The organism is Pseudomonas sp. GM33 (genome assembly GCF_000282295.1).
Classification (GTDB): domain Bacteria; phylum Pseudomonadota; class Gammaproteobacteria; order Pseudomonadales; family Pseudomonadaceae; genus Aquipseudomonas; species Aquipseudomonas laurylsulfatiphila.
Map to the genome: position 1 here is coordinate 1 of NZ_AKJO01000078.1, position 57,671 is coordinate 57,671.

48 protein-coding genes and 2 pseudogenes (1 of these 50 running past the window's edge) are annotated in these 57,671 nt (G+C 61.5%); 31 read left to right on the forward strand and 19 right to left on the reverse strand.

Going from position 1 to position 57,671, the window contains the following annotated elements; translation table 11 throughout:
- Nucleotides 1-40 precede the first annotated feature (40 nt).
- Nucleotides 41-928 (reverse strand): LysR substrate-binding domain-containing protein, encoded by an 888-nt coding sequence (locus PMI26_RS16675; RefSeq protein WP_007974142.1) that lies wholly within the window; start codon nt 926-928, stop codon nt 41-43.
- A gap of 157 nt (nt 929-1,085) precedes the next feature.
- Here PMI26_RS16675 and PMI26_RS16670 point away from each other — a divergent pair, with 157 nt between their 5' ends.
- Nucleotides 1,086-2,387: an NAD(P)/FAD-dependent oxidoreductase gene (locus PMI26_RS16670; RefSeq protein ID WP_007974144.1), complete on the forward strand. Its 1,302-nt coding sequence runs from the start codon at nt 1,086-1,088 to the stop codon at nt 2,385-2,387.
- A gap of 55 nt (nt 2,388-2,442) precedes the next feature.
- Nucleotides 2,443-3,531, forward strand: a complete 1,089-nt coding sequence (locus PMI26_RS16665) for a polyamine ABC transporter substrate-binding protein (protein ID WP_007974146.1) — start codon at nt 2,443-2,445, stop codon at nt 3,529-3,531.
- A gap of 151 nt (nt 3,532-3,682) precedes the next feature.
- Here PMI26_RS16665 and PMI26_RS16660 read toward each other — a convergent pair whose 3' ends face one another.
- A complete protein-coding gene (locus PMI26_RS16660; RefSeq protein ID WP_007974148.1) occupies nt 3,683-4,201 on the reverse strand; it encodes a carboxymuconolactone decarboxylase family protein in 519 nt (172 codons plus the stop codon).
- 134 nt (nt 4,202-4,335) lie between these two features.
- On the opposite strand from PMI26_RS16660, the gene PMI26_RS16655 reads away from it, so the two are divergent.
- Nucleotides 4,336-5,151: an AraC family transcriptional regulator gene (locus PMI26_RS16655; RefSeq protein ID WP_007974150.1), complete on the forward strand. Its 816-nt coding sequence runs from the start codon at nt 4,336-4,338 to the stop codon at nt 5,149-5,151.
- 131 nt (nt 5,152-5,282) lie between these two features.
- On the opposite strand, the gene PMI26_RS16650 is transcribed toward PMI26_RS16655, so the two are convergent.
- Nucleotides 5,283-5,714, reverse strand: a complete 432-nt coding sequence (locus PMI26_RS16650) for a nuclear transport factor 2 family protein (RefSeq protein ID WP_007974153.1) — start codon at nt 5,712-5,714, stop codon at nt 5,283-5,285.
- Nucleotides 5,715-5,872: 158 nt separating this feature from the next.
- Here PMI26_RS16650 and PMI26_RS16645 point away from each other — a divergent pair, with 158 nt between their 5' ends.
- The 3 genes and pseudogenes from PMI26_RS16645 to PMI26_RS32325 all read left to right on the forward strand — a co-directional run bounded on the left by PMI26_RS16645 (nt 5,873) and on the right by PMI26_RS32325 (nt 8,257).
- On the forward strand, nt 5,873-6,547 hold the full coding sequence (locus tag PMI26_RS16645; RefSeq protein ID WP_007974154.1) for a DUF2238 domain-containing protein: 675 nt from the start codon (nt 5,873-5,875) through the stop codon (nt 6,545-6,547).
- 96 nt (nt 6,548-6,643) lie between these two features.
- Nucleotides 6,644-7,150, forward strand: a pseudogene (locus PMI26_RS32320) (MCP four helix bundle domain-containing protein); the annotation flags it as partial.
- Between the two features lie 453 nt (nt 7,151-7,603).
- Complete coding sequence (locus PMI26_RS32325) at nt 7,604-8,257, forward strand: methyl-accepting chemotaxis protein (RefSeq protein WP_443200844.1); 654 nt, start codon at nt 7,604-7,606, stop codon at nt 8,255-8,257.
- 77 nt (nt 8,258-8,334) lie between these two features.
- On the opposite strand, the gene ilvD is transcribed toward PMI26_RS32325, so the two are convergent.
- A complete protein-coding gene (ilvD, locus tag PMI26_RS16635) occupies nt 8,335-10,017 on the reverse strand; it encodes a dihydroxy-acid dehydratase (protein ID WP_007974159.1) in 1,683 nt (560 codons plus the stop codon).
- A gap of 416 nt (nt 10,018-10,433) precedes the next feature.
- On the opposite strand from ilvD, the gene mqo reads away from it, so the two are divergent.
- The 4 genes from mqo (at nt 10,434) to sorB (ending at nt 15,083) form a co-directional block, all read left to right on the forward strand.
- On the forward strand, nt 10,434-12,080 hold the full coding sequence (gene mqo / locus PMI26_RS16630) for a malate dehydrogenase (quinone) (RefSeq protein ID WP_007974161.1): 1,647 nt from the start codon (nt 10,434-10,436) through the stop codon (nt 12,078-12,080).
- A gap of 199 nt (nt 12,081-12,279) precedes the next feature.
- On the forward strand, nt 12,280-12,588 hold the full coding sequence (locus PMI26_RS16625) for a DUF6124 family protein (RefSeq protein WP_007974162.1): 309 nt from the start codon (nt 12,280-12,282) through the stop codon (nt 12,586-12,588).
- A 607-nt stretch (nt 12,589-13,195) separates the two neighbouring features.
- Complete coding sequence (gene sorA / locus PMI26_RS16620) at nt 13,196-14,437, forward strand: SorA family sulfite dehydrogenase catalytic subunit (protein ID WP_007974164.1); 1,242 nt, start codon at nt 13,196-13,198, stop codon at nt 14,435-14,437.
- Nucleotides 14,438-14,447: 10 nt separating this feature from the next.
- On the forward strand, nt 14,448-15,083 hold the full coding sequence (gene sorB / locus PMI26_RS16615) for a SorB family sulfite dehydrogenase c-type cytochrome subunit (protein ID WP_007974166.1): 636 nt from the start codon (nt 14,448-14,450) through the stop codon (nt 15,081-15,083).
- A gap of 74 nt (nt 15,084-15,157) precedes the next feature.
- On the opposite strand, the gene PMI26_RS16610 is transcribed toward sorB, so the two are convergent.
- From PMI26_RS16610 to PMI26_RS16565, 10 genes are all read right to left on the reverse strand, one after another.
- The gene (locus tag PMI26_RS16610) at nt 15,158-15,955 is read right to left on the reverse strand and encodes a glycosyltransferase family 2 protein (RefSeq protein WP_007974168.1); all 798 of its coding nucleotides are present in this window, start codon (nt 15,953-15,955) and stop codon (nt 15,158-15,160) included.
- Between the two features lie 112 nt (nt 15,956-16,067).
- Nucleotides 16,068-17,648, reverse strand: coding sequence for an arylsulfatase (locus tag PMI26_RS16605; RefSeq protein ID WP_007974179.1), 1,581 nt, complete (start codon nt 17,646-17,648; stop codon nt 16,068-16,070).
- A gap of 194 nt (nt 17,649-17,842) precedes the next feature.
- Nucleotides 17,843-18,460: an SDR family NAD(P)-dependent oxidoreductase gene (locus PMI26_RS16600; protein WP_007974182.1), complete on the reverse strand. Its 618-nt coding sequence runs from the start codon at nt 18,458-18,460 to the stop codon at nt 17,843-17,845.
- Nucleotides 18,457-19,104, reverse strand: a complete 648-nt coding sequence (locus PMI26_RS16595; protein WP_007974183.1) for a TetR/AcrR family transcriptional regulator — start codon at nt 19,102-19,104, stop codon at nt 18,457-18,459. Before PMI26_RS16595 ends, PMI26_RS16600 begins: the two co-directional genes overlap by 4 nt.
- A gap of 180 nt (nt 19,105-19,284) precedes the next feature.
- On the reverse strand, nt 19,285-20,109 hold the full coding sequence (locus tag PMI26_RS16590) for an SDR family NAD(P)-dependent oxidoreductase (protein ID WP_007974186.1): 825 nt from the start codon (nt 20,107-20,109) through the stop codon (nt 19,285-19,287).
- Between the two features lie 30 nt (nt 20,110-20,139).
- Nucleotides 20,140-20,556 (reverse strand): MaoC family dehydratase, encoded by a 417-nt coding sequence (locus tag PMI26_RS16585; protein WP_007974188.1) that lies wholly within the window; start codon nt 20,554-20,556, stop codon nt 20,140-20,142.
- A 14-nt stretch (nt 20,557-20,570) separates the two neighbouring features.
- Nucleotides 20,571-21,011 carry a MaoC family dehydratase N-terminal domain-containing protein gene (locus PMI26_RS16580; RefSeq protein WP_007974190.1) on the reverse strand — a complete coding sequence of 147 codons (441 nt, stop codon included), beginning with the start codon at nt 21,009-21,011 and terminating at the stop codon, nt 20,571-20,573.
- A gap of 29 nt (nt 21,012-21,040) precedes the next feature.
- Entirely contained in the window at nt 21,041-22,225 is a 1,185-nt protein-coding gene (locus PMI26_RS16575; RefSeq protein ID WP_007974192.1) for a lipid-transfer protein, read from the reverse strand.
- Nucleotides 22,226-22,252: 27 nt separating this feature from the next.
- Nucleotides 22,253-23,410, reverse strand: a complete 1,158-nt coding sequence (locus PMI26_RS16570) for an acyl-CoA dehydrogenase family protein (protein WP_007974193.1) — start codon at nt 23,408-23,410, stop codon at nt 22,253-22,255.
- Between the two features lie 217 nt (nt 23,411-23,627).
- Complete coding sequence (locus PMI26_RS16565; protein ID WP_007974194.1) at nt 23,628-26,456, reverse strand: LuxR C-terminal-related transcriptional regulator; 2,829 nt, start codon at nt 26,454-26,456, stop codon at nt 23,628-23,630.
- 196 nt (nt 26,457-26,652) lie between these two features.
- Between PMI26_RS16565 and PMI26_RS16560 the strand changes: the two genes are divergently transcribed.
- The 17 genes and pseudogenes from PMI26_RS16560 to PMI26_RS16480 all read left to right on the forward strand — a co-directional run bounded on the left by PMI26_RS16560 (nt 26,653) and on the right by PMI26_RS16480 (nt 48,721).
- Complete coding sequence (locus PMI26_RS16560; RefSeq protein ID WP_007974195.1) at nt 26,653-27,807, forward strand: CaiB/BaiF CoA transferase family protein; 1,155 nt, start codon at nt 26,653-26,655, stop codon at nt 27,805-27,807.
- Nucleotides 27,808-27,858: 51 nt separating this feature from the next.
- Nucleotides 27,859-28,662: an enoyl-CoA hydratase/isomerase family protein gene (locus PMI26_RS16555; RefSeq protein ID WP_007974196.1), complete on the forward strand. Its 804-nt coding sequence runs from the start codon at nt 27,859-27,861 to the stop codon at nt 28,660-28,662.
- 57 nt (nt 28,663-28,719) lie between these two features.
- Nucleotides 28,720-30,279, forward strand: a pseudogene (locus tag PMI26_RS16550) (acyl-CoA synthetase); the annotation flags it as partial.
- A complete protein-coding gene (locus PMI26_RS16545; protein ID WP_007974198.1) occupies nt 30,279-30,713 on the forward strand; it encodes a PaaI family thioesterase in 435 nt (144 codons plus the stop codon). The pseudogene PMI26_RS16550 and the gene PMI26_RS16545, both read left to right, overlap by 1 nt.
- Nucleotides 30,704-32,227, forward strand: coding sequence for a long-chain-fatty-acid--CoA ligase (locus PMI26_RS16540; protein ID WP_007974199.1), 1,524 nt, complete (start codon nt 30,704-30,706; stop codon nt 32,225-32,227). The genes PMI26_RS16545 and PMI26_RS16540 overlap by 10 nt, the downstream gene beginning before the upstream one ends.
- A 263-nt stretch (nt 32,228-32,490) precedes the next feature.
- Entirely contained in the window at nt 32,491-33,630 is a 1,140-nt protein-coding gene (locus tag PMI26_RS16535) for an acyl-CoA dehydrogenase family protein (RefSeq protein ID WP_007974200.1), read from the forward strand.
- A gap of 31 nt (nt 33,631-33,661) precedes the next feature.
- Nucleotides 33,662-34,870 (forward strand): lipid-transfer protein, encoded by a 1,209-nt coding sequence (locus PMI26_RS16530; RefSeq protein WP_007974201.1) that lies wholly within the window; start codon nt 33,662-33,664, stop codon nt 34,868-34,870.
- A complete protein-coding gene (locus tag PMI26_RS16525; RefSeq protein ID WP_007974203.1) occupies nt 34,867-36,024 on the forward strand; it encodes an acyl-CoA dehydrogenase family protein in 1,158 nt (385 codons plus the stop codon). Before PMI26_RS16530 ends, PMI26_RS16525 begins: the two co-directional genes overlap by 4 nt.
- Before the next feature lie 24 nt (nt 36,025-36,048).
- Nucleotides 36,049-37,050, forward strand: a complete 1,002-nt coding sequence (locus tag PMI26_RS16520; RefSeq protein ID WP_007974206.1) for an acyl-CoA dehydrogenase family protein — start codon at nt 36,049-36,051, stop codon at nt 37,048-37,050.
- Nucleotides 37,051-37,059: 9 nt separating this feature from the next.
- Nucleotides 37,060-37,848, forward strand: a complete 789-nt coding sequence (locus tag PMI26_RS16515; protein ID WP_007974209.1) for a crotonase/enoyl-CoA hydratase family protein — start codon at nt 37,060-37,062, stop codon at nt 37,846-37,848.
- A 158-nt stretch (nt 37,849-38,006) separates the two neighbouring features.
- The gene (locus PMI26_RS16510; RefSeq protein ID WP_007974211.1) at nt 38,007-39,839 is read left to right on the forward strand and encodes a DUF1302 domain-containing protein; all 1,833 of its coding nucleotides are present in this window, start codon (nt 38,007-38,009) and stop codon (nt 39,837-39,839) included.
- A gap of 26 nt (nt 39,840-39,865) precedes the next feature.
- Nucleotides 39,866-41,233 (forward strand): DUF1329 domain-containing protein, encoded by a 1,368-nt coding sequence (locus tag PMI26_RS16505; RefSeq protein WP_007974213.1) that lies wholly within the window; start codon nt 39,866-39,868, stop codon nt 41,231-41,233.
- A gap of 136 nt (nt 41,234-41,369) precedes the next feature.
- On the forward strand, nt 41,370-43,619 hold the full coding sequence (locus PMI26_RS16500; protein WP_007974215.1) for a LuxR C-terminal-related transcriptional regulator: 2,250 nt from the start codon (nt 41,370-41,372) through the stop codon (nt 43,617-43,619).
- 131 nt (nt 43,620-43,750) lie between these two features.
- On the forward strand, nt 43,751-45,103 hold the full coding sequence (locus PMI26_RS16495; protein WP_007974216.1) for a coniferyl aldehyde dehydrogenase: 1,353 nt from the start codon (nt 43,751-43,753) through the stop codon (nt 45,101-45,103).
- A gap of 28 nt (nt 45,104-45,131) precedes the next feature.
- Nucleotides 45,132-46,214: a Zn-dependent alcohol dehydrogenase gene (locus PMI26_RS16490; RefSeq protein ID WP_007974217.1), complete on the forward strand. Its 1,083-nt coding sequence runs from the start codon at nt 45,132-45,134 to the stop codon at nt 46,212-46,214.
- Between the two features lie 158 nt (nt 46,215-46,372).
- Nucleotides 46,373-47,566, forward strand: coding sequence for an acyl-CoA dehydrogenase family protein (locus PMI26_RS16485; protein WP_007974218.1), 1,194 nt, complete (start codon nt 46,373-46,375; stop codon nt 47,564-47,566).
- Between the two features lie 12 nt (nt 47,567-47,578).
- Nucleotides 47,579-48,721, forward strand: coding sequence for an acyl-CoA dehydrogenase family protein (locus PMI26_RS16480; protein WP_007974219.1), 1,143 nt, complete (start codon nt 47,579-47,581; stop codon nt 48,719-48,721).
- Between the two features lie 38 nt (nt 48,722-48,759).
- Here the strand turns inward: PMI26_RS16480 and PMI26_RS16475 are convergent, their stop codons facing one another.
- The 3 genes from PMI26_RS16475 to PMI26_RS16465 form a co-directional block, all read right to left on the reverse strand.
- Nucleotides 48,760-49,374 carry a dihydrofolate reductase family protein gene (locus tag PMI26_RS16475; RefSeq protein WP_007974220.1) on the reverse strand — a complete coding sequence of 205 codons (615 nt, stop codon included), beginning with the start codon at nt 49,372-49,374 and terminating at the stop codon, nt 48,760-48,762.
- A gap of 87 nt (nt 49,375-49,461) precedes the next feature.
- Nucleotides 49,462-49,896, reverse strand: a complete 435-nt coding sequence (locus tag PMI26_RS16470) for an MAPEG family protein (protein ID WP_007974221.1) — start codon at nt 49,894-49,896, stop codon at nt 49,462-49,464.
- Between the two features lie 81 nt (nt 49,897-49,977).
- Nucleotides 49,978-50,931 (reverse strand): diiron oxygenase, encoded by a 954-nt coding sequence (locus tag PMI26_RS16465; RefSeq protein ID WP_007974222.1) that lies wholly within the window; start codon nt 50,929-50,931, stop codon nt 49,978-49,980.
- A gap of 199 nt (nt 50,932-51,130) precedes the next feature.
- On the opposite strand from PMI26_RS16465, the gene PMI26_RS16460 reads away from it, so the two are divergent.
- The 4 genes from PMI26_RS16460 (at nt 51,131) to PMI26_RS16450 (ending at nt 56,481) form a co-directional block, all read left to right on the forward strand.
- Nucleotides 51,131-52,087 (forward strand): AraC family transcriptional regulator, encoded by a 957-nt coding sequence (locus tag PMI26_RS16460; RefSeq protein ID WP_007974224.1) that lies wholly within the window; start codon nt 51,131-51,133, stop codon nt 52,085-52,087.
- A gap of 161 nt (nt 52,088-52,248) precedes the next feature.
- Nucleotides 52,249-52,818 (forward strand): DJ-1/PfpI family protein, encoded by a 570-nt coding sequence (locus tag PMI26_RS30610; protein WP_007974226.1) that lies wholly within the window; start codon nt 52,249-52,251, stop codon nt 52,816-52,818.
- A gap of 823 nt (nt 52,819-53,641) precedes the next feature.
- Nucleotides 53,642-54,406 (forward strand): tetratricopeptide repeat protein, encoded by a 765-nt coding sequence (locus tag PMI26_RS16455; RefSeq protein WP_007974228.1) that lies wholly within the window; start codon nt 53,642-53,644, stop codon nt 54,404-54,406.
- 281 nt (nt 54,407-54,687) lie between these two features.
- Complete coding sequence (locus PMI26_RS16450) at nt 54,688-56,481, forward strand: ATP-dependent nuclease (RefSeq protein WP_007974229.1); 1,794 nt, start codon at nt 54,688-54,690, stop codon at nt 56,479-56,481.
- Nucleotides 56,482-56,857: 376 nt separating this feature from the next.
- On the opposite strand, the gene PMI26_RS16445 is transcribed toward PMI26_RS16450, so the two are convergent.
- Both PMI26_RS16445 and PMI26_RS16440 read right to left on the reverse strand, forming a co-directional pair.
- On the reverse strand, nt 56,858-57,436 hold the full coding sequence (locus tag PMI26_RS16445) for a VOC family protein (RefSeq protein ID WP_007974231.1): 579 nt from the start codon (nt 57,434-57,436) through the stop codon (nt 56,858-56,860).
- Nucleotides 57,437-57,493: 57 nt separating this feature from the next.
- Nucleotides 57,494-57,671: the 3' portion of an SDR family NAD(P)-dependent oxidoreductase gene (locus PMI26_RS16440; protein ID WP_007974232.1), read on the reverse strand. The gene runs 575 nt beyond the window's last position; only the last 178 of its 753 coding nucleotides appear in the window; its start codon lies off the right edge, out of view — the gene reads right to left on this strand; the stop codon is at nt 57,494-57,496.

The window sequence follows — 57,671 nt, forward strand, 5'->3', positions numbered from 1 at the left end:
GCGGTGTGTCAGTCAACATTGATGTTGAATGTGAAGGTGGTCATGCAGTGGTTTGTGCGGTGAACCACTGCATGACCGGCGCGCACGCCGGATGGGTGGCCGCCGAGGGTTGCAGGCACAACGAGTAAATCCCTCGGGTCTTCAACGGTTCACCAAACGGAATCACCAGTTCACCGCGCTGGATCGACTCGCCAGCCAGGGTCATGTCGGTCATCGCCACCCCCAGCCCCCGGGCGGCGGCATCGAGCGCCAGTTCGTCGAGGTTGAAGGGGATATGCCGATAGTCCTGCAACGCCTTGCCGCCATTGGCTGACAACCATACCTGCCAGTCATGTTGATCGGAGGAGCGGTGCAGCAATGCGAACTCCGACAGATCGTCCAGCGAAGCCAATGGCCGGGTCGGGGTGCCCAGCCCTGGCGCGCACACCGGCACCAGGGCTTCCTCGAACAGCGTCAGGCAATCGGGCGCCGTGGACGGTTCAGGCAGATAGAGAATGTAGGCGTCGCTGTCACTGGCAGGTTCCACCACTTCCGTGGCCACGGTTTCAATGGCCAGGGATACGTCCGGGTGATGCCGGTAGAAATCGTTCAGTTTGGGCAACAGCCAGCGCACTGCCAGTGACACGTGCATGCGAATGCGGAACGGGCGTTGTCTGGGCGCGAGCCGGTCTTCCAGCGACCTTAGTTGCTCAAGGATGGTGCGAGCGCTGGCCAGCACCTGGTCGCCTTCCGGGGTCAGTTGCAGGCTGCGGCTGCTGCGCACGAACAACGCGACACCGAAGTGGCTCTCCAGTTGCTGGATCTGTCGGCTCACGGCGCTTTGGGTCAGGCAGAGCTTTTGCGCCGCCTGGGTGAAACTGCCTGCCCCGGCGACCTCGACCAGAGCCTGCAAACCCTGCAGCGAGGGCACGTGGCGTACTTTATCCATGCGTTTTCAGAATGCCCCGATGATTTAATAACGTTGGTTGTCTGCGTTATCAGCCTTTAGATTCTAGTCATAGACACCGTTCACGAAAACCATTTATGCGAATCCTGCATGAAGCGCTGATCGAGACGGTTCACAGAACAAGAACCTGAGGTGACGCATGGAAAATATCTGTGGCTGGATTGCGCAAGCGGGGAGTTCTCCGTTGCGCGATCCGCTCAAAGGCACGCAGCACGCCGACTGGCTAGTGATCGGCGCCGGCATTACCGGCCTCAGCGCGGCCCACGCCCTGGCACACATGCACCCCCAGGCACGCATTGTGGTCGTTGACCGTCAGCGGGCTGCGCAGGGGGCATCGGCGCGTAACTCCGGGTTTGTGGTGGCCCACGAACATCCCGTCGCCAGCGAACTGTTGGGCAGCGCCAGGTTCGCCGGTTATCAAGCGGATACGGCGATCGGCCGCGCCGCCGCCGATGAAGTGCGCAAGCAGATCGCCCGGCTGGGCATCGAATGCGACTTCAGGGAGTCGGGCTATTTCTTTGCCGTCAGCGATCCACGCAAGCTGAGCGACGTCGAGGCCAAGTTGCAGACCTTGCGGGCCGTTGGCGCCAGCGCGCAGTTCCTGCAAGGCGAGCAACTGATCGAGAAACTCGGCACCCGCCACTACCGTGCCGGAATCTGGTGCGGCAATGGCAATGCGTTGCTGCAACCGGCCAAGTACGTGAAGGGCCTGCTCGATGCCTTGCCGCCGTCAGTGACGGTCCATGAGAACAGCGATATCGCAGGTCTTGAGCGCCTCGGCGACGGCCGGATCCGTGCCCGCGGCCAAGACGGCTGCGTTGAAGCCAGACAGGTGTTGGTCTGCCTGAACGCCTTCATTCCTCGTTCAGGGATCGACGACAGCGGCACCTTCGCGATGGAACTTAGCGCCAGCCTCACGCGACCCCTCAGCGATCAAGAGTTTCAAGCCCTGGGGGCGCCAGCGTCCTGGGGTGTGCTGTCGACCCGTCCGTTGGGCGCCACGGTGCGCCTGACGCCGGATCGCCGGGTGATGATCCGCAACACCGCGGAATACCGCTCCAGGGATTTGTCATTGAGCGAGCTGTCGGCCCGTCGCCAACACCACGTGCTGGGGTTGCAACGGCGTTTCCCGATGCTCGGCGAGCAGGACATCGAATACACCTGGACCGGTCATCTCAGCGCTTCGCGCTCCGGGCAACCGTACTTCGCGAAAGTCGAAGAGGGCGTGTTCGCCGTGGCCGGGTGCAACGGTTCCGGCGTGGCGCGGGGCACGTTGTGGGGCCGCCTGCTCGCGGAAATGGCCTCGGACGGTGATTCACCGCTGCTGCAATCGGTGATCTCGCGGGCACAACCCGGCTGGCTGCCGCCCAAGCCGCTGCTCGACATCGGTGCCATGCTGCGTATGCGCGTGGAAACGGTTCGGGCCAGAAGCGAAGTCTGAACAACACGAACTTCACAACAAGAACAACAGCACTTCCCATCGAAGGTGATTCAACATGCGCGTCAATACGCTTTCCCTTGTGGCCCTGATCTCGACCTTTTCCGCTGTCGCCTACGCCGACGAAACCGTCAATATTTCCAACTGGAACGGTTACATCGCCGACGACACCTTGCCCGACTTCACCAAGGCAACCGGAATCAAGGCGACCTACGACATCCACGACAGCAACGAAGTGCTGGAATCGAAACTGATGACCGGCAATACCGGTTATGACGTGGTCAGCCCGTCGAACCACTTCCTGTCGCGCCTGATCAAGGCCGGCGCGATCCAGAAACTCGACAGGAGCCAGTTGCCCAACTGGAAAAACCTCGACCCGGCATTGATGAAGAAGCTTGAGGTCAACGACCCGGGCAACCAGTACGGCTTCCCTTACATGTGGGGCACGGCGGGCATTGGCTACAACGTCGAGAAGATCAAGGCGATCTTCGGCAATACCGACGTCACCCATTCCTGGAAGCTGTTCTTCGACGAGAACAACATCAAGAAACTCAGCGAGTGCGGCGTGGCGATCATCGACAACCCTACGCAGATCCTGCCGATCACGCTCAACTACCTGGGGCTGCCGCCTCATAGCCATGAGCCGGCCGACTACAAGAAGGCCGAGCAGGCACTGCTGAAGATCCGGCCTTACGTCCAGTATTTCCATGCGTCCAAGTACATCAGCGACCTGGCCAACGGCAACGTCTGCGCGGTGATCGGTTTCAACGGCGACATCGTGCAGGCGGCCGCCAGCGCCAGGGAAGCCAAGAACGGGATCGACATTGCCTACTCAATCCCGGACGAAGGTTCCACCTTGTGGCTGGACATGGTGGTCATGCCCAAGAGCGCACCACACGAGAAGAACGGCTACGCCTACATGAACTACCTGCTGGAGCCGAAGGTGATTGCCAACATCAGCAACAGCATCCACTACGCCAACCCCAACAGTGCGGCGGATGCCTTCGTCGACCCGGCGGTGAAGCAGGACCTGGCGATCTACCCGCCGAAAACCGTGATGGACAAGCTGTTCACCGTCGAGGACTTGCCCGCGGCCATCGCACGCCTCAGCACGCGGTTGTGGACCAAGCTGAAAACCAATACCTGATCGCTACGTCATGCGCACATCTGTAGCTTGAGCAAAATCACTGTGGGAGCGAGCTTGCTCGCGATAGCGTCAGGCCAGACAACATTGATGTTGAATGGACCACCGCGATCGCGAGCAAGCTCGCTCCCACAGGTTGTTTCGGGGGATCGGTTCAGGCGTCGATGGCCGGGAAGTCGATGTCGGTCAGGGCTGCGTTGTTTAGATAGTTGGTTAGCGTCTGCGCCGCCACATGGGCGATCACTTCGATGATCTTGCCGTCGTCGATACCCGCGTTACGGGCTGCGGCGATCTGCTCGACGCTCAGGTGGCCACGGCTTTCGGTGACCTGGCGGGCGAGGGTGGCAATGGCGTTGAGCTCGCCGTGTCGTGCGCTGAGGATCTCTTGCCTGGACAGCCCGGCCTTGCCGGCAAACAGCGTGTGAGCCGCCAGGCAGTAGTCGCAGCCGTTGACTTGCGAAGTGGCGAGGAACACCGCTTCCTTTTCCGTGGCGCTCAGGGACGTCTTGCCCAGTGCGGCCGAGTTTTGCAGGTACGAGGCCAGCACGGCCGGTGCATGGGCCAGGACTTTGAAGACGTTGGGCAGAAAACCGATTTTCTTCTGCACGCCTTCCAGCAGAGGGCGGGTGGTGTCGGTGGCGTTTTCCAGGCTGATCGGGGCAATGCGGGTCATGGTGATACTCCGTAATGTGAGGCGCGGAATGCGCTGGGTACGGAGCTCATGTTAGGGAGAAGGTCTGGTGTATTGGATGCAAGTCGTCGAGGATATGCGACAGATCGTCCAGAACTGCCTTCGGGAGCCTTGTCATGGATCGCTTGTCCACGTTGCTCACCCATTTCGGCGTCAATGCCGGCACTTTCCATAGCGGAATGTTCTGCGGCACCGTCGCCTACGACGGCCAGCAGGCCAGCGGTCATTTACACCTGCTCCAGGCGGGGGAGTTGCTGCTCAAAATGGGCGACCAGCCGGACCTGCAACTGACCGAGCCGAGCCTGATCTTTTTCCCCCGGCCCTATCGGCATCGTCTGTTTGCATCTGAAGTATCCGGCACGCAACTGGTGTGCGCGACCCTGGAGTTCGACGGCGGTGCGGGCAATGCCTTGGCGGCGGCGCTGCCGGATTACCTGGTGCTCAAGCTCGATGAAATCCCGACCCTGGCCGGGACCCTGGAATGGCTGTTCAACGAGGCGTTCGACGGTACGTGCGGGCGTGAAGCGGTGATGGATCGCCTGTTCGAGCTGCTGGTGATTCTGTTGCTGCGGCACATCCTGAGCACCACGGGCCAGCAACCGGGCATGATGGCGGGCCTTGCCGATGCGCGCCTGGCGCGGCCCCTGAGCCTGATGCATCAAAGCCCGGCCAAGGCCTGGAGCGTGGCCGAACTCTCGGTCGCCGCCAACATGTCGCGGGCCAGTTTTGCCGAACATTTTCGCCGGGTGGTCGGGCAGACCCCGGTGGATTACCTGGTGAGCTGGCGCATCAGCCTGGCGCAGAAGCGACTGCGCGAGGGCCGGCCGATAGCGCTGATTGCCGAGGAAGTGGGTTATGAGAGCCCCTCGGCGCTGGCCCGGGCGTTCCGGCGCAAGACCGGGCTGAGCCCGCGGGAGTGGAAGGGTAGTTGATACACCCGAAAACCCTGTGGGAGCGAGCTTGCTCGCGATAACGGTGTGTCAGACACCTGATATGGCGACCGACACTCCGTCATCGCGAGCAAGCTCGCTCCCACAGATACAGTGGTGGCCTCAGCAGTGCATCAGAACTTGAACGCCTGCCGCCCCACCAACAGCCATTTACCGTCCTGCTTTTGCCAGATCTGGAAGTTTTCGATTTCGGTGGGCACCACTTCGGTGCCTTTGAGTGCTTGTGCCGAGAAATGGTGGCGGACCAGTGCGACATCACCGGAGACGGTGATGGTCTGGTTTTGCATCTCAAGGGTCTTGAACGCGCTTTTGCCGGTTTCGATGTCGGCGATGAAGGCCTGCTTGTCCTGGATCTTGCCGCTGGAATGCCCGTAGGTCAGGTTCTCGGCGGTCAAGGCGTTCAGTTCCGGGATGTCCTTGTGCAGCATGGCCTGGGTCAGGTGGTCGACGGCCTGGGCCACGTCCTTGTCCGCGGCGGCCGGGGTGGCGGCGACGTAGCCGGTGAACAGGCACAGAAAACCAATCAGCACTTTTGCTTTTTTCATGGGTGTTTCCTTGTTGTTGTAGGGATGACGCGATGAATGGATGAATATTCATCAGTCATCGTACAACCTAGCATGCACTGGAGGGAAAAAGCGAACTTGCCCGGCGACCTTGCCTCGAAGTTAAAAGGGCGATGTCCTGACTTCGAGGTATTGCAGCCATGCAGCCGAACCAACGTATACGGCACGACCTGACGTTGCTGATGGTGTTCCTGGTGATCGTCGTGGTGTCGGGTTTTTCTCCCCGCAGCCGGGTGGACTGGGCGCTGGAAAACCTGCTGGTGCTGTTGCTGGTGGGCACCCTGGTCGCGGTTTCTCGGCGGTTTCGTTTATCGGCGACGTCCATCACTCTGGTGTTTGCGTTTTTGTGCGTGCATGAACTGGGCGCCCATTACACCTATTCTCTGGTCCCCTACGAACACTGGTCGTCTGCGTGGTTCGGGTTCAGTGTCGAGCAGGCGTCGGGTGTTCACCGCAATCACTACGACCGGCTGGTGCATCTGAGCTACGGGCTGCTGCTGGCATATCCGGTGCGCGAAGTCCTGTGGCGGCTGACGCCGCTGCGCGGGTTCTGGCTGTTTTTCGTGACCCTGAACTTCATGCTGTCGACCTCCGCCGTGTACGAACTGGTGGAGTGGATCGGCGGTGCCTTCCTGGGCAATGACACGGCGAAGGCCTTCGTCGGTGCGCAAAACGATCCCTGGGATTCGCAAAAGGACATGGCCATCGCGGTCGCCGGTGCGTTTGCCAGCCTGTCGCTGGTGTCCCTGCGCGGCATGCTGCAAAAGCAACCGGTGACGACCGCATGTCGCAAAAAACACAATCTGTGGGGATAGGCTTCAATTACTGCGTGGCCCCGTCGATAACCTCTTCAAGCGTGCCATCCGCGCGGTGCAAGCCTGCCGTCCAACGTGCCAGAGAGGAACCACAGAGTGTCCATAAAACTGCGTTTAATGTTGCTGATCGGCACCGGATTACTGACTGCATTGATCATGAGCCTGGTCAGTTATCTGGGGAACGCCCGGATGGCCGAGGCCGTGGACGACAACAACGTCAGCATGGCCGCGCTGCGCAACCACCTCGAAGCCGACATGATGCACGACGCGTTGCGCGCCGACGTGCTGTCGGCCATGTTGGTGGGCTTGAACAAGAGCACCAGCAGCAAAGCCGAGGTGCGCAGTTCCATCGAAGAGCACGCCCAACGCTTTCGCGATGTGCTCGGGGAAAACCTCAAGCTGCCGGTCAACGACACCATCAAGGCCGCCCTTAACAAGATCAAGCCCAGCCTCGACACCTATATCAGCGCCGCCGAACGCATCGTCGGTCGGGCCCTGGAAAACCCGGAGGCTGCGCAACAGGAGCTGGGCACGTTCAACAACGTCTTCAGCCAACTGGAAGACCAGATGGAGGCCCTCAGCGAGTTGATCGAAAGCAACACGCAACAGACCAGCCAGGGCACAGCGCTTGCCATCAACAACGCCAACCTGACCCTGGGCGGTGTGCTGATCGCCAGCCTGTTGTTGCTGCTGACCCTGGGGCGTTCGGCGATCCTGAGCATCATGGGCCCGTTGCAAACCGCCAGCCGCATCGCCGAGAGCATCGCCCATGGCAACCTCAGCGAGCCGATTGTCGAGCCCATCCACAAGGACGAAGCCAGCGCCTTGATTCGTAGCCTGGCAACCATGCAGCGGGATTTGCGCGGCATGATCGAGGTCGTGCGCAGCAACGCCCACGGCGTCAGCGGCATGAGCGAACTGCTGAGCAACGGCTGCCATGAGGTGGCCGGCAGCAGCCAGCAGCAAAGCGCGGCGGCCAGCACCATGGCTGCGGCCGCCAGCGAAATGACCGCGAGCATCGAGGAAATCACCCGGCATGCCGAACGGGCACTGAACATGGCCAATCAGGCAGAAAACCTGGCCAAGGACGGCGGCCGGGTGATCCATCAGGTGGTCAGCGACATGGACGGCATCGCGCGTTCGGCGCAGCAGTCGGCGCAGGTGATCCGCACGCTGGACAAGGAGTCCGAGGGGATTTTCAACATCATCCAGGTGATCAAGGGTATTGCCGACCAGACCAACCTGCTGGCACTCAACGCCGCCATTGAAGCCGCCCGCGCCGGCGAGCAGGGGCGCGGTTTTGCCGTGGTGGCCGATGAGGTCCGCAGCCTGGCGGGGCGCACCAGCGCTTCCACCCAGGAGATCGCCAGCATGGTCGCACGCATCCAGCAAAGCACCCGCGAGGCGGTGATCAGCATGGAGGAGGGCGTGGCCCAGGTCGACAAAGGCATGGCGGTGACAGCCGATGTCGAGCGCGCCATCCGCGAGATCCTCGATGCCACGCTGCATACCACGCAATTGGTCAATGACATCAGCCGTACCATCGGCGAGCAGAGCCTGGCCAGCAACGAGATCGCCCATCAGGTGGAGATGATTGCCGGCATGTCCGAAGGCAACAGCAAGGTGATCGGGCAGACGGCTTCGACCACGGATGAACTGTCCAGTCTGGCAGGGCAGCTGTCGCAGTCGGTGGATCGGTTCAGGCTTTAAAAGATCGCAGCCTGCGGCAGCTCCTACAGGGATCGCGTACCTCTGTAGGAGCTGCCGCAGGCTGCGATCTTTTGACCTTAAAGATACTTATCCGTCACAGCCCCCTCCGAAGCACTGGACACGGTCTTCGCATACTTGGCCAGCACCCCGCGCGTGTATTTGGATGGCGGCCGCACCCAACGCGACTTGCGCTCGACCAGCACAGCATCGGACACATCAACGGTAATCTGCCGGGTTTGCGCATCGATGATGATCCTGTCGCCATTCTCGACCAGCGCAATCGGCCCGCCTTCAAAGGCTTCCGGCGTGATGTGACCGACCACGAAACCGTGGGAACCACCGGAAAAACGCCCGTCGGTGATCAGCGCCACCTCCTTGCCCAGCCCCTTGCCCATGACCGCTGACGTCGGCGACAGCATTTCGCGCATGCCCGGCCCGCCCTTGGGCCCTTCGTAGCGGATCACGATCACTTCGCCGGGCTGCACTTCGCCATTGAGAATGCCGGCCAGCGCACCTTCCTCGCCGTGATAGACCCGCGCCGTGCCTTCGAAGCGCAGGCCTTCCTTGCCGGTGATCTTGGCCACGGCGCCGGTGGGCGAGAGGTTGCCGCGCAGGATGACCAGGTGCGAGTCCTTCTTGATCGGCTGGTCGAAGGGCCGGATCACGTCCTGGCCGGCCGGGTAGTCGTGCACGCCGGCGAGGTTTTCCGCCAGGGTCTGGCCGGTGACGGTCAGCACATCGCCGTGCAGCATGCCGGCATCGAGCATGCGCTTCATCAACGGTTGAATGCCGCCGATGGCCACCAGCTCGCTCATCATGTACTTGCCGCTGGGGCGCAGGTCGGCGACCACCGGGGAGATCTTGCCCAGCTCGACGAAGTCATCCAGGGTCAGCTCGACATCCACCGCGTTGGCCATGGCCAGCAGATGCAGCACGGCATTGGTCGAGCCGGCGAGGGCGATCACCACGCGTATCGCATTCTCGAAGGCTTTGCGGGTCATGATGTCCCGGGGCTTGAGGTCGAGCTTGAGCAGCTCCATGACCTGCTGCCCGGCGCGGAAACTGTCCGAGGCCTTGTCGCCGCCAATGGCGTCCTGGGAGCTGGAACCGGGCAGGCTCATGCCCAGCGCCTCGATGGCCGAGGCCATGGTGTTGGCGGTGTACATGCCGCCACAGGAGCCGGGGCCGGGAATCGCCACTTCCTCGATCTGCTTGACCTGGATTTCGCTGATGTCGCCCCGCGCGTGCTGGCCCACGGCCTCGAACACGGAAATGATGTCGGTATGCCCGGCCCCCGGCTGGATGGTGCCGCCATAGACAAAGATCGACGGGCGATTGAGCCGCGCCATGCCGATCAGGCAGCCCGGCATGTTCTTGTCGCAGCCGCCGATGGTCACCAGACCGTCGAAACCCTCGCAACCGGTGACCACTTCGATGGAGTCGGCGATCACTTCGCGGGACACCAGCGAATACTTCATGCCTTCGGTGCCGTTGGCGATGCCGTCGGAAATGGTGATGGTGTTGAAGATCACGCCCTTGGCGCCGGCGGCATTCGCGCCTTTTTCGGCCTCGAGCGCCAGCTTGTCGATATGCATGTTGCAGGGCGTGACCATGGCCCAGGTCGAAGCGATGCCGATCTGCGGCTTGTCGAAGTCTGCATCGGTAAAACCCACGGCGCGCAGCATGGCCCGGGCGGGCGCGGCTTCGACGCCGTCGATTACTTGGGATGAATATTTGCGCAGATCGTCTTTATCGCTCATGACAACACCTCAAGCCTCGGCGGAAAAAGTCCAGTGAGTATAGTTCTCCTCCCGAAGAGCAAAAGATCGCAGCCTTCGGACGATCTTTTGATCTTGAAGGGCCAACCGGACCACGCAGTCGCGAACAGACGCGCGGGTTAGCCATGTCGTGATATTCTTCGCCCCAACTTGGTTTGACCTATTCTGTTTACCTGTCCTCGCGACGGGCGAACGAATCACTGTCGCTCAAGTAGCTGAAGCCAATAAAGATAAAAAGTCAGTTCAGAAGGGACAAAAAAACTGGGGTCGATGCAGTTCATCGGCCTTGTGTGCCCACCCTGCAATCCTTGAGTGCCGCATCCGTGACTGCCGTGAAACACGGGGGCTGTGCGCATGAGGATGGAAGGGCGGATGGCGTTTTATCATAGGTGCTACAGATGTTTAAGAAAGTGAACACAGCCCTGCTGGGGCTGGCCTTGTCGTTGGGGATGACGACAGCTCAGGCTGAAGAAGCCAAGAAGGTCGACGTACTGCTGATTGGCGGCGGCATCATGAGCGCGACCCTGGGTGTCTGGCTCAACGAACTGGAACCTGGCACTTCGATGGAAATGATCGAGCGCCTCGACGGCGTCGCCCAGGAAAGCTCCAACGGCTGGAACAACGCCGGTACCGGTCACTCCGCCCTGGCCGAGCTGAACTACACCCCGGAAGACGAGAACGGCAAGGTCTCGATCCCGAAGGCCGTTGAAATCAACGAAGCCTTCCAGATTTCCCGTCAGTTCTGGGCCTGGCAGGTTCAGCAAGGCGTGCTGAAGAACCCGCGTTCGTTCATCAACTCCACGCCGCACATGAGCTTCGTGTGGGGCGATGACAACATCAAGTTCCTGAAAAAACGCTACGACGCCCTGCAGGCGAGCCCGCTGTTCGCCGGCATGCAGTACTCCGAAGACCCGGCTGTGATCAAGCAGTGGGTACCGCTGATGATGGAAGGGCGTGACCCGAACCAGAAAATCGCGGCCACCTGGAGCCCGATCGGCACCGACGTGAACTTCGGCGAAATCACGCGTCAGTTCGTTGCACACCTGCAAACCACGCCGAAGTTCGACTTGAAGCTGTCCAGCGAAGTACAGGACATCACCAAGAACGCCGACGGCAGCTGGCGCGTCAGCTACAAAAACATGAAAGACGGCAGCAAGACCGAAACCGACGCCAAGTTCGTGTTCATCGGCGCCGGCGGCGGTGCCCTGCACCTGCTGCAGAAGTCCGGCATTCCTGAAGCCCAGGAATACGCAGGCTTCCCGGTAGGCGGCTCGTTCCTGGTGACCGAGAACCCGACCATCGCCGAACAACACCTGGCCAAGGCCTACGGCAAGGCTTCGGTGGGCGCACCGCCGATGTCGGTTCCGCACCTGGACACCCGCGTGCTGGACGGCAAGCGCGTGATCCTGTTTGGCCCGTTCGCGACCTTCAGCACCAAGTTCCTGAAAGAAGGTTCGTACCTGGACCTGCTGACCACCACGACCACCCACAACGTGTGGCCAATGACCAAGGTCGGCATCAAGGAATACCCGCTGGTCGAGTACCTTGCAGGCCAGCTGATGCTGTCGGATGAAGACCGCCTCAACGCCCTGAAGGAATACTTCCCGAACGCCAAGGCTGAAGACTGGCGCCTGTGGCAAGCCGGCCAGCGCGTGCAGATCATCAAGCGTGACGAAGCCGCCGGTGGCGTGCTGAAACTGGGCACCGAAATCGTCGCTTCGCAAGACGGCAGCATCGCCGGCCTGCTGGGCGCCTCCCCAGGCGCATCGACCGCCGCACCGATCATGCTGACCGTGCTGCAGAAAGTGTTCAAGGACAAGGTCGCGAGCCCTGAGTGGCAGGCAAAACTGCACCAGATCGTACCGAGCTACGGCACCCAGCTGAACAACAGCCCCGAGAAGGTTGCTGAAGAGTGGGCCTACACCGCCAAGGTGCTGGAACTGACTCCGCCACCAGCGGTGATCGCGCCGGCTGTGAAGCCAGTGACTGTCGATACGGATGCGAAGGCACCGAAGGCTAGTGCTGCGAGTGATATGGCTCTGTAACTAGACGCCGGATCAAAAAAAGCCCACTGAACCGGCGACGGTCAGTGGGTTTTTTCGGTCTGGAGACTCAGATATTTCCTGCAGTGAAGTGGGCTTGCCCCTCAGAAGTGCCATCGTTAATCTCCTTCGGTCGCTGCCAACCCAGCGACCGGGTGTGGTAGCCCGATTTTCATAGGAACCCAATCCAATGGAGTTCCAAATGCTCAACGAAAACGCTAACTCATCAGAAACCCCAAGTTCGTCCGATTCCGATACTGAGTTTGTGTCCCGTAAACCGGCCGGGGCCGAACGCCGTCCCAACCCCATCTTCACCATCGCCCCCAACGTCAACAACGAAACCCTCCTGGTTCACGCCTGTGAAACCCTGGCCTCGGCCAGTGTCATGGCCAGTGAGCTGGCGTTTATCCTCAGCGGCCCTAAATGCAATTTGGCGTTGGGGATTCAACAGATGATTGCCTTGGCGGAGTTGTCGGTGAACCGCGTGCTGGATCAAGTCGATCCGCAGTAGCAGGCGAGGGCAGTTATTGGCCTGAAGGGAAAAAGCCCACTGAACCGGCGACGGTCAGTGGGTTTTTTGTGGGCGATGACCAGAACATGCCGAAAAGCTGTTTACTTAAGCGTGTCTTCAGCCAGGGAGAAACCCGTGGCGAGGGAGCTTGCTCCCGCTTGAGTGCGTAGCACTCATAAAAAACGGCATTGTTGTCTCATTTTTTTGGGGCCGCTGCGCAGCCCAGCGGGAGCAAGCTCCCTCGCCACAAAAAGCAGGTGTGTCTGAGGCATCTGCTTAGGTGAACAGCACTCTCTCTATGCCGCATATATCGGCAATCCCTGTCATCAATTGCCAAGTATCTGACGCTCAATGTGAAGCAGACAGGTTGGTCGTGACGATACTGGTTTGTTTACCCACCTCGGTAAGGCGAAACCGTAAGTCTGATACCCCTTCGCCCTGGCGGGAACATGTAGGCGCAAGCCTGCTCCGGACGGCGTTCCGAACATGGACTCACGTGCGCTGCGTTTATCCAGTAAACACGCGTAATCGTTAACGACCATCGCGAGCAGGCTCGCTCCCACAGTAGTCAGTTGCATCTCGATAAAACAATCATAGAGAGCGCAGAATGAAGTTCAGTTTTATAGACAGCCGCCAGCCGAGTCGCCGGCGGGTTTTACGCGATGCTTTCACGTTGGCGTTGGCGGCTTCGCCGGTGGCAAATCTGGCCAGGGCTGCCGAGGAAAACACTGAAGAAGTGACCTTTGCCGCGGGCCCGCGACCGCTGGTGCAATACCCGCAAAAACGCCCGTTGACCCTGGTGACCACGCGCCCGCCGCACCTGGAGACGCCGTTCTCTGTCTTCAATGAAGGGGTCATCACGCCCAATGACGCGTTTTTCGTGCGTTACCACCTGGCCAATTTCCCGACCAGCATCGATCCGGACAGCTACCGCTTGACGATCAAGGGCTTGGTCGACACACCGCTGTCGCTTTCCCTTGCCGAACTCAAGGCGCTTGCCGAGCCGGTGGAGGTGGTGGCCGTCAATCAGTGTTCGGGCAACAGCCGTGGCTTCTCGATGCCGCGGGTGTTCGGGGCTCAGTTGGGCAATGGCTCGATGGGCAATGCGCGGTGGTTGGGTGTACCGCTCAAGGCGGTACTGGAAAAGGCGGGAGTGAAGGCCGGCGCCATGCAAGTGACCTTCCGTGGACTCGATAAGCCGGTGCTGCCGAGCACGCCGGAGTTCATCAAGGCGCTGGACATCAGCCATGCCATGGACGGCGAGCCGATGATCGCCTGGTCAATGAATGGCACCGACCTGCCATTTCTCAACGGTTATCCGATTCGTCTGGTGGTGCCGGGTTATTTCGGCACGTACTGGGTCAAGCACCTGAGTGAGATCGAAGTCGTCGACCATACCTACGACGGTTTTTTCATGGCCAAGGGGTACCGGGTTCCGGATAACGATTGCCTGTGCATTGCCCCCGGCACCACGGCGGCGAACACCCAACCGATTTCCAGGTTGCCGGTGCGCAGTTTCATCACCAGCGTCAAACACGGCGATGTATTGCCGCTGAACCAGAGCCTGGTGCTCAAGGGCATCGCGTTCGACGGCGGCGCCGGGGTCAACAAGGTCGAGGTGTCGATCGACGGCGGAGCCAACTGGCGCGAATCCACCCTCGGGCAGGACCTGGGCCGTTTCTCCTTTCGTGAGTGGACGCTGCCGATCACCTTTACCAACAAGGGCGCCACTCAGTTGATGGTGCGCGCCAGCAACAGGGCCGGCGAGACGCAGCCGCTGCAAGCGGACTGGAACCCCGGTGGCTACCGCCGCCACGTCGTCGAAACCCGCCACGTGACCGTCGCCTGAGGAGGGCTGCATGAAATTTTTGACCTCCCTGCTGTGTGCCGCCCAGGTTTGCCTGATGACCCTGGCTGACGCCGCGCCACTCTCGATCACCTTGCCGCCCGAAACGGCAGCGTTCAAGCCCAGTTCGCTGCCTGGTTACCCTTTGGCGCAGCAGAAGTGCTCCATCTGCCATTCGGCCGACTACATCAACTTCCAGCCACCCGGCATGAGCCTGGCGCAGTGGACCGCCGAAGCGGGCAAGATGCAGCACGTGTACGGTGCTCCGATCAGCGACCAGGACGTGAGTGTGATCGGCGCGTACCTGGCGGCGACCTACGGCAGTGCCAAGGCCACTGACGCCGATGTCCAGACGGCCTCGAACCCGCCGGTGGAGCAGCCGCCGACGGTGTCGGTGGCAAAAGTGGCTTCGGCCTTGCTCAAGGACAACGCCTGCCTGTCCTGTCACGCAATCGACCATAAGGTCGTTGGCCCGGCCTATCACGATGTGGCGGCCAAATATGCCAATGACCCCCAGGCACTGGCCCGGGTAATGTCCAGCATTCAGCATGGCGGCAGCGGGAAGTGGGGGGATGTGCCCATGCCGCCCTTCGCACAATTGGGCCCGGACGACCTGAAAAGCCTGGCGACGTTCATCATGAGCCAGTGAGTCTGATGCAAAAAAGCCCACTGAACCGGCGACGGTCAGTGGGCTTTTCTGTGAGTGCGATCTGTTCAATCCATCTAGGGATTGGCGGCACTGAAGCGCTTGAGAATGTCCTGGTACATTTTGGTCCGCCGGTGATCCCGGCCATATCCGCCAGCGGCGGCGACGGTGCCGGCCTGGACGTGGTCCAGGTACTTGAAGATTTTGCCGGGGGACAGAAACACCACCTTGTAGCCGAGGCCGATCGCGCGGTCCTGCAGCTCATAACCGGGCACCCGGTCATCGATCTGGAAATGCAGACCCTGCTGCTTCATCAGCCTGCAATTCCATAGCGTGCAAAAGCTTTTCAGGTGGGTTTCGGTGTAGGGCTTCGGTTCTCTTGAACGCAGGCCCAGGGACAGTTTCAAGCGGCGCAAATGGTGCTTTGCGAAGCGTGAGGTGAAGCGCCAGACAGTCCTTGGCATCCCGCGATTGAGTTGCTCGGTGCAGCCGACCGCGATGACATTTTGGTCCCTGGTGCAGTGCTCCATCATCACCGTAAAGATGTTGGCATCGAAGACGAAAGTGTCGGTGTGCATCAGGAACAGATGGTCGGTATCGACCCTGGACAGCGCCATGTCCAGTGCCTTGCCATGGGCAATGTGGCCGGGTTCTTTGGTGGGGGCATCGCGTTCGATCAGGTTGATCCAGTCCAGTGAGCGCAGATACTCGACGCTGGCGTCCGCCGAATCGTTGTCCACCACACAGACGGGTATGCCGGCTTTGCGTGCAGGCTCACGCAAAAGGTCCAGGCAGATCCTGGTCAGATCGAGGGTTTTGTAATTCACCAGCACGATGCTGAACGGCGGTTTGGCGCTTGTATCGACACGGGCCATCTTCGAAATGCTCGACTACCTGAAAGCTTCGAAGACTAAACAGGCAACCTTAGCCCAAGCTTAATTTCACCTGGGCGGGTTGGCCGTTGGCATTCAGGCGGCCTCGATACGCCTAGGGTTTGGCCTGGTTTTTCTGCTTCTCTTCAATTTTCGCATCGACCGCAGCACGAATCTGGTCAACGCTGAAACTGGCAGGCTTCTGGCTCGGCGGGTACTCGATGAAGGTCTGCAGGAAGCGCGCCGCCTTGGCCACACCCGCGGCCATCAGGTAAGAGTTTTTCACCAGCCAGTCGTTGTACTGGTCCGAGACCAGGTCAGCCCGCTCATACGGGTCCATGCGCAGGTTGAACAGCTTCGGCACGCGCAGTGGCACGAACGGGCTGCTCCACACCGCAAAGCCACCGGGTTCGCGCTGTTCGGCGAAGACCACTTTCCAGTTTTCGAAGCGCATCGATACCAGCACGCCGTCGTCGTTGAAGTAGTAGAACTCGCGACGCTCGCCTTTAGGTTGTTGGCCGGTCAGGTACGGCAATTGGTTGTAGCCGTCCAGGTGCACCTTGAAGCTGTTGCCGCCCGAGGTCGGTGCCCAGCCCTTGAGCAACTTTTCCTTCACGTCGGTTTCGCCCGCGGCTGCCAGCAAGGTCGGGAACCAGTCCATGCCCGAGAACATCTCGTTGGACACTGCGCCCGGCTTGATCTTGCCTGGCCAGCGGAGTATCGCCGGCACGCGGTAGGCGCCTTCCCAGTTGGAGTTCTTCTCGTTACGGAACGGCGTGGTGGCTGCGTCCGGCCAGGAGAACTGGTTCGGGCCGTTGTCGGTGGTGTAGACGACAATGGTGTTGTCGGCGATCTTCAGGTCGTCGAGGGTCTTCAGCAGTTTGCCGACATCGCCGTCGTGTTCCAGCATGCCATCGGCGTAATCGTTGCCGGGCATGCCGCTCTGGCCCTTCATCGAGTCGCGTACGTGGGTGAACAGATGCATGCGCGTGGTGTTCATCCAGACGAAGAACGGCTTGTCGGCCTTGGCCTGTTTCTCGATGAAGGATTGAGCGGCAGCCGTGGTTTCGTCGTCGATGGTTTCCATGCGCTTGGCGGTCAGCGCGCCGGTGTCTTCGATCTTGCCGTCGGCGTAGCTGTGGATCACGCCGCGTGGCGTCCTGGTCTTGACGAAGTCAGGGTCATCCTTGGGCCAGTAAGGGCGCTCGGGTTCCTCTTCGGCGTTGAGGTGATAGAGGTTGCCGAAGAACTCGTCGAAACCGTGGTTGGTCGGCAGGAACTCGTCCTTGTCACCCAGGTGGTTCTTGCCGAACTGGCCGGTTGCATAACCCTGGGACTTGAGCGCCTGGGCGATGGTGATGTCGCGTTTTTGCAGGCCGATCGGCGCGCCCGGCACGCCCACCTTGGTCAGGCCGGTGCGCAGCGGTGACTGGCCGGTGATGAACGACGAGCGCCCGGCGGTGCAGCTGTTCTCCGCGTAGTAGTCGGTGAACAGCATGCCTTCGTGGGCGATGCGGTCGATGTTCGGCGTCTTGTAGCCGACCACGCCCATGGAATAGGCGCTGATGTTGGTCTGGCCGATGTCATCGCCGAAAATCACCAGAATGTTGGGTTTGTCAGCGGCATTCGCCGCCATTGCCATGACCGTTGTCGCCACCAGGGCGAGTTTCGGCAGCCACTTTTTTATGCGAGTCATCTGACTGGCTCCTTGTTGACGGGCGTCGCGCAGGGCGACCAGCGGCCATGTTCGAACGTCGTCAAAAGGTTCGCGCCACCCGTATCAGGTGGCGCTGACCTGTAGGAGCTGCCGCAGGCTGCGATCTCTTGATCTTGAAAATCAACGTCAAAAGATCGCAGCCTGCGGCAGCTCCTACAGGGAAGTGCGCCGTGTCAGATATGCAGTACCGCGCCGGTGACGCTGGCGCCGGCACCGCTGGCCAGCAGTAACAAGGGGCCGTTGAGTTCTTGCAGGCCGGCGTCCTTGCCTCGACCGGCGGCGATGACGTTGACGCGAATGCGGTGGGGTGTCAGCGACTGGGCCATGGCGCGGCTCATGCGGATCAGGCTGCTATTGGCGCGCAGGCACGGGTTCGGCTCGCTGATGGGGCGCGGCGGCGGGTCGATATTGACGATGCTGCCACCGCGTTCGGCCTTGATCATGTGCAGGCTGGTGCAATGGACGATGTGATTGTTCAAGGCAACATGCTCGCGCTCGGCGCTGTTGTTGATCAGCACATCGACGCTGCCGAATCGCGCCTGCACGGTATCCAGGGCGGCTTCGATGCTCGGTCTGCGGGCGCTGTCGAGGCTGACGACCATGACTTCGCCACCTTCCCAATGCAGGTCGGCCGCCAGTTGCTCCAACTGCGAAGGGTGCTGGCCGCCGAGGGCCACACGGGCTCCAGCGAGGCTGATCAGGCGGGCGAAATGCGCGCCCAGTCGGGTGCTGGCATCGGCCACCAGGACGGTCTTGCCGGCCATGGAAAACGGTTGCATGAGATCGCTCATGGGCGTGCCTCCGCGGTCATCGGGCGGCGGGTGACCAAGGCTCGTGGGGCCGGTATCCCGTGCGACGGAACAGGCGCGGCGCCGAGCATTTTCAACACCAGTTCCGAGTAATGGCGGATGACGGCATCAATGCTCCAGCGACCATCGGCCTGGTACCAGACGCAGGCATGGGTGAGCATGTTGAACAGGGTGCGGGCCATCAATTTGGGTTCGGCGCAGCTCAGCGAACCTTCCTTGACCCCTTGTTCCAGCAGTTCCTGCAGGGCGTTCAGATACTGACGCCGGGCTTGGCGGACCTGCTCCAGATCCTCTTCGCCGAGGCTTCTGAACTCCAGATTGCCGAGCATGGCCTCGTCCTGGTGTTCCAGGTGATAACGCACGTGGCAGGCGATGAAGGCGAGCAGTTTGATATCGGCGGTCGCGCACTTTTTGGGGCGACGCCGTGCCCACTCCCGGGACACCCCCTGGAAATACTCGAGAATCAGCTCCAGCAGCAGTTCGTTTTTGCCTTTGTAGTAGAGGTACAGCGTCGAGGCGTTGATGCCAGCTTCAGTGGCGAGCTGGCGCAGGCTCATCGAGCCGAAGCCGTTGCGCGAGATCAGTTTGATGGCGGCCAGGCGGATGTTGCTTTCAGTCATGTTCATGGGGTGGTCCTGCGGTCATCAAAACTCAAACGAAGTTGTGGCGGAGGAGCTTTTTGTGGCGAGGGAGCTTGCTCCCGTTGGGCTGCGAAGCAGGCCCATTTTTTCGGGGCCGCTTCGCGCCCCAGCGGGAGCAAGCTCCCTCGCCACAGTGGTTTTTACCTGCTGCTTATCGCTTTGTGCTTATTGCAGATTGCCGGCCACCGCGATGGTCTGCGCCGTGATGTAGTTCGACTCCGGCGAGCAGAACAGGTACACCGCATCGGCCGCTTCCTGCACGGTGCCCGGACGACCCAGCGGGTTGCGCTGGGCGAACGACTTGGCGGCTTCCGGGCTGATGCCGACACGGATGTCACGGCCTTCGATGTTCACCGTGGCGCCGGCATGGGCGTCGGCCTTGGTCATGCGGGTTTCGATGAAACCGAAGGCCACGGCATTGACGTTGACCTTGAAACGACCCCATTCGCGCGCCAGCGCACGGGTCATGCCGATTACGCCGGCCTTGGCCGAGGAGTAGTTCATCTGCCCGGCGTTGCCGTTGAGGGCCGACACCGAAGAAATGTTCACCACTTTGCGGAACACCTCGCGCTCGGCCGCCGCATCGGCCTGGGCCTGGGCCTTGATGATCGGGTAGGCCGCCCGCAGGATGCGGAAGGGCGCGGTCATGTGGCAATCGAGAATGGCGTACCACTGCTCATCGCTCATCTTCTGGATCACGTCGTCCCAGGTGTAGCCGGCGTTGTTGACGATGATGTCGATGGCGCCGAAGTTGTCCATCGCGGTCTTGACGTAGCGGTCGCCGAAGTCCGGGGCGCTGACGTTGCCGTGGCAGACGGCGGCTTCGCCACCCAGCTTGCGGATCATTTCAGCGGTCTCGTGGGCCGGGTCGGCGTCCAGGTCGTTGATGACGATGCGCGCGCCTTCGCTCGCCAGTTTCAGGGCGATCTGTTGACCGATGCCACGACCGGAACCGGTGACCAGTGCGACTTTGCCTTCGAGTTTTGCCATGGGGTGTTGCTCCTCAGTGATCAGTTTTGTTTACAGAGCGATCACGGCGTCGCCAACGATCTTGGTCTCGCCGTATTGATTGGTGGTGCGCACTTCGACCTTGATACGTTGCTCGCCGTCGACCTCGAAGCGCTCGACGACAGTGCCGGTGCAGGTGATCTGGTGACCCAGGTGAGTGATGCCGAGAAAGCGCACGCCGAACTCGCGCAACTGGCGCTGATCGACCCACTGGGTCAGCAGGCGAGCGAGGTAGGCCATCGACAGCATGCCGTGGGCGAACACGTCGGGCATGCCGGCCCGGCGCGCGTAATCGGTGTCGATGTGGATGGCGTTGTGATCACCCGACGCACCGGCGAACAGGGCCAGGGTGGTGCGGTTGATCGGCGGCAGGGCCAGTGGTGGCAGGGTGTCGCCGACGTTGATTTTTTCCAGGCTAATCGCGTTCATCAGTGTTCTCCGCTTCAGCTGTTGCGCTGCACAAGCACGCTGCGCAGGTCCGCAACGTGCTCACCGTGCTGATTGGTGACTCGGGTTTCGCGCACCACGAATTCCAGGGCGCCGCCTTTCTTGTCGTAGATGTCGGCGATGCGCACATCGAAGCGCAAGGTGTCGCCGGCATAGGCCATGCGGTGATAACGGAAGGATTCTTCGCCGTGCAAAATGCGCGCGGTGACGATGCCCAGTTCGTCACGCCAGGCGTTCGAGGGAATCTGGAACTCCAGCGAAAACAGAAAGGTCGGCGGCAGCGGCAGGTTGGGATACCCGGCATCGCGTGCGGCCTGTTCGTCAAAGTAAACCGGGTTGGTTTCACCGGTGGCCTTGGCGAAGAAGCGCAGTTGCCCGGCTTCGGCGGTCACGAGGAAAGTGGGCAGTTGTCTGCCGATGTGTTTCTTGTCGATCATCGAAATGGCTCCTTTGCTCTGCGGGCGCGTCAGTTTTTCTGGTAAACGGTGACCACGCAGGCGCCGCCCAGACCGAGGTTGTGCTGCACCGCAATGCGCGCGTCCTGCACCTGGCGTTGTTCGGCGGTGCCGCGCAGTTGGTGGGTCAGTTCAAAGCACTGGGCCAGGCCGGTGGCGCCCAGCGGGTGGCCCTTGGAGAGCAGGCCGCCGGACGGATTGGTCACCCATTTGCCGCCATAGGTGTTGTCGCCATCGTTGACCAGTCGCTCACCGCCGCCCTCAGCGCACAGGCCCAGGCCTTCATAGGTCAACAGTTCGTTCTGCGCGAAGCAGTCGTGCAGTTCGATGACGTCGATGTCCTGCGGGCCGATACCGGCCTGGTTGTAGGCGATATCCGCAGCCATGCGGGTCATGTCGAAACCGACCACGCGGATCATGTCCCTGGCGTCGTAGGTGCTCGGCAGGTCAGTGGTCAGCGCCTGGCCCGCCATCAATACGTCAGTGCGCAGGCCGTGCTTTTTCGCGAACGCTTCGGACACCACGATGGCCGCGGCAGCGCCACAGGTCGGCGGGCAGGCCATCAATCGCGTCATCACTCCTTCCCACAACATCGGGGCGGCCATGACTTCTTCGCTGCTCACCACGTTGCGGAACACTGCCAGCGGGTTATTGGCGGCGTGACGGCTGGCCTTGGCGCGGATCCTGGCGAAGGTTTCCAGTCGGGTGCCGTACTTCTGCATGTGCGCGTAGCCGGCGCCGCCGAACTGGCGGATGGCATTGGGCAGGTCAGGCATGCCGATCAGTTCGTTGGCCAGCACCAGGGCACGTTCGGTGGCCGGTGCGCGATCGGTCCAGGCGGATTTCAAGGCGCCCGGGTTCATGTGTTCGAAGCCAAACGCCAGGGCACAGTCCACCGCGCCGCTTTGTACCGCCTGGCGAGCGAGGAACAGGGCGCTGGAACCGGTGGCGCAGTTGTTGTTGACGTTGATCAGCGGAATGCCGGTCATGCCCACGCGGTACAAGGCTTTCTGGCCGCAGGTGGAGTCGCCGTAGACATAACCGGCGTAGGCCTGCTGGATGTCATTGAAATTCACACCCGAATCGGCCAGGGCCTGGCGGATCGCCTGTTCACCCATGACGTCGTAGGGCTCGTTGGTCCCCGGTTTCTTGAACTGGATCATGCCGACGCCAGCAACGAACACTTTATTGCTCATCGTTGTTTTCCTTGTTGTATGAGAGGTTCAGAGCTTGCGCGCGATCATTTCGCGCATGACTTCACTGGTGCCGCCGTAGATGCGATTGACCCGTGAGTCGACGAAAGCGCGGGCGATCGGGTACTCCATCATGTAGCCGTAGCCACCGTGCAGCTGGACCATGTCGTCGATGCATTTCCACAGGGTCTCGGTGGTGAAGAGCTTGGCGATGGCCGCTTCTTCCAGGGTCAGGCGCCGACGCATGTGCTCGCCCAGGTAGTAGTCGACCATCACCCGCATGGCGGTGGCCTGGGCCTTGATGTCGGCGAGCTTGAATTTGCTGTTCTGGAAGTCCCAGACGGTCTGGTTGAAGGCCTTGCGGTCCTTCACGTACTCGAGGGTCTGCTCCAGCAGGCGCTCCAGCTTCGCGGCGGCGGACACCGCAATCGAGAAGCGCTCCTGGGGCAGTTCGCCCATCAGGTAGGTAAAGCCCAGGCCTTCCTCGCCGAGGCGGTTGCCGACGGGCACGCGGACGTTGTCGAAGAACAGCTCGGACGTGTCGGCGGCGGCCTGGCCGACTTTCTCCAGTTTGCGCCCGCGCTTGAAACCGGCGCGGCTGGCTTCCACGGCGATCAGGCTGATGCCCTTGGCGCCGGCCGCCGGGTCGGTCTTGCACACGACAATGACCAGGTCGGCGGTCAGGCCGTTGCTGATGAAGGTCTTGCTGCCGTTGATCACGTATTCGTCGCCATCGCGCACGGCGGTGGTGCGCACGGCCTTGAGGTCGCTGCCGGTGCCGGGCTCGGTCATGGCGATGGCCAGGATGATCTCGCCCGAGCAAATGCCCGGCAGCCACTGCTGTTTCTGTTCTTCGTTACCGCAGCGATTGATGTACGGAGCGATGACGTCCGAATGCATGCCGAAGTAGGCGCCACTCACGCCGGCCCGGGCGAACTCCTCGTTGAACACCGCACAGTGACCGAAATCACCGCCACCGCCACCGTATTCGATGGGCAGGGTGATGCCGAGCAAGCCTTCGCGGCCGGCCTTGAGCCAGGTTTCGCGGTCGACCTGGCCGGCCTTGTCCCAGGCGGCCTGGCGCGGCAGGCATTCGCGTTCGAAAAAGCGCCGCACGGTGGTACGGAACATCTCATGGTCGTCGCGGAAAACGGTTCGGGCGATGTGCACGCAAGACTCCTCAAACATGGCAGGCCGGCCTTGGGCCGAGCGCTTACGCAAGGCGCGGACTGCGCCTGTGATCTGAGGGTTACGATAGGTGGGGCCCGTGGCCCGAACGCCACCCGAGCCGGGTGGCGGGGGAAAAAACAATCCATGTAGGAGCTGCCGCAGGCTGCGATCTTTTGATCTTGTTCTTAAAAAACAAAGTCAAAAGATCGCAGCCTGCGGCAGCTCCTACAGGGTTTCAGGGGTGGACGTTGCTGCCATCCTGCGATTCCAGATCTCGCACCCGCGCCACCGCTTCATCGCGGCTGTTGACGCCGAGCTTGCTGTAGATATGGCTCAGGTGCCATTTCACGGTTTCCGGCGAGAGCCCCAGGGCACGGGCGATTTTCTTGTTGGGCAGGGCCTGGGCCAGCAGGCGCACGACTTCGATTTCTCGCTCGCTCAACGGCTCGATCCCGGCCGTCAACGGTTTGCTGGTGGCCGTTGTCGCAGGTTTGGCCTTCGAGATCGCCGGGGTCGTGGCCTCGGCCGCCTGCAAGCGCTCGACATAAAACGCCAGCACCGGGTCCAGGGCTTCGCGGGCGGCAATATCGCAGATCAGTTTCAAGCCATCCGGATGGGCGTCGAGGAGGCTGCGCACCAGGCCAAAGCGTTGACCTCGGCGCAAGGCTTCGATGACTTTGATCCGTGCCCGTTCAGGGTTGCCGCGTTCGGACTCGATCACGGCACTGAGCACCAGCAGGCGCGTTGCCCCGAGTTGGCGACGATGCCGGTCGCAGGTTTCGATCAATCGTTCTATGCGATCGAAAGCCCCGTCCAGATCACCCTGGACCAGTTGCCAGCGAGCGCGGGCATTCTCGGCCAGGATGTGGATTTCCTTCAGGGCCGTGTGCCCGGCATCCGGGTGACGCGCGTCGATGGCTTCCAGGCGCGCCAGTTTGGCCTGGGCTTGTGCCGTCTCCCCGAGAATCAGCAACCAGCGCACTTGCCAGGTCAGGCAGTAGGCTTGCAGGCGCTCCAGACCCAGTTTGATCGCGTACTCATCCAGCCGCTCGACAAACGCCAGGGCTTCTTGATGGTTACCTGCCAGCCATTGCACGTTCCATAACACTTGCAGCACACGCAGGACGGAATCGGGAATCGAAATGCGTTCGAGAATGTCGATCCAGCCCGAGAGCATTTTGAACGCGGCGTCGACATCGTTGGTTTCGTACAGCACCTCACCGAGCAGCGCGGCGGAGAGATAAGTCGCGTCGGCACCGGCCTTGCCACATTGGCCGGCCTCATGCAGCACGTCGCGGTAAACCCTTTCCGCCTGAGTCATCTGGCCTTCAAGGGCCAGGCTCAAGCCAATCATGCAACGCCCCTGAAGGCTGCCCGCCGTGGTTCCCAGCAGCGGTTCGCCATTGATCAGCAGGTTCGGCCGGTCGAGTTGTACCTGCCGGGCCTTTTCATATTCGCCGCGGTGCATGTACAGCCAGGACAGGATGTTGGCGCAGGAGCCGATGGCCACGCTGTTGCTGCCCGGCGGCGGGTTGAGCAGTTGCGGCAGGACCGTCATGGCCGCGTCGGTGTCATCGCGTTGCAGGGCCAGGGAGGCGCGCAGCAGCGAGATCATGAAGTGGTCATGGACTTCGCTCTCGGGAACGTCGCGAAACAGTTGTTCGAGACTGGCGCTGCAGGCCACGAAATCCCGGGCATACAACTGCATCCGCGCCTTGAGGATGCGCAGCTTGACCCGGGCCTGTACCTGTTCGACCGGCAACAGCCGTACCAGCTCGATCAACATGCGCAGGTCGCCATGGGCGTAGAGCGCCTCGGCGTGTTGCTCCACCAGGTCGGCGGCGGCAGCCGGGTCGCCGCCCATGACCGCGTGGTGCACCGCTTCATCCAGGTGATTGTGGTCACGGAACCAGTGCCACGCCCGCACGTGCACCGCGTGTTGCTCGGCCTGGCTGCGGGAGTCGAAATACTTGAGCAGGGTTTCGCGCAACAGCGGGTGCAGGCGATACCAGGTTTCACGTTCGGCGCTGTCCACCGGGATCAGGAACAGGTTGTCCCGCTCCATGCGCGTCAGTAGCGCATTCGCTTCGGCAACCGCCTGCGGGTGGCCGCTGAGTGCGGCGCACAATGAGGCGCAGAATCGGTTGCACACGGCCATGAGCAGCAGCAGGTCGAGGTCGGTCGGCGACAGGTGAGACAGCACTTCGACTTCGAAAAACTTGGCGAAGGCTTGATCGTCCCGCAGTTGCGTGTGCACTGACGTGGCGTCCGGGGTGGCAGGCGGGCGGTTCTTTTTGCGGCTGACGGCGAGCAGTTGCAGGCCGGCGACCCAGCCATCGGTCAGCTCATGCATCATCCTGGCGTCGCGGGCATTGATCTCACCCAACTGCGCCTTGAGGAACTGTTCGGACTCGAGCGCCGTGAAGCGCAAGTCCCGCAGGTTCAGCTCGAGCACCAGTTCCTGGCTGCGCAACCGCGCCAGGGACAACGGCACGGCACTGCGCGATACCAGCGCCAGGTGCAGGTTGGCCGGGGCGTAGTCGATCAGCCATTGCAGGGCCTGGTGAATGCCCACGTCGGTCAGGTGGTGCAGGTCGTCGAGTACCAGCACCAGTTCACGGCCACGGCTGGCAATGCTACGCACCAGGGTGATGACGGTGCGCTCAACGGCTTCGCTGTCGATGCCGCGACCTTCCAGTTGAGTCGCGTCCCGCACCAGCGCCGGGTCGATTTGGCCGAGGCTCGCCAGCAGGTAGTCAAGAACACGCGTCAGTTCGTTGTCGTCCGCCGACAACGTCAGCCACGCCACATCGAATCCCAACGGCAACAGCGCCTGGCGCCAGGCGATCAGGGTCGAGGTCTTGCCGCAGCCAGCCGGCCCCTTGAGCACGATGCAGCGCAGGCGTCGGGCCTTGAGCATCTGATCCTGCAGGCGTTCGCGGGAGATCAGGCGCCCGGTGCTGCGCGGCGGAATCAGTTTGGTGCTGACGATCGGGGACTGAACCGGATTGAAGACCTGGCTGGCATGGGGGTCCGATGCATTGGACTTGCGGGGTTTATCCATGGGGCTGTCCGATTCTTTCTTGTTTTGTGAGTGCGTCGAATCTCATCGAGTGTAACCCAGAGCATGGGTGGCATGACCCTGTCTTTGGCGGCCACCACCCGATGCGGGTGGTGGTCGTCGATCAACGGATTGATCTACTGGAAGGCACAAGAATAGGAGTGCTGTGGCGCTCCGTCAGAACAGTGGAGCGTTGGCAATGGGCGTACTGAGTGGCATTCGGGTGGTGGAGTTTGAGGCAATCGGGCCGGCGCCGTTTGGCACCATGCTGTTGGCCGACATGGGCGCCGACGTGGTGCGCATCGACCGCCCGCAGAAGGCCAGTGACCTGGGGCCGAAGCTGGAAGGCAAGCGTGCCGATATTACCGGGCGCAATCGGCGTTCGGTCACCCTCGACTTGAAGCGCCCGGACAGTGTCGCCGCTGCGCTGGAACTGATCGAACGTGCCGATGTGGTGATTGAAGGGTTTCGCCCCGGCACGATGGAGCGCCTGGGTCTTGGCCCTGACATCGCGCTCGAACGCAATCCGCGCCTGGTTTACGCGCGGATGACCGGTTGGGGCCAGACCGGCCCGATGGCCGACCGCGCCGGGCATGACCTGAACTACATCGCCTTGTCAGGTGTGTTGTCGAGCATCGGCCCGGCCGGTGGGCGACCGGTGCCGCCGCTGAACCTGGTGGGCGATTACGGCGGTGGCGGCATGCTGCTGGCGATGGGCGTGCTGGCGGCGCTGGTCAACGTGCAGCGCGGCGGCGCCGGCCAGGTGGTCGACGCGGCCATGACCGAAGGTGCTGCGCAGCTGGGCTCGGTGATCTGGGGCTTGCTCGCCGGCGGGCACTGGACAGAACAGCGCGGCAGCAACCTGCTCGACGGTGGCGCGCCCTGGTACGACACCTACGAAACCCGCGACGGCCAGTACATGGCAATCGGGCCGATCGAGTCGCGCTTCTATGCGCAGATGCTGGAAATCCTCGGACTGTCCAACGCCGACTTGCCCAATCAGCACGACCGGGCTGGCTGGCCGCGGCTGCGTGAGGTCTTCACCGCTGCGTTCCTGGGCCGCACCCGCGAGCAGTGGGTGGCAGCGTTCGAAGGCAGCGACGCTTGCGTTGCACCGGTGCTGGGGCTTGTCGAAGCCGCCCGACATCCCCATGGCGTTGCCCGTGGCAGCTTCATCGAGGTCGACGGGGTGGTGCAGCCGGTCCCGGCTCCGCGTTTTCTTGGCACGCCATCGGCGCAACCGCAACCCGCTCCCGAGCGTGGCGAACACGGCGGCGACGCACTGCGCGACTGGGGCTTCGACACGCCGGCCATTGAGCGCTTGCGCGCGCTGGGTCTGGGATGGCGCGCCTGAGCGCGTTCTCCCCGAAAAAACATAAAGATCCGTGCAGCGCAGGAGTCACCCATGGCCATTCAGTTCAAGATCATCGATCACGTGGCACTTGTCACGCTCGATGCGCAACAGTCGAACAACGCGCTGACCCTCAGCGATTTGATGCACCTGCGCAAGACCCTGGGCGCCTGCCAGGATGACGAACAGGTGCGGGTCATCGTCCTGACCGGTGCCGGCGAACGTGCATTTTGCAGCGGTGCGAGCCACAAGGAGTCGCTGCTGGCCGCTTCGGGGTTCGTCGCCGGCACCCTCAAGAGTCGCGAAACCGAAGCCGAGGAGGGTGGCTACAGCCGACTGTTCGACCTCAGCGACCTGGACATCTGGAAACCGGTGGTTGCCGCCATCAATGGTGCCTGCCTGGGAGGCGGTCTTGAGCTGGCGCTGCAATGCGATCTGCGCATCGCTTCGTGCGGCGCTACCTTCGGCTTGCCTGAAGTATGCGACGCGACCATTCCAGCGGCCGGCGGCGTGCAGTACCTGCTGCGTGCGATCCCGGCGGCACACGCGATGAAAATGGCCCTGACCGGGGAGTCGATCGGCGCGCAGGAGGCTTTGGACATCGGTTTGATCATAGAGCTGCTGCCCCAGGACCGTCTGCTGCCGGCGGCGCTGGATCTGGCCGGGCGCATTGCCGCCAATGGCCCGCTGGCAGTGCAGTCGATCAAGCGCCTGGCCTTGCAGACCGCCCACCTCGCACCCCGGGATTTCGTCACCCAGGCCCATCTGCACTGGGGGTTGCTGCGCGACAGCGAAGATCACGCCGAAGGGCGCATGGCCCAGGCCGAGCAGCGTTCACCGAAGTACACCGGCACCTGACGCAACAGGCAAGCGCCGCATTCGTCCTGACCTGACAACAATAATTCACAGGAGAACCCCATGTATTTGACCCAAGGCCTGCACCGTGTGTTGCAGCAACGTCCCCATGCCGTGGCGACGGTCTTTCGCGACCGCCGCCGCACCTATGCCGAACTGGCCGAGCGGGTGGCTCGTCTGGCCGGGGCGTTGCAGCAACTGGGGATGCAGACCGGCGACCGCGTCGGCCTGCTGGGCCTGAACTCCGACCGATTCCTTGAGTATTTCCTGGCGACCTGGTGGGGCGGTGGCGTGGTCAACCCGGTGAATATTCGCTGGAGCGTGCCGGAAATCGTCTACTCGCTGGACGACTGTGACACGCGCATCCTGCTGATCGACGACACCTTCCTGCCCATGGCCGAAGACATCGCCGGCAGCGCCAAGGTACGACCATTGCTGATTCACATCGGCGACGGGCCATTGCCCGAAGGCATGCTGTCCTATGAGCAACTGATTCGTGAAGCTACGCCGGTGGACGACGCCTTTCGCGGCGGTGATGACCTGGCGAGCATCATGTACACCGGCGGCACGACCGGCCGGCCGAAGGGCGTGATGCAGTCGCACATGAACCTGTGGACCGCTGCCGTGGCCCGTGCGGCCGATGTGCCGGTGCCGGCGGATGCCCTGACCCTGCACATCGCGCCGATGTTCCACCTGGCGGCGCTGTCGCGGGTCATCCTGATCTCGCTGCTCGGTCTGCCGAGCATTTTCGTCCCGGCCTTCGATGCCCTGGACGTGATGCGTACCATCGAGCGCGAGCGCATCACCGACATCCTGATCGTGCCGACCATGCTTCAGGCATTGATCATGCACCCGGAATTCGCCAGACATGACCTGAGCTGCCTGCGCAGTCTCACCTACGGCGCCTCGCCGATTGCCGTGCCCTTGCTCGAACTGGCGCTCAAGGCGTTGCCCAATGTCGAGTTCACCCAAGGGTACGGCATGACCGAAGCGGCGCCGCCGATCAGCGCCAACGGTCCGGAAAACCACAGCGCCGAAGGCATTGCCAATGGTCGCCTGCGCTCGGCCGGGCGGCCAGGGCTGGGCGTTACGGTGCGCATCGTCGACGAACACGACAACGAGGTGCCGCGCGGCACGGTCGGCGAAGTGCTGGTCCGTGGCCCGAACATCATGCTCGGCTACTGGAACAAACCCGAAGAAACCGCCCAGGCCCTGCGTGGCGGCTGGATGCACACCGGCGACGGCGCCTACATGGACGACGACGGCTATATCTACATCGTCGACCGCTTCAAGGACATGATCGTCAGCGGTGGCGAAAACGTTTATTCGGGTGAAGTCGAAAGCGCGATTTCCAGTCACCCGGCCGTCGCCGCCTGCGCAGTGATCGGCATTCCCTGCGTGCAGTGGGGCGAAGCGGTGCATGCTGTGATCGTGCTCAAGCCCGATCACGAAGCCGCGGGAGCCGCGATCATCGAGCATTGCCGGCGGCAGATCGCGGGCTACAAGACGCCGAAGTCGGTCGAGTTCCGCACCGCGTTGCCGCTGTCCGGCGCAGGGAAGGTGCTCAAGCGCGATCTGCGCGAACCGTTTTGGGCCGGCAAGGATCGGGGTGTCAGTTGATGCCGCAAGTGAACGGTGGCGCATTGATTCCCGAGGGCTTCTGCGCGCTGGAACAACGCTCGGGTTTTTTGCGCTGTTGCGGCGACTTTTATGTGCATGAAACGCTGCCGATCCTGGCGGTGCGCCTCGAACCCCAGCATCTCAATTACGTGCGCATCGCCCACGGCGGCTTTCTCGCCACGGTGGCGGACAGCGCGTTCGGCGTCATTTTGCGGCGCCTTTCGGTGTCGCAGTCGGTGGCGGTGACGGTCAACCTGAACGTCGATTACCTCGGTCCGGTGCGCGAAGGAGACTGGCTGGAGGCGCATGTGCAAGTGCTCAAGAGCGGCGGCACCTTCATCAGCGCCAGCTGCCTGTTGAAGGTCGGCGAGCGCCTGGTGTTGCGGGCCAACGGTGTCTTCACCCCCTGGAAGGGCCAGACGTCATGTACATGACCCAATGCCTGCAACGCACGTTGCAACAGAACCCGGATCAGCTCGCGACGGTTTTCGGTGATCGCCGTCGGACCTATCGCCAGTTTGGCGACCGCGTCGCTCGCCTGGCGGGTGCCTTGCAGAGTCTGGGCATGGCGGCCGGCGATCGGGTCGGCATGCTGGCGCTCAACTCCGACCGCTACCTGGAATACATCATGGGCGTGTGGTGGAGCGGCGGGGTGCTCAACCCGGTGAACATCCGCTGGAGCGTGCCGGAGATCGTCTATTCGCTGGACGATTGCAGTACCGGCATCCTTATCGTCGACGAACACTTTGCACCACTGGCCGAGAAGATCCGCATCAGTGCCCGCCATGCGCCACGGTTTATCTATGCAGGCGAGGGCGAAGTGCCGGTGGGCATGCTGGGTTTCGAGCAACTGATTGCCCAGGCCACGCCGGTCGAAGACGCCGGGCGGGGTGGTGAAGACCTTGCCTGCATCATGTACACCGGCGGAACCACCGGCTTTCCCAAGGGCGTGATGCAGTCGCACTTGAACCTGTGGTCGGCGTGCATGCCGCGCATGGTCGACATGCCGCCTATCCGTGACGGTCGACTGTTGCACGTGGCGCCGCTGTTCCATGTCGCCGGCATGGCTCGGGCACTGATTCAGTTCATGGCCGGTGAAAGCCATGTGCTGCTGTCGAGTTTCGACGCGGCCCAAGTGCTGCAGGTGATCGAGCGGGAACGGATCACCGAGACGCTGCTGGTGCCGACCATGATCCTGGCGCTGCTGGCCCATCCGGACTTCGATCGCCATGACCTCGGTAGCCTGAAACGCCTGACCTACGGTGCGTCACCCAGCGCTGGCGAAATGGTGGAGCAGGTATTGGCCCGGCTTCCGGATCTCGAGCTTTCTCATTCCTACGGGCTCACCGAAGCCTGCCCGGTGGTGTCGAGCAATCTGCCGTGCAATCACACGCCGCAGGCACGCAAGAGTGGTCTGTCGCGTTCGGTCGGGCGCGGCGGGTTGGGGGTCAACGTGAAAATCGTCGACCCGCAAGGTCAGGAAGTTGCGCGTGGCACGGTGGGCGAGATCATCGTGCGCGGGCCGAACATCATGCAGGGTTACTGGAACAAGCCCGAGGAAACGGCCAGGGCATTGCGAGATGGCTGGTTGTACACCGGCGATGCCGCGTGGATGGATGAGCAGGGCTACCTGTTCATCGTCGACCGCTTGAAGGACATGATCGTCAGCGGTGGCGAAAATGTTTACTCGGCGGAAGTCGAAAACGTCCTGGCGCGGCACCCGGCCGTGGCGCTGTGCGCGGTGATCGGCGTTGCCCATGAACAGTGGGGCGAGGCGGTGCACGCGGTGGTGGTGCGCAAGCCCGGTGCCCAGGTCGATGCCGAGCAATTACGCAGGTACTGCCGCGAGTTCATCGCACCCTACAAATGCCCGAAAACCGTTGAGTTCCGCGACGAACTGCCGCTCTCGGCCGCTGGCAAAGTCCTCAAGCGCGAACTGCGCCAATAACCCACCTAACTTCACCACCAAGACCCTGTGGGAGCGGGCTTGCTCGCGAAGGCGGACCCACATTCAAGATGTGCGTCGACTGACACACTGCTTTCGCGAGCAAGCCCGCTCCCACAGGGGGCCGTTTTGCATCCCCGAACTTCACTGTTCAACCACCTTCAATTCGCTACCCGATCCGGGTGGCTTCACGACCCACCCCCCGCCAATACAGTGGTTCCACGAACCAGGCGCAAGCCTAGCCTGGCAACCCACTGGAGATCCCGATGCATATCAACCGTACCGTCTACCGTGAAGACCACGAAATGCTGCGCGACACCGCGCGGCGTTTCTTCGAGCGTGAGTGCCTGCCCAAACAGGCGCAGTGGGACGAGGCCGGGCAGGTCGACCGGGAAACCTGGCTCAAGGCTGGCCGCCACAATCTGCTGTGCCTCACCGTGCCCACCGAATATGGCGGTGGCGGCGGCGACTTCGGTCACTCGGCGGTGTTGATCGAAGAGCTGTACCGCGCCGGGGTTTCGGGCTGGAGCCTGGGCGTGCATTCGGACATCGTCGCGCCCTACATCGTGCGTCTGGGCACCGAAGAGCAGAAGCAGAAATGGCTGCCGAAAATCTGCACCGGCGAAACCGTACTGGCCGTCGCGATGACCGAGCCGGGCACCGGTTCCGACCTCAAGGCGATCCGTACCACCGCCGTGCGTGACGGCGACGAGTGGGTGATCAACGGCAGCAAGACCTTCATCAGCAACGGCCTGACCTGCGACATGGTGGTGGTCGTGTGCAAGACCGATCCGAGTGCCGGGGCCAAGGGCTGCAGCCTGATCATGGTCGAGTGCGACCGTGAAGGGTTCCGCCGCGGGCGCAAGCTGGACAAGGTCGGCCAGCACGCCGCCGACACCGCCGAGCTGTTCTTTGACGATGTCCGTGTGCCGGTGGGCAACCTGCTCGGTGAAGAGAACCAGGGCTTCATGCACCTGATGGAAGAGTTGCCGCAAGAGCGCCTGGTGATCGCCCTGTACAGCGCCGCCAAGCTCGAACGCCTGCTGGAGCAGACCGTCGAGTACGTGAAGGACCGCAAGGCGTTCAATCAGACCGTCTGGGACTTCCAGAACACCAAGTTCAAGCTCGCGGACATCAAGGCCCAGGCCACGGCCGTGCGCCTGACCATCGACCACTACATCAGTGAGCACATGCGTCGTCGCCTCACGGTGCAGGAGTCGGCCATCGCCAAGCTCCTGGCCACCGAAACCCTGTGGAAGTGCATCGACGACATGGTCCAGCTGCATGGCGGCTACGGCTACATGATGGAGTACCCGATCGCCCGCGCCTTCGTCGACATGCGCGTGACGCGTGTCTTCGGTGGCACCAGCGAAGTGCTGCGCGAACTCATCGCGCGCCAGTTGTGATTCCTTTTCCCGCATTTTTTCAGGTGACACCATGAGCGAAAAAGTACTGGTTGCCGGCGTCGGCATGATCCCGTTCCGCAAGCCCAGCGACAGCCCGACCTATGTGCAGATGGGCGCCGAAGCGGTGCGTCGCGCCCTGGCCGATGCGGCGATCGATTACAACCTGGTCCAGGAGGCTTACGCCGGTTACGTCTACGGTGATTCCACTTGCGGCCAGACCGTGCTCTACGAAGTCGGCATGACCGGGATTCCGGTGGTCAACGTCAACAACAACTGCTCGACCGGCTCCACCGCGTTGTACCTGGCGCGCAAGGCCATCGAATCCGGCTCGGCCGATTGCGTACTGGCGGTGGGTTTCGAGCAGATGCAGGCCGGCGCATTGAAGTCCCATTGGGACGACCGCCCGCCGACCCGCGAACGTTTCCTGCCGATCCTGCGCGGCCTGACCGCCGATATGGATGGCATGGCCCAGGCCATCCGTACCTTCGGTGGTGCCGGGCGCGAATACATACAGAAATACGGCACCAGAATGGAAACCTTCGCCGCAGTGCGCGCCAAGGCCAGCCGTCATGCCGCCAACAACCCGCTGGCATTGTTTCGCAAGGTGCTCAGCGTCGAAGACGTGATGAACGACCCGGTGATTCTGCCAGGCGTCATGACCCGCCTGATGGCCTGCCCGCCGACCTGTGGCGGCGCGGCGGCGATCCTGGTGTCCGAGCGTTTCGCGAAAAAACATGGCCTGCGCCGCGACGTGGAAATCGTCGCCCAGGCCATGACCACCGACACACCCGAATCCTTCAACTTCGAAAAACCGTCGATGCTCGACTGGGTGGGCACCCACATGACCCACGCCGCCGTGGGCCAGGTGTACGAGAAGGCCGGCGTCGGTCCACAGGACATCGACGTCTGCGAACTGCACGACTGCTTCGCCCAGAACGAAGTGATCTGCTACGAGTCGCTGGGTTTCTGCCCCGAGGGCGGGGCCGAGAAGTTCGTCATGGACGGTGACAACACCTACGGCGGGCAGATCGTGATCAACCCGTCCGGCGGTCTGCTTTCCAAGGGCCATCCATTGGGCGCGACCGGTTTGGCGCAGTGCTACGAGCTGACCCAGCAATTGCGCGGCAATGCCGAGCAGCGGCAGGTCGACGGTGCGCGCCTGGCCATGGCCCATAACCTCGGGCTGGGCGGTGCATGCGTGGTGACGCTGTACGGCAAAGTCAGTGGAGGTGCCCAGTGAGCAGCTTGCTCGACGCCTTTCGCCTGACCGCACTGCCGCCACACGCAGAAGCCTTTCGTGCCGAGGTCAAGGCTTTTCTGGCCCAGCATCTGCCAAGGGTTTCGGCGAGTGTGCGAGCGCGCAGCTGGACCGGCTTCGATGCAGGTTTCAGTCGGCAACTGGCGCAGCGCGGCTGGGTCGGCCTGACCTTGCCCGCCGCTTATGGCGGTGCCGGACTGGATGCGTTCAGTCGCTTCGTGCTGGTGGAAGAGCTGCTGTCTGCCGGTGCTCCAGTGGCGGCACACTGGATCGCCGACCGCCAGAGCGGGCCGTTGATCCTGAAGTTCGGCAGCGATGCACAGAAGGATTTTTTCCTGCCGCGCATCTGCGCCGGCCAGGCGTTTTTCTGCATCGGCATGAGCGAGCCGAACTCGGGTTCGGACCTGGCCAGCGTGCGCAGTCGTGCCACCCGTTGCCCTGAAGGTTGGCGCCTGAGCGGGCGCAAGATCTGGACCACCAACGCCCATCACGCCGATTACATGATCGCTTTGGTGCGCACCAGCGGTGCGCCCGAGGACCGTCAAAACGGGCTGTCGCAATTCATCATCGACCTCAAGCAGCCAGGCATCAGCGTGCGTCCCATCGTTGACCTGGCCGGTGACGCGCATTTCTCCGAAGTGGCCTTCGACGACGTCTTGCTCGGCGAAGACGCGTTGGTGGGCGAGGAGGGCAGTGGCTGGAAACAGGTCAACGCCGAACTGGCGTTCGAGCGCAGCGGGCCGGAGCGTTTCTACTCCAGCATCGTGTTGCTCGACCTGTGGGCCGAGACGTTGCGGCGCACAGGCGCGACGGCCCAGGAGACTGCGTTGCTCGGTAGTTTTCTCAGCCAGCTCACCTGCCTGCGCAACCTGTCGCTGGCACTGACTGCACTGCTCGCACGGGGTCAAAGCCCGGTGGTGGAAGCCGCACTGGTCAAGGACATCGGCACCGAATTCGAGCAAGCGATCCCGGCAGCGATTGCCGCGGCGATCAGCGCCGATCCGGATGTACCGGTCGATGAGGCGCTCTACAGCACGGTCGCCTACCTGAACCAGGTCGCGCCGACCTTCTCGTTGCGCGGCGGCACCCGGGAAATCCTGCGCGGCATGATCGCCCGCGGCCTTGGCCTGCGCTGATGCACCTCCAACAGGAAATACGTCATGTTCACTGAAGCCATTGAAAAGATCCTCAGCGACTTGTGCACGCCGGCACGGGTCCGTGCCGTGGAAAGCGCAGACAGCGCAACGACGTTGTGGAGCGCCCTGGAAGACAGCGGTTTTCTCGAATTGCTGACGCCGGAAGTTGCCGGTGGCGCGGGCCTTGCGCTCGATGCACTGCTGCCGATTTTTGTCGCCTTCGGTCGCTACGCGCTGCCGGTCCCGGCGGCGCAAAGCATGGCCGCTCGCGCGTTGATGCGTGACTGCCCGAGCGCGCCACCGAGCGGCATGTTGACCCTGGCCGGTACAGCCCATCGCCAGCCCGATGGCCTGTTGTGCGTGCCACGGGTGGCGTTTGGCTTGATGGCCGATTTCGCCCTGGTCAACCTGGAAGGCCAGTTGTTGCTGCTCGATTGCAGCCTGGCCCGCCGTCAGCCCACGGGCGTTCACGGCAGCCAATGCGCCACCTTGTACTGGTCGAAAGACTCACTCGGTAGCGCCATCGGCAATAACGGCGAGGAAGTACGGGTGTTCAACGCCGCCATCCACGCCGCCGCCATCGCCGGGGCCATGGAGCAGGCACTTGCCATGACGCTTGAGTACTGCAACGACCGCGTGCAGTTCGGCAAGGCCATCGGCAAGTTCCAGGCGGTGCAGCATCAGCTCAGCGTGATGGCCGAGCAGGTTGCCGCTTCGCGCATCGCCGCTGAACTGGCGTTTGCCGGCGATTCGCAGGTGCCGCCGCTGATGGCGACGGCCATTGCCAAGGCGCGGACCAGCATGGCGGTGCCTCAAGTCACGGCCATCGCCCATGCATTGTTCGGCGCCATCGGCGTGACCGAAGAACTGGACCTGCAACTGTTCACCCGGCGCCTGCACGAGTGGCGCATCAGCGAAGGTTCGGAAACGTACTGGAACGGGATTGTCGGCCAGGCGTTGCTGACGCAGCCGAACGTCACGGCCTGCGAGTTCGTGCGTCACGCCATCCCGTCTCCCACCGCTTGAGGATCACCCATGAAGCCGTTTTTGAAGTACGAACAGGAGGGTCATGTCGTCACCCTGACGATGAATGACCCCGAGCGACGCAATCCGTTGACGGGCAACAGTGCCGTGCCGGAGTTCCTCGAAGCCATCGAGCGCATTGAGCGCGACAGCAGCGTGCGTGCCGTGATCATCACCGGCGCCGGCACGGCGTTTTGTTCCGGCGGCAACGTGCGCGACATGGACCGTTATGCGCAAATGTCGGGCATGCAATTGCGTCAGGAATATCGCACCGGCATTCAGCGCCTGCCCTTGGCGCTGTTCAATCTGGAGGTCCCGGTGATCGCCGCGGTCAATGGCGCGGCCATCGGCGCGGGGCTGGATCTGGCGTGCATGTGCGACATCCGCGTGGCGTCCGAGCAGGCGAAGTTTGCCGAGAGCTTCGTCAAGTTGGGGATCATTCCGGGGGACGGCGGCGCCTGGCTGTTGCCACGGATCATCGGTCTGTCCCGTGCCACCGAGTTGACGTTGACTGGGCAAATGATCGACGCCCGTCAAGCGGAGCAATGGAACCTGGTGTCCCGCGTTGTTCCCGCCGAACAGTTGCTGGACACGGCACGGGAAATCGCCGCGTCGATTGCCGCCAACCCGCCGCACGCCGTGCGTCTGGCCAAGCGCTTGCTGCGCGAAGCCTTGCATACCCGACTCGACACGCTGCTGGAAATGTCCGCGACGTTCCAGGTGCTGTCGCACCAGACCGCCGACCACCGCGAAGCCGTGGCGGCCTTTATCGACAAGCGCGTGCCGAGCTTTACCGGGTGAATGTCACCGAGCGTAACGCCCGGCTTGGACCGGGCTGTTACACCGCGCGAAACCTCGCGACAAACACCCCCTCAAATCACCCGTTCGGGTGTGAGGGACGGGCCGGAGCCCCACTAGCATGGGTGCTCCAACACTTAATCCTTAACCGGAGAAACCGCATGACAACAAAAACAATGCGCGGAGTCTTCCAGCCGAGTCTGCTGGCCGTCGCTGTAATGATTGCCACTTGCGCGAGCAATCAGGCTCACGCTGTTGATTTCAATATCGGGGAAATTCAGGGCAGTTTCGATTCGTCGCTGTCGATAGGGGCGAGCTGGTCGACGGCTGATCCAGACAAGCAATTCATCTCCAATTTCAACTCGCAGGGCGTTACCGGCGGTCAGTCCGCGTCCCGGACCACCGACGACAACCGCCTGAATTTCAAGAAGGGTGAAACCTTCTCGAAGATCTTCAAAGGCGTGCATGACCTGGAGCTGAAGTACGGTGACAGCGGCGCCTTCGTGCGCGGTAAATACTGGTACGACTTCGAGCTGATGGACGAGAGCCGCCCCTTCTATGACATCAACGACTCGGGGCGAGATCGCGCGGCCAAGTCCTCCGGCGCGATGTTCCTCGACAGCTTCGTCTACCACAACTACTCGATTGGCGATCAGGTCGGCAACGTGCGCCTGGGCAAGCAAGTGGTGAGCTGGGGCGAGAGCACGTTCATCGGCAACTCGATCAACAGCATCAACCCGATCGACGTCGCCGCCTTGCGTCGTCCCGGTGCGGAAGTGAAGGAAGGCCTGATTCCGGTCAACCTGCTCTACGTGTCCCAGGGCCTGGCCGACAACATCACCGCCGAAGCGTTTTACCAGCTGCAATGGGACAAGTCGGTGGTGGACAACTGCGGCACTTTCTTTGGCAATGACGGCGTACCGCAAGGCTGTGACGACCGCCTGGTGATCGCCGGTCTCGACCTGCCACCGGGCGTGGCGAAGAACACCGGTGGTTTGGCGGCCATTGCCGCAGGCACCGATGACGCCTTTATCCCGCGCCTCAACGACAACGATGCACGCGACAGCGGCCAGTATGGCCTGGCCCTGCGCTGGTACGTGCCGGAAGCCAACGACACCGAGTTCGGCGCCTATGCGATGAACTATCACAGCCGCAACCCGCTCCTGAGCATCAACCAGATGAGCAACCCGGCCGGGGGCGTGGCTTCGGCGCGCAGTGCCCGCTACTTCATCGATTATCCGGAAGACATTCGCCTGTATGGCTTGAGCTTCCAGACCAACGTCGCGGGCGTTTCGCTGGGGGGGGAACTCAGCTACCGGCCGAACATGCCGCTGCAACTGAACACCGCCGACCTGTTGTCCGCGGCGACCTTCGGCGCCACATCGCCTCTGATCACCACCGGTTTCGCCGGGCGAACCCTGGGTGGCGAGGTCAATGGCTACAAGCGCATGCCGGTGACCCAGGCGCAGGTGACCGCGACGCAGTTCTTCGATCAGGTGTTCGGTGCCAGTCGCCTGACCCTGGTGGGCGAGGTGGGTTACAACAAGATCAACGGCCTGGGCAAGGCGGACGGTACGGACCTGCGCTTCGGTCGCAGCCCGGCCTTCGGTTCCGGCGAACTGCCGGGTGCTGCCGGTGCGGCCACTTGCCGTGGCAGCGCAGCGGGCCTGCCCAACGCCAGCAACCCGGCGCAGGAGTGCAACAACGATGGCTTCTACACCAGCAGCAGCTGGGGCTATCGCCTGCGCGGCAAGCTCGATTACCCGAACGCGATCGCCGGTATCAACCTCTCGCCGAACCTCGCCTGGTCCCACGACGTCCAGGGCTACGGCCCGAACTTCGATGAAGGTTCCAAGGCGGTCAGCCTCGGTGTCGATGCCGACTACCAGAACACCTACACCGCCAGCCTCAGTTACACCAACTACTTCGGTGGCGATTTCAATACCAACGTCGACCGCGACTACGCCGCGCTGAGCTTCGGCGTGAATTTCTGATGCAACCCTGCCAGAGGAAACTGAACATGAACGCACGTTTAATTCTGCGCGCCGGCGCACTGAGTCTGTCGTTGCTGGCCACTGGGGTCATGGCCGCCGTCACCCCGCAGGAAGCGGCCCAGCTGGGCACCACCCTGACGCCGTTGGGGGCGCAGAAAGAGGGCAATGCCAACGGCAGCATTCCTGCCTGGACCGGTGGCCTGAAGCCCGGCGCGGCGCCACTCGACAATGGATTTCTTGGCGATCCGTTTGCCAGTGACAAGCCGCAGTTCGTGATCACGGCAGCCAACGTCGAGCAGTACAAGGACAAGCTGACCCCCGGTCAACTGGCGATGTTCAAGCGCTATCCGGACAGCTACCGGATCCCGGTGTACAAGACCCAACGCACGGCCGCGTCGCCACAGAATATCTATGACATCGCCAAAAAGAGTGCGGTGACCACCGAACTGACCCCTGACGGCAACGGCTTGGTGAACTTCACCCAGACCCGCTATTACCCGTTCCCGATTCCGAAGAACGGTGTGGAGGTGTACTGGAACCACACCAACCGCTATCGCGGCGGCAACATGGAACGTATCGCGGCCCAGGCGGCCCCGCAAACCAACGGTTCCTATTCCATCGTCGAGTACGAAGACAAACTGGCCTTTCCGCAGTTGATGGAAGGCGTCGATGCCGGGCAGGCCGATAACGTTCTGTATTACTACAAGCAGGAAATCACCGCGCCGTCGCGCATGGCCGGCAGTGTGATCCTGATCCACGAGACTATCGACCAGGTCAAGGAGCCGCGCCTGGCATGGGTCTACAACGCCGGTCAGCGCCGCGTGCGCCGTGCACCGCAAGTGGCGTATGACGGCCCGGGCAACGGTTCCGACGGCATGCGCACCGCCGACAACACCGACATGATGAACGGCGCGCCGGATCGTTATGACTGGAAACTGGTGGGCAAACAGGAACTGTACATCCCGTACAACAACTACAAGTTGCAGTCGCCGAAGGTCAAGTACGACGACATCATCAAGCCGGGGCACATCAACCAGGACTTGACCCGTTACGAGTTGCACCGCGTGTGGCACGTGCAGGCCACGCTCAAACCCGGTCAACGCCACGTCTACGCCAAGCGCGACATGTACTTCGACGAAGACACCTGGCAACTGGCCGAGGTCGATCACTACGACGGCCGCGGGCAGTTGTGGCGAGTGGCGGAAGGTTATGCGGTCAACGATTACGAGCGCGGTTCGTCGAACTTCTCCATGCTCGGCATCTACGACCTGATTGCCGGTCGCTACAACGTCCTGGCGATGACCAACCAGTCCAGGCATGCGACGACGTACGGCATGACCGCGAAGATGACCGACTTCACCCCGGCGGCGCTGCGCAACGACGGTATTCGCTGACCCGTTGCCGCGCTTCAGACAACGCCCTGTTCGCAGGGCGTTGTGCGTTGTGCGGCGCCTACCACCTGATGCGGGTGGCGCGTTATCCGGCGGCGGGCTCAATGATGGTGCCTACTCCCCATCAGCGAGGTCCGCCATGTTTGTGCCACGGCCGCATCTGATCGATGCACTTGAGGGCAAGCCGTGTCGCTTGCAACTGCTTTGTGCGCCTGCCGGGTATGGAAAGACGTCCTTGTTGCAGCAGTACTTGCAAGGCATTGCGCCGCCGGGGGCGGTGGTCTGGATGGCTTTGGGCGGACAGCGGCAGACGCTGGAGCGCTTTATTGCCAGGTTGGCGGGGGCGCTTGGGTTGCCGGTGGATACTGCACCGGATGGGGTATTGGCGTTTCTTGATTCCAGTAATTCGGCGACTGACCTATCGCTTTCGCGAGCAAGCCCGCTCCCACAGGGGAACGGGATCAACTGTGGGAGCGGGCTTGCCCGCGAAGAGGCCCGTGCAGCCAACGAATTCCTGTCGGCAAAAAAAACAAACGAATCCAGCCCGATTCGCTTGGTGTTCGACGATCTTCCCGTGGATATGCCCGCCGACCTGAACCACTGGTTCGATCAACTCCTGGCCCTCAACAACCGGCAACTGCAAGTACTGGTCACCTGTCGCCAACGTCCGGACTGGAACCTGCCGCGTCTGATGCTGACCGGTCAGTTGCAGGAGTTTGGTGCCCGGCAACTGGCCCTGCGCCCCGATGAGTTCGAATCGCTGATTGACGCCCTGGCGCCACACACCGATGCGCTGGCCAGGGGAAGTCTCTGGCATGAGACAGGCGGGTGGTGCGCCGGTGTTCGTCTGTCGCTTTCGCTGGACAACACCCAGCCATCGCCATTGCTCGGCCAATACCTGGAGCGTGAACTGTTGTCGCTCTTGAGTGACGAGCAGCGCGAAGTGATGGGTGGGCTGGCACATTTGTCCCGCGTCAGTGCGGACTTCTGCGAACAGTTATGGGAAGGCCGGCAAGCAGCACAGGTGTTCAACAGTCTGTTGCAATGCCAGGCCTTTGTGTTCCCGATCGAGCAACAACCCGGCTGGTTCCGCCTGCTGCCCGCGGTGGCGCAAGCCCTGCAAAGCCAATTGAGCGGTGCGCCGTTGAACCGGCTGCGCTTGCGGGCCTGTCAGCTGCTCAGTGTGCTCGGGCATGTCGACGACGCGGTGGAGCAGGCACTGTGTGCCGATCAACCTGAAGTGGCTGCCAACTACATGGAGCGCCTGTGGCTGAGCTGGATTCTCAGGGAACGGCACTTGAGCAAACTGATGGATTGGCGTGAGCGCATCGAGCCGCAGTTATTGCACAGCAGCCCGCGTCTGATCTATCTGTGCGCCAAGGCCTTGCTGTTCAGTGGGCGACTGGACGAAGCCGCCGAATGCCTGGCGCGTCTGGGGCATTTTTTGCCGTTGCCCGACCCGGTACGCAATCAACGCCTGCTGGCGAACTGGCAGGCGTTATTTGGCACCTTGCAGGCCTTGCGTGGACAGACCGGGGCGGCGCGCCTGCATTGCCGTGCAGCCCTTGATTATCTTGGGGGAGAGGACTGGTTGTCGGTGTTGTTGTGCCATTGCATCCTGGCGCGCCTTGCCATGGAGACCGGCGATCTTGCACAAGCGCAAACCTTGCTCGATCACTCGCTGGAGTTGGCCCGACGCCAGGGCAGTCATGAATCGGAAGTGCTGGTCAATGCCGACCGGGTCCGCCTGATGATGCTCAGGGGACAATCGGGCTTTGCCCAGGCACTGTTGCGCACTGAGCTGGACCGGTTGGCCCCGGTCCCGTCGCAGCCATATCCGTTGCTCGGTCGGTTGCTGTTCCTGCGCGGCGAGTTGCTGCTGCAGCAAGGGCATTGCAGCGAAGCCGAAGTGGTGATCCAGGCGGGGTTGCTGCAGGTCCGCGATTGCTGCGCCCCCTTTGTACTCAATGCCTATCTGCTGCTCGCGGAGATTGCCTCGCGCAACCACGACCCACAAAAGGCTCATCTGCTGCTGCATGAGGCCGAGCGGCGCATGCAGTGGGGCAAGATCGACAACGCCTTGTATCAGGCACCGATTGCCCGGCAGAAAAACCGCATTCTGGCCCGTGAACAGCCGGCGGAAACTGGCCAGGCAACTGTCACTCGTCTCTCTGCGGGTGTGCCGGATTACCAGGATGACCTGACCCCCCGCGAGGTGTCGGTGCTCAAGTTGCTGGCCGAGGGCATGTCGGTACGCGAAGTGGGCAGCCGCTTGTTCATCTCGGAAAACACCGTGAAAACCCACGCCAAGAACATCAACGTCAAGCTCGGCGCTTGCCGTCGCACCCAGGCCATCAACAGCGCCAAGGCCATGGGCATCCTCGCCTGAATCCATCGCCGTGACACCACCCACCTGATCCGGGTGGCGGCGCGGCGCCCGCGATGATCAACCATGCAGCCAGACCCTGTGCATTACCGCCCGGCCGTGGCCGCGGCCTCACAAAAACAAGAGAGGTAGTGATGAGCGCCATCGAGAGTTCGACGAGCTGTGACATCCGCACGATCCTGGAAAAACAACGCGCGGCCTTCCAGGACCGCGAACCTTATACCCTTGAAGAGCGCTGTGAGTTGCTCGACCGGGCCATCGGTTTGCTGGTCAATCACGAACAGGACATCATCGAGGCCCTGACCGCCGATTTCGGCCATCGCAGCCCGGGTTTCTCCAAGGGCAGTGAAGTGCTGTCGCCACTGGCTACACTGCAGCAGACCAAGGCCGAACTGGCCGAATGGATGCGCCCGGAACAACGTCGGGCCCGCGCCGGCGAAGCCTGGGTGCAGTACCAGCCGCTGGGTGTCGTGGGCATCGTCACGGCCTGGAACGTGCCGGGCTACATGGTGTTCAGCGGGCTGGCCGGCGCATTGGCGGCGGGCAACCGGGTAATGATCAAACCCTCGGAATTCACCCCGCATACGTCGGAGCTGATCGCGCGGCTGATCCGCTCGGTCTACGCCGAAGACGAAGTGGCGGTGGTCCTGGGTGGTGCGGACGTCGGGCAGGCGTTCTGCGGCCAGCCGTTCGACCATTTGCTGTTCACTGGCGCCACCAGCATCGGCAAGCACGTGCTACGGGCCGCGGCGGAAAACCTGGTGCCGGTGACCCTGGAGCTGGGTGGCAAGTCGCCAACGATCATCTCGCGTTCGGCAAACTTCAACGAAGCGGTGGCCAAGGTCGTGATCGGCAAGCTGCTCAATGCCGGTCAGTTGTGCGTGGCTCCGGACTACGTGTTTGTCCCGCAAGAGTCGGTAGAGGCTTTCATCGCCGTGGCCAAAGCCGTGGTGGCGAAGTTCTTCCCGACGCTCAAGGACAACCCCGACTACACCTCCATCATCAACACCCGTCATTTCGAACGCTTGCAGGGTTACCTGAGCGAGGCCCGCGCCGCGGGTGTCGAGCTGATCGAACTGAATGCCGGCGCTGAAGACTTCAGCCAGTCGCCGCTGAACAAGATCGTACCGACGCTGCTGCGCAATCCCGGCGACGACCTGCAGGTAATGCAGGACGAAATCTTCGGTCCGCTGCTGCCGATCAAACCCTACGAAACCCTCAGCGAAGTCATCGCCCAGATCAATGCGCGGCCGCGTCCGCTGGCCTTGTACTACTTCGGCAACGATGCCGCCGAAGAAGCCCTGGTGCTGACCCGTACCTGTTCCGGCGGCGTGACCCTCAACGGCGTGATGAGCCATGCCAGCACCGAAGCCCTGCCTTTCGGCGGCGTCGGCCAGAGCGGCATGGGGGCCTATCACGGCATCGACGGCTTCCGCACCTTCAGCCATGCCAAAGCCGTTTTGCGTACAGCGGCCAACCCGGCCTGAACCCCACATCATTGTCGAGAGAACTGTCATGAAAGCTGCCGTATTCCATCAGGTTGGAGCCCCGCTGGTCATTGAAGAAGTGGGCATCAGCAAACCGGGCCCGCGTGAAGTGTTGATCCGCACCAAAGCCGTGGGGGTGTGCCACTCGGACCTGCACGTCATCGACGGCTCGTTTCCGTATCCCGGCCCGATGGTGTTGGGTCATGAAGCCGCCGGCGTGGTCGAGCAGGTCGGCTCCGAAGTGCGTTCGGTCAAGCCGGGCGACCATGTGGTCACCTGCCTGACGGTGTTCTGCGGCCATTGCGAGCACTGCGTCACCGGCCACCTGGCGCGTTGCGTGTCGCCGGAAACCAAACGTGACAAGGACGAAGAGCCGCGCCTGACCTACGTGCACAAACCGATGCCGCAATTCGTCAACCTGTCCGGGTTCGCCGAGCAGATGCTGGTGCACGAAAACGCCTGTGTGGCGATCCGTCGCGACATGCCGTTGGACCGTGCGGCGCTGCTCGGTTGTGCCGTAACGACCGGCACCGGCGCGGTGTTCAACACTGCCAAGGTGCGGCCGGGCGAAACCGTGGCCGTGATCGGTTGCGGTGGCATCGGTCTGGCGGCCATCAACGGTGCGGCACTGGCCGGGGCAGGGCGGATCATCGCCATCGACATGCTCGACACGAAGCTGGAACTGGCCAAACAGTTCGGTGCCACTGACCTGATCAACGGCCGGGACGGCGATGCCGCCAGGCAAGTGATGGAACTGACCCGTGGCGGTGTGCACCACGCCTTCGAATGCATCGGCCTCAAGCAGACCGCCGAGCAAGCCTTTGCCATGTTGGCGCGCGGCGGTACCGCCACCGTGATCGGCATGCTCAAGCCCGGCCTGAAAATCGAGCTGGACCCGCTGCAACTGCTGCATGAACGCCGTATCCAGGGTTCGTTGATGGGTTCCAACCGCTTCCCGGTCGACATGCCGCGCCTGGTCGATTTCTACATGGCCGGCAAGCTCAAGCTCGATGAAATGATTTCCCAGCGCATCCGTCTGGACCAGATCAACGAGGCGTTCGATGAGCTGCGCCGCGGTGAATTGGCGCGTTCGGTGATTGTTTTCGACTGATAAGCCCCGTTATTTCCTTGTAGGAGCGAGCTTGCTCGCGAAAAACCCGAGAACGCCGCGGGGAGTCAGGAAGCCAGCGTTATCGTTGGCGACCATCGCGAGCAAGCTCGCTCCTACAAGGGGTTGTGGGTAAGCCCCAATGCTTTTGGAGTGGATGGATGGACATTGAATTCTCTGCGCACGAGCGCGCGTTTCGCGAGGATGTGCGCGCATTTCTTCGTGATCACCTACCCGTTGAATTCGCCGAGCGGATCGCCCTGGGCAAGCGCCTGAGCAAAGCGCATCAGGTGCAATGGATGCGCACACTCAACCGGCAAGGCTGGCTCGCACCGGGCTGGCCTGTCGAGTTCGGCGGTACCGGTTGGAGCGATGTGCAAAAGCATATTTTCGACGAGGAATGCTTCGCGGCCGGGGCGCCGAAAGCCTCCTCTTTCGGGTTGAAAATGGTTGCCCCGGTGATCATCAAGTTCGGCACCGCCGAGCAGAAAGCACACTTCCTGCCGCGGATTCTTTCCTGTGAAGACTGGTGGTGCCAGGGTTACTCCGAACCGGGTGCCGGTTCTGATCTGTCGTCCTTGAAAACCCGTGCGGTGCGCGAGGGCGATGACTATGTGGTCAACGGCCAGAAAACCTGGACCACGCTGGCGCATTTCGCCGACTGGATGTTCTGCCTGGTGCGCACCGACCCCGATGCGCGTCAGCAACGGGGCATTTCGTTCCTGCTGATCGACATGAAAACCCCCGGTATCACTGTGCGGCCGATCATCACCCTGGACGGCGAGCATGAAGTCAACGAAGTGTTCTTCGACAACGTGCGGGTGCCGGTGGCGAATCGGGTCGGGCAGGAGAATGAGGGTTGGACCTGCGCCAAGTACCTGTTGACCCACGAGCGCACCAGCATCGGCGGGATTGCGCAGAACAAGGCATTGCTCACCCGGCTCAAGCGCATTGCCAGCCAGGAAGTCCGCGATGGCCGGCCACTGATCGACGACCCGCTGTTCCGCACGCAGATCGCTGAAGTCGAGATGCAGTTGATGGCGGCCGAAATGAGCAGCCTGCGAACCCTGGCGGCGACACAAAACGGCGAAGTACCCGGTGCCGAAAGCTCGTTCCTGAAGATCAAGGGCACCGAGATCCGGCAGGCGATTACCTACCTGATCAGCAAGGCCGTGGGGCCGTACGCGTTGCCGTTCATTGAGGATGAGCTGGGTTACGGCAGCGAACCCTTGCTGTACACCGACTACAGCAGCGCGGCCACCTACCAGTACCTGGATGCGCGCAAGGCCTCGATTTATGGCGGGGCCAACGAGATCCAGAAGAACATCATCGCGAAAATGATCCTCGAACTGTAAGGCGCCCCGATCATGGATTTCAAACTGACAGAAGAGCAACTGATGCTGCAGGAAACCGCCGCGCGCCTGGTGCGGGACGTGTATGGTTTTGAGCATCGCGAGCAATATCGCCAGAGCAGACACGGCTTCAGCGACCCGTTCATGCAGCAACTGGGCGACCTCGGCCTCTGCGCCGTGCCCTTTGCCGAGGCTTATGGCGGCTATGGTGGCAGCGGTGTGGAGAACATGCTGATCATGACCGAGCTGGGCCGCGGCCTGTGCCTGGAGCCTTTCCTGCACTCGGTGATTTTCGCCGGTGGCCTGGTCGACCAGTTGGGCACCTCCGCCCAGAAAGACTCGCTGTTGCCGCAGGTCGGCAGCGCCAGCTTGCAACTGGCCGTGGCCCTCGATGAGCCGCAGAGTCACTATCAGTTGCACGACGTTCAGACGACCGCCGAGGCGGTCAGCGGCGGCTGGAAGCTCAATGGCCGCAAGTCGGTGATCATCGGCGGTCAGAGCGCCGGGCTGATTCTTGTCTCGGCGCGCACCAGCCACGGGGCTCGGGACGAGCAGGGCATCACTGTGTTTCTGGTCGACCCGCAAGACCGCGGTGTCGGTCGACGCGATTTCGCCACCATGGACGGGCGGATGGCCTGTGAGCTGTACCTGGAAGACGTGTTCGTCAAGAGCAGCGCGGTACTCGGCGCAGTGGGGCAGGCCTTGCCGGCGCTGCGTTATCAGCAGGGCCGTTGCATCGCTGCGCAATGCGCCGAGGCCGTCGGCAGCATGGAAGCGGCGTGCGCGTTGACCCTCGACTACCTGAAAACCCGCCAGCAGTTCGGTCAGCCCATTGGCAAGTTCCAGGTGCTGCAACACCGTATGGTGGACATGCGCATCGAGCTGGACCAGGCCACGTCCATGACACTGCTCGCGGCCTGCGTGGCCGATCAGGCGGACAGTGACGAACGCAGCCGCATCCTGGCAGCCGCCAAGTTCATCGTCAGTCGCGCCAGCCGCTTTGTCGCCGACCAGGGCATCCAGTTGCACGGCGGCATCGGCCTGACCTGGGAATACATGCTGTCGCACCACGCCAGGCATTTGCTGATGGTGGCGCGTCAGTTTGGCGATGACGATCACCATTTGCAGGCTTACGCGAAGTTGCTGCAGGTGGCGTGAGGCATACCCCAACCGCGAGGCTATCGCCGCCCGCCACGTTAGAACGTACCTGTGCGCACCTCGCCGCTGCGGGTATAGCGGGCGATCAGCACCCCTCCGGGCGAGCTGATCGAGTTCAGCAAGGTGAAGGCCGCCGCCTGTGCGTTGTCGTCGAACAGGCGCTTGCCGCGTCCCAGCAGGATGGGGTGAATCATCAGCCGCAACTCGTCCACCAGGCCGGCGGCGAGCAGTTGGCGCACCAGGTCGCCACTGCCTTGGGTCAGTAGACGAGGACTGTCCTGGCACTTGAGCGCGCTGATCGCGTCGACCAGGTTGCCCTGCAGCGCATGACTGTTGTGCCATTCCAGCGAATCGCCGCGATGGGTGGCCACGTGCTTGGGCACGCCGTTGAACAGGTCGGCAATGGTGTGGTGGGGGGAGTCGGCCGAAGCGTGCGGCCAATAGCCGGCGAAGATGTCATAGGTCCGACGCCCCAGCAGCAACTCGAACGGCTGCGAGAACAGGTCCTGTACGGCCTGGCCGGTTGTCTGGTCGGCGTAGGGCACGATCCAGCCACCGAAGCGGAATCCGCCACTGGTGTCCTCTTCAGGCCCGCCGGGCGCTTGCATGACGCCGTCCAGGCTGACGAACGCGGCAACGGTCAGTGTGCGCAAGTTTTTCTCCTGATTCGTCCTGGTGAAGGAGGTTGGACAGGGGCGTCTGCGATCAGTCGAGAGATTCCCTGCCGGATGGTCGTACCTCTATTTGAATATGCCTGCGCCGTAACCAGCGGCGATGACAATGAGTGCGAGAAAACAGATCAATTGTAGGCAAAAGAAAGTAAATCGAACCGCCACGAAGCTATCGGTCTGCACATGGGATACGTGCACCAGAGACTGACACACACGAGCGATCAGGACGATGATGGACAAGTAGCTCACCGCAGGGCCGTCGATACCAAGGGCTGAAATCACGAACACGATGACGCCAAAGACCGGCAGGTTTTCCACACAGTTGGCGTGTGCTCTTGTCCCGCGCCGATACCAATCCTCGCCTTCGAGCTGATCGCTTCGGAAAGAAGCGATCGGAACATTCGAGAACAGGATTCTGACCCAGCGATAGACCCCGACGGTTGCCATCAACAGCAGCAAGGTCCAGGTCGCAAAGCCAAGCAGCATCCACATCGGAGTCGTCATGGCTGCCATCCTCGATCAATCATTTTCAACACGTCATCCCACTGTTGCGCGACCGACGCGCGGTCGGTCGCCCCTTGTCGATCACTGGTCCATGATCGGTGCCAGTGCGGTCTGGACCCTGGACATCTGTGCCGGGGTTGTCATGCGCGCAAGCAGCCGGCCAAAGTGTGGATGCTGTACGCCCGAGACAATGTATTGCCAGCGGTAGGCGCTCAGCACGCAGGCCTTGATTTGCGCGGTCTCATCGACACTGAACGATCGTGAAGCATTTCCCATGAAGTAGTCGGCATCGGCTGCCGATTGTGCCTGCAGGATCGCGTCGACGGCCGCCACCAGGGCAATCAGATCGTTCACGGCCTGGTCGCGCTCGGCCGGGGAGATTTTCGCGTGCTCCGCCTCCCATTCCAGTTCATCGAGTACGACGTGGCGGCTTTCATCCTTCCAGTGAAACTTGAAGACGTCCCTGAACAGTGGGCACAACTCCTCGCGCGGGGCGATGCTCTGCACGTAGTGCGTCTGCACGAACAGCTCGATATGACAGGTCAGCGCCAGTACCGCCCAGGTGCTGGCCGCCAGCACCGCGCGCGCCACATCGTTCGGATCGGCAACCTGACGGTATCCCGCCGGCAATCGAGAACCCATCATCGTCTCGATGCGCCGGAACAGTTCCTGATGCTTGATCTCGTCGTTGGAAAAGCGCACCAGCGCTTCGAGGGCGAGTTGATCGTCAAAGACATGGGCCCGCCCCTGATCGAGCATCTTGGCACTGATAAAACGCTCGACCAGGCCAAAAATATACGCATAGGTTCGGCCCTGAATCTGGCTGAGCAGGCGCGCCTCGTCTGCGCCGAGGAAGGTCAGGCGGTCGATATGCGATAAGCCGTCGGGCAAGAATTTGCGCGAGAAGTCGAAGCTGCGGTCCTGCAGCAAGTCGCGATCGATCTGCCATTCCGCTTTCTTCGAGGATTTGACAAGTTGCGCATAGCGGACGGCGTTGCCCGAGTCCGGGCGGGGCAGGGTAGCGGCGGTGTTCATACTGATCTCCGGCTTGCGTGGTCGAGTTGGGATGGGCCAATTACGGTTAGCGCGGGAGTCAATGACAATCGGTGAAGCGTCTGGGGATGGTCTCGATCACTGAGTCCGCGTTGGTGCTAATCTAGGCCTCGCCGTTCAGGCGGCGAATGACCAGTGCGCCTGATTACATGCTCGGGACTCCGGAAAGGAGGGCTGGCAATTGCTGGATGCGCTATCTGATGTATTGCGGGTGATTCGGCTGTCTGGAGGGGTCTTCCTCGAGGCGGAGTTCACTGCGCCCTGGTGTCTGAGCGGAAGAATCTCCGCCGACGATTGCAAACCGTTCCTGGCGGCCCCTCGACATATCATTGCCTCGCATTTTGTCGCGGCAGGGCACATGCAGTTGCGAGTCGACGAGGGTGCCACCCTCGACGTGCGGGCAGGCGAACTCATTCTGCTGCCGCGCAATGACGTTCATACCTTTGGCAGTGATCTGGGCGTTGCGCCCATGTCGGCGCGCGAAATCATTCAGCCACCGGAAGTCGGCGGCATATCACGAATCAAGTGCGGCGGGGGCGGCGAGGCCACACAGTTACTGTGCGGATTCCTCGGCTCTGAAACACCGTTCAGCCCATTGCTTTCGTCGCTGCCATCCTTGTTGAAGCTCGATGTCCGCGCGACGGCTTCAGGCGCCTGGATTGAAAGCTCATTCCGTTTCGCCGTCAGTGAGATCGCGGCGGGACGCGTCGGCTCGACCACGGTCATCGCCAAGCTCTCCGAACTGCTGTTCGTCGAAGCCGTCAGCCAGTATGTCGCGAACCTCCCCCCTGAACGGCGCGGGTGGCTGGCGGGCCTGCGAGATCCGCATATCGGGCGCGCCCTGGCGCTGCTCCATGCCCGTCCAACCGAGGGCTGGACGGCAGAAGCCCTGGCGCTTGAAGTGGGCATGTCGCGCTCGGTATTCGCGGAGCGATTCACGGCATTGGTCGGACAGCCACCGATGCAATACCTGACGCTCTGGCGTATGCACGTGGCGGCTCAACACCTGCGCGAAGGTCGCGGTAACGTGGCGCAAATCGGCTTTGCAGTGGGCTACGAATCCGAAGCGGCGTTCAGTCGCGCATTCAAACGCCAGTTCGGCGCATCACCCGGCACCTGGCGCAGACAATCGGCATGAGAAGGGCCGGTGTCTGATGACTATCAGATCGAGCCAGGCGGAGAATGTCTCCTCGTGGCCGATTGTGGGCTGTCACGAAGGGTTGCTTGCGACCCGAAGCAGCCCTTGATGTCTGTTTATTGTCGCCATATGTTATTGGCATTCATGGAGGATTCTGATTGATGGCACGCATAGGATTGATACTGACACCCGGTTTTGCGGACTGGGAATATGCTTTCATTGCTGGAACTGCGTCCCCGTTTTACGGGATCGATGTCAGATTTTTCGCTTGTGCTACGAGGCAGTTCCGCTCGCAGGGTGGACTGGCTGTTACTGTCGATAGCAGTTTGCAGCAATGTCTGGACTGGAAACCGGACGTTGTTGTCGTCATTGGAGGAACGGTCTGGGAACGTACAGAAGCACCGGATATTCGAGACTTTCTTCATGCCAGTCGCTCAAGTGGGGCGACAATTGCCGGTATCTGTGGGGGAACGCTGGCACTTGCGAGGGCCGGGCTTCTCGACACGGTTCCTCATACCTCGAACAGCGCTGACTTCTTACAACAGAATGCCGTAGGTTATGAAGGGCGCACGCTTTATCGAAACAGTCCAGTAGCTGTGGTTGCGGACCGCATTATAACTGCTCCAGGCCCTGCGCCCGTTAGCTTCACCTGCGCAGTGTTCGAAGGTGCCGGGTTATCTTCAGAGATCATTTCTCAGTTCAGGTCAATGTTGGCAGCGGAACATGGGTGACCGCTTCGTCCTGCAAAACAGCCAATCTGTTGCGTCGACCGGTTGAATCCACAGCCGATTGCGGCCTGTCACGAAGGGCTGCTGGCGCCCCGGATTGCTCCGGGGCTTCGCACTAGCGACGATAGTAACGGCGATCGTCCTCATAACGGTGGCGCTCCCAATCACGATGGCGCTCGGCTTCTCGGCGGGCTTGCTCTCTACGCCACTGATCTCTGCGCCACTGATCCCTGCGCCAGTCGTCTCGGCGCCAATCGTCTCTACGATTGTGCCAACGGCCGTCATGCCAGTATCGGTCGTCATGGGCAAGCAACGGCCCTGGCTGCTTGCCGGCCATGCTGGCCAAGGTCGGCCAAGGGTTGCCGGTGGCCTGGACGGGAGCCTCGACGGCTGGGGCTTGAGTTGCAAAAGCAGGGGTTGAGTCCTTCATCTGTGTGGCGGATGCCGAGCCCACTGCCGCGAACGCGAACAGGCCGAAGAGCACCCTCCGTGGGACATGGAATTTCATGAGCGAAGACAACCTCTGATGGACAATCGGACGTGTGGCCATCTGGCGGCGGGTAGCCTGCGGGGGGGGCGTGCTTACCGAGCGGATGTGCCTATCCACATAGACCGGTAAATAGGGAAAAGTTCTAGGGAGCCGTTGCTTAAATAGCCAACGGTCTCAGTCGTGGGCTGACAACAAACAGAAGCGCTGGCGATGGCCGTTGCAGCAGGAACTTCAGGGTGTTGGCCAGGTCTATAGCGGCCCTGTATCGGAAGTGCCGAGCAGCGCTGTGGTCTGTTTTGCGGCAGTACCGTCCGAGTTCAGTCGAGTCCGCCCCCGATGCCAAACAAGAGTTTTCCGCCGGTCCTCATCCTGGTGTTCTGCGCTGTCGCCTCGTTCAGTGCTGTCGCTGCCGAGCGAAGAGCGCCCGCGCAAAGCAACAATGCATCAACCACCTTGATCGAAACAGCCTCGCGGCAGTATGAAAACGGCCAACTGGACCAGGCCGCCGCCACGCTGGAGCGTGCCCTGCATATCCAGCCGAACAATCCAGCGACGCTGCATTATCTTGGAGTGTTGCGTCTTCAGCAGGGGCAGTACCAGCAGGCTGAAACCCTGGCGGCGCGCTCGAACATGCGGGTCGGTAACAACGTCCAGTTGCGCAACCGCAACTTCCAATTGATCCAGGCGGCGCAGCAGGCCCAATCTTCGGGAACCCCACCCAATACCAACGCGGACATGGTTGCGGTACAGAAGGGGCTGGAAGAAGAGACCCAAAGGCGCCGCGAAGCGCAAGTGGCGGTTGTTGAGCAATTCACTGGGGACACCGGGCGTGACGCCGGCAACTTCACTACTGCTGAGGCAAATCGGGTTTCGGATGTACCGACGGCGGGAAGAGTAGGGGCCGAAGGTCAATTGCAAATGGCTAGTATCGGGTCAGAGAGGGCGTACGCTGAGTTCGAGATTCCCCGCGGCCATATGCCGCCTCCCGGTAAATGCCGAATCTGGTTTCCTGATCGTCCGCCGGGGCATCAGCCTCCACCGGGTAAATGCAAGAAGCTGCGATATCGGGTTCCTTCAGGGGCCTATTTGGTGCACGGGTGAGTTTCCCGATGTCCTTTTTTGGCTGACTGCTACCTGTCATGAAGGGTTTCTTTCGACCCAAAGGTGACGGTGGCGACAGACAGCAATCGGCCAGCCGTTCTCCGCCCTGCTTCTAGAAATCACCAGAATCACTCAGAATTTAGTCGGCTCACCCTCGATTCTCGACACCCCACGAACGGTGGTCTATGGTTGCCATCGTTTGGCCATCCTAGTAATAGTTTTTACGCCACTTACTCAAAGCATTACGACTAACTCGTAAGATCGGTTCAAGGAAGAGGTTTATGAGACTTCATCGGCTTTCGATTAACGGTTTCAAGCGCTTGCACACTGCTGAAATAGAGTTTGGTAATGCGACCTTTCTGATCGGCGCTAACAATGCGGGAAAGAGCTCAGTACTCAAGGCCATTGGATGGCTGCTGTCTAACAGCAAACGGATGGATATCGAATGCTTCTGCTCCGAACTAGATGAAGAAACAGGCGAGACAAAAACCACTTGTGACACTGTCGTCCTAGAGGCGGAGTTTAGAAATGTCCCTGAGGCTGCTTCCACGTGGCGTGGTTTCAAGGGGCGGATCTTCTCGTATGATCCAAAAGACACTGGAGAAACTGGGAAAAGCATTTTTTATCGAAAAACGTATAAAGTACTCGAAGATGTAAAAATCGAGTTGAAGTCCCTTAAGCGAACAATTAAACCAGAATTTGCGGATCTACAGAAACCTGCCGACTTCATCTCGGCTGGGGCAACCCCAGAGCTGATCGCCGAGACATTCTCCGTATTAGACAAGAAAATTTCAGTCGCCGACCGAGATAAGCTCGAACTCATTGACGACATCTGGGAAACCAATGAAGAAGAGGAGTGGGCGCTTAATCCAGGCGGTATTGGTAGCGTTGTTCTCTCTAAGCTTCCTTCTATCCTCATCATCCCGGCGGACGCCGCATCCCACGAAATCGATCAGAAAAGTGGTGTGCTGCAGAAGATTCTGCACGAGTTGTTCAAGGATGTGCGCGAAAGCTCCGCCAATTACAAAGACGCCCAAGCATGCCTGAGCCTGCTTTCCAAGGAGCTTGATCCAAGTGACGCTGGCTCAGAGTTTGGCAAGATGATGGGGGAGTTGAATACCGTCCTTGGTGGGGTCTTCCCAGAGTCTCGCATTTATGCCGCAGCTGATCTTTCTAGCCCAGATGCACTCGTCCCTACGTTCGCAATTGAAATGTCGAGCAATATCCGCACAAGCGTCGCCAACCAAGGTACTGGCATGGTTCGCGCCGCGGTGTTCGGACTGCTGCGGTTTAGGCAGCAATGGCTGAAACGACGCGAAGGTAACGATGAACGCGGACTCATTATCGGCTTTGAAGAACCAGAGATTTATCTGCATCCGAGTGCTGCTAATCAGATGCGGGATCTGATTTACGACCTGTCCGACCAGAACTCTCAGATAGTTGCCACTACTCACTCGCCTTACCTGATCGACCTTTCCCGAAAACCCAAACAGGTCCTCAATCGCTTTCAATACGAAAAAGGGCACACCAGCGTGCTGCCCTTTTCGGTATCCGAGGAGTTCGTCAAGCTGCAAAGCAGCGATAAAGATCAGGTCAAAATGCTTATCAAGCTTGACGATCACGTGTCGCGGATATTCTTCACCCGTCAAGTATTGGTCGTCGAAGGCGACACAGAAGAGGTTGTCATCAAAGAGGCCATTCGCAGAATGCCGACGGAAATGAAATCACTCGTCCTTTCTGGAAGCGAAATGGTCAAGGCTAGAGGCAAAGCCTCAATTATCGGATTGGTTAAGTATCTGAGCGCACTCAATGTGGATTTCTTTGTCATTCATGATCGCGATAAAGGCACCGAAGGGGCCGAGAAATTTAACGAGCCGATCAGGGTTGCAGTAGGTAATGACAAAAAGCTTATTCTTCTAGAGGAGTGCATCGAAGACTTTCTGGGTTACCCGGCGCCGAGTTCTGAAAAACCCTTCAATGCCTACAAGCGTACTCTCGAATGGGGAGAAGGTTGGGACGGTGTTCCAGAACAGCTCAAAAAACTGTTAGCCGAGGTCTACGCTCCATTGATTTGAGACCTGTACCTGAGGTGAGGCTTTATCTTTGCGATATTGTCACTCTGATTCTCAGACTGAGTGGAGCTTCCCTGCCGCGTCGCAGGCCTCGGAAAAAAATGGGTGGTTATTGATATCGGACGAATTGGTTCGATGGCTGCCCCCAAATTGCTTCTGGCCGTTCTGCCCGACGCGTCAGGCGAGTGTCGGCCAGAAGCGGTCACTCCGTAACACCCGAAAGACGTCTACGGCTTAAGTGGCCTTTCTGGTTGTAGCCTTTGGCATTAACAGTCCTTCTCAGTCAGCGCATATGACGTCGGCTCGAGGGCTATTGCCTTGGGCCGGCATTTATCGTGCTGGTCGTGCTGTTAATCAGAAAACGGCCTACCCTCGGCAGCTACACGGCGGGGTTAGTCCCGACGCTCTCTGGCAGCGATAGCAGCTCAATCTGCGTGCCCCACGGCGCTTGGAAGTAGAACCAGCGCACGCCGCCCGGGTTGGTGATGGGCTCGTTGAGAATGGTCACGTTCAGCCGCTTGAGAGTGGCCAGGCTGCCGTCGATGTCGGTGGTGCGCAGGGCCACATGGCTGGCGCCGGCATCGTCGCCATGGGGCTGGGCCTGATTGATCTCGGCGCCTTGGTATTGAAACAACTCCAGCTTGGCGCCACCGTCCATTTGCAGCATCACAAAGCGTTGTAGCTCGCTGGAGCCATGCCAACGAAATTGGCTTTTCCACTGATCCGGAATCTTGCCGGGGCTGATATCAGAGATCACTCGGGCGCCCATCAGCTCGGCGAAAAAGCGGGTGGCGGCGTCGATATCCGGCACATTGAGGCCGACATGGTCGATGGCCGAAGTCTGAAGCGGTGCAGCTGAGTGCATAGCGAGTTTGCTCTGTGGGGTCGTGGTCGCAGCCTGCGTAGGGCCAGTCAAGGTCACGCTGGCGGCCAGCAGTGCCCAATGCAAAGGGTTCATAACCTGTTCCTTTTGGGATGGGTTGGCGGGCGACCGTGGCAGTCGCCCGCTGGGTGGTCAGATTTGTGCCTGGCCGCCGTCAACAAACAGCTCGATACCGTTTACGAAGCTGGCGTCATCGGAGGCCAGGAACAACGCGGCAGCTGCGATTTCATCGGCTTCACCAACGCGCCCCATCGGGATCAGCGAGGCCATGTAGTCGAGCAAACCCTGTTGCTGAGCGGCATCGGGTCCG

Excerpts from the sequence above, each read along its gene's own strand:
- PMI26_RS16675 (WP_007974142.1), bottom strand. The coding sequence starts at position 928 with ATGGATAAAGTACGCCACGTGCCCTCGCTGCAGGGTTTGCAGGCTCTG.
- PMI26_RS16670 (WP_007974144.1), top strand. The coding sequence starts at position 1,086 with ATGGAAAATATCTGTGGCTGGATTGCGCAAGCGGGGAGTTCTCCGTTG.
- PMI26_RS16665 (WP_007974146.1), top strand. The coding sequence starts at position 2,443 with ATGCGCGTCAATACGCTTTCCCTTGTGGCCCTGATCTCGACCTTTTCC.
- PMI26_RS16660 (WP_007974148.1), bottom strand. The coding sequence starts at position 4,201 with ATGACCCGCATTGCCCCGATCAGCCTGGAAAACGCCACCGACACCACC.
- PMI26_RS16655 (WP_007974150.1), top strand. The coding sequence starts at position 4,336 with ATGGATCGCTTGTCCACGTTGCTCACCCATTTCGGCGTCAATGCCGGC.
- PMI26_RS16650 (WP_007974153.1), bottom strand. The coding sequence starts at position 5,714 with ATGAAAAAAGCAAAAGTGCTGATTGGTTTTCTGTGCCTGTTCACCGGC.
- PMI26_RS16645 (WP_007974154.1), top strand. The coding sequence starts at position 5,873 with ATGCAGCCGAACCAACGTATACGGCACGACCTGACGTTGCTGATGGTG.
- PMI26_RS32325 (WP_443200844.1), top strand. The coding sequence starts at position 7,604 with ATGGCCAATCAGGCAGAAAACCTGGCCAAGGACGGCGGCCGGGTGATC.
- ilvD (WP_007974159.1), bottom strand. The coding sequence starts at position 10,017 with ATGAGCGATAAAGACGATCTGCGCAAATATTCATCCCAAGTAATCGAC.
- mqo (WP_007974161.1), top strand. The coding sequence starts at position 10,434 with ATGTTTAAGAAAGTGAACACAGCCCTGCTGGGGCTGGCCTTGTCGTTG.
- PMI26_RS16625 (WP_007974162.1), top strand. The coding sequence starts at position 12,280 with ATGCTCAACGAAAACGCTAACTCATCAGAAACCCCAAGTTCGTCCGAT.
- sorA (WP_007974164.1), top strand. The coding sequence starts at position 13,196 with ATGAAGTTCAGTTTTATAGACAGCCGCCAGCCGAGTCGCCGGCGGGTT.
- sorB (WP_007974166.1), top strand. The coding sequence starts at position 14,448 with ATGAAATTTTTGACCTCCCTGCTGTGTGCCGCCCAGGTTTGCCTGATG.
- PMI26_RS16610 (WP_007974168.1), bottom strand. The coding sequence starts at position 15,955 with ATGGCCCGTGTCGATACAAGCGCCAAACCGCCGTTCAGCATCGTGCTG.
- PMI26_RS16605 (WP_007974179.1), bottom strand. The coding sequence starts at position 17,648 with ATGACTCGCATAAAAAAGTGGCTGCCGAAACTCGCCCTGGTGGCGACA.
- PMI26_RS16600 (WP_007974182.1), bottom strand. The coding sequence starts at position 18,460 with ATGAGCGATCTCATGCAACCGTTTTCCATGGCCGGCAAGACCGTCCTG.
- PMI26_RS16595 (WP_007974183.1), bottom strand. The coding sequence starts at position 19,104 with ATGAACATGACTGAAAGCAACATCCGCCTGGCCGCCATCAAACTGATC.
- PMI26_RS16590 (WP_007974186.1), bottom strand. The coding sequence starts at position 20,109 with ATGGCAAAACTCGAAGGCAAAGTCGCACTGGTCACCGGTTCCGGTCGT.
- PMI26_RS16585 (WP_007974188.1), bottom strand. The coding sequence starts at position 20,556 with ATGAACGCGATTAGCCTGGAAAAAATCAACGTCGGCGACACCCTGCCA.
- PMI26_RS16580 (WP_007974190.1), bottom strand. The coding sequence starts at position 21,011 with ATGATCGACAAGAAACACATCGGCAGACAACTGCCCACTTTCCTCGTG.
- PMI26_RS16575 (WP_007974192.1), bottom strand. The coding sequence starts at position 22,225 with ATGAGCAATAAAGTGTTCGTTGCTGGCGTCGGCATGATCCAGTTCAAG.
- PMI26_RS16570 (WP_007974193.1), bottom strand. The coding sequence starts at position 23,410 with ATGTTTGAGGAGTCTTGCGTGCACATCGCCCGAACCGTTTTCCGCGAC.
- PMI26_RS16565 (WP_007974194.1), bottom strand. The coding sequence starts at position 26,456 with ATGGATAAACCCCGCAAGTCCAATGCATCGGACCCCCATGCCAGCCAG.
- PMI26_RS16560 (WP_007974195.1), top strand. The coding sequence starts at position 26,653 with ATGGGCGTACTGAGTGGCATTCGGGTGGTGGAGTTTGAGGCAATCGGG.
- PMI26_RS16555 (WP_007974196.1), top strand. The coding sequence starts at position 27,859 with ATGGCCATTCAGTTCAAGATCATCGATCACGTGGCACTTGTCACGCTC.
- PMI26_RS16545 (WP_007974198.1), top strand. The coding sequence starts at position 30,279 with ATGCCGCAAGTGAACGGTGGCGCATTGATTCCCGAGGGCTTCTGCGCG.
- PMI26_RS16540 (WP_007974199.1), top strand. The coding sequence starts at position 30,704 with ATGTACATGACCCAATGCCTGCAACGCACGTTGCAACAGAACCCGGAT.
- PMI26_RS16535 (WP_007974200.1), top strand. The coding sequence starts at position 32,491 with ATGCATATCAACCGTACCGTCTACCGTGAAGACCACGAAATGCTGCGC.
- PMI26_RS16530 (WP_007974201.1), top strand. The coding sequence starts at position 33,662 with ATGAGCGAAAAAGTACTGGTTGCCGGCGTCGGCATGATCCCGTTCCGC.
- PMI26_RS16520 (WP_007974206.1), top strand. The coding sequence starts at position 36,049 with ATGTTCACTGAAGCCATTGAAAAGATCCTCAGCGACTTGTGCACGCCG.
- PMI26_RS16515 (WP_007974209.1), top strand. The coding sequence starts at position 37,060 with ATGAAGCCGTTTTTGAAGTACGAACAGGAGGGTCATGTCGTCACCCTG.
- PMI26_RS16510 (WP_007974211.1), top strand. The coding sequence starts at position 38,007 with ATGACAACAAAAACAATGCGCGGAGTCTTCCAGCCGAGTCTGCTGGCC.
- PMI26_RS16505 (WP_007974213.1), top strand. The coding sequence starts at position 39,866 with ATGAACGCACGTTTAATTCTGCGCGCCGGCGCACTGAGTCTGTCGTTG.
- PMI26_RS16500 (WP_007974215.1), top strand. The coding sequence starts at position 41,370 with ATGTTTGTGCCACGGCCGCATCTGATCGATGCACTTGAGGGCAAGCCG.
- PMI26_RS16495 (WP_007974216.1), top strand. The coding sequence starts at position 43,751 with ATGAGCGCCATCGAGAGTTCGACGAGCTGTGACATCCGCACGATCCTG.
- PMI26_RS16490 (WP_007974217.1), top strand. The coding sequence starts at position 45,132 with ATGAAAGCTGCCGTATTCCATCAGGTTGGAGCCCCGCTGGTCATTGAA.
- PMI26_RS16485 (WP_007974218.1), top strand. The coding sequence starts at position 46,373 with ATGGACATTGAATTCTCTGCGCACGAGCGCGCGTTTCGCGAGGATGTG.
- PMI26_RS16480 (WP_007974219.1), top strand. The coding sequence starts at position 47,579 with ATGGATTTCAAACTGACAGAAGAGCAACTGATGCTGCAGGAAACCGCC.
- PMI26_RS16470 (WP_007974221.1), bottom strand. The coding sequence starts at position 49,896 with ATGACGACTCCGATGTGGATGCTGCTTGGCTTTGCGACCTGGACCTTG.
- PMI26_RS16465 (WP_007974222.1), bottom strand. The coding sequence starts at position 50,931 with ATGAACACCGCCGCTACCCTGCCCCGCCCGGACTCGGGCAACGCCGTC.
- PMI26_RS30610 (WP_007974226.1), top strand. The coding sequence starts at position 52,249 with ATGGCACGCATAGGATTGATACTGACACCCGGTTTTGCGGACTGGGAA.
- PMI26_RS16455 (WP_007974228.1), top strand. The coding sequence starts at position 53,642 with ATGCCAAACAAGAGTTTTCCGCCGGTCCTCATCCTGGTGTTCTGCGCT.
- PMI26_RS16450 (WP_007974229.1), top strand. The coding sequence starts at position 54,688 with ATGAGACTTCATCGGCTTTCGATTAACGGTTTCAAGCGCTTGCACACT.
- PMI26_RS16445 (WP_007974231.1), bottom strand. The coding sequence starts at position 57,436 with ATGAACCCTTTGCATTGGGCACTGCTGGCCGCCAGCGTGACCTTGACT.